Raw genomic sequence first — 55,506 nt, forward strand, 5'->3', positions numbered from 1 at the left:
TAGCGCTCCATGAGACTGCGCAGGTGCGCCATGGGATCATCCCCGGGCGGGGGTGGAGCAGGCCGCCCAGTCCGCCGGCTACTCCGCCCAGTCGGGTCCATCCACGCGCGAACGGGGAGCAGTCGGAGCCGTACCCGCTGGCCGACGAGGTCGATGGCCGCGGCGACAGGCATGTCTCAGTCGACCATCTCGCGGATCTGGCGGGCATTTGCGCTGATGCCGCACCGGTCACAGACGTTCAAGCTGTCGACGGATCCGCTGTTCATCGACAAGGGCCGCGATGTCGTCGGCCTCTATCTCGACCCGCCGGAGAAGGCGCTTGTTCTCTGCGTGGACGAGAAGTCGCAGATCCAGGCCCTGGACCGGTCCCCGCCGGTGCTGCCGATGGTGCCCGGTGTTCCCGAACGCCGCAGCCACGACTACGTCCGGGCCGGCACCACGACCCTGTTCGCCGCCCTCGAAGTCGCCATGGCAAGGTCATCGGCTCCCTCCACCGCCGTCACCGGGCGACGGAGTTCAAGAAGTTCCTCGCGAAGCTGGACAAGGAAGTCCCGGCCGACCTGCAGGTTCACCTGATCCTGGACAACTACGCGACCCACAAGACGCCCGACATCAAGAAGTGGCTGCCGGGCCACCCGCGGTTCCACCTGCACTTCACACCGACCAGCGTGTCCTGGCTGAACCTGGTCGAGCGGTGGTTCGCCGAGCTGACCCAGAAGGGGCTCAAGCGCGGCGTCCACCGCTCGGTTCAGGCCCTCGAACGCGACATCCAGGCCTGGCTCGCCGACTGGAACGAGCACTCCAGACCATTCGTCTGGACGAAGACAGCCGACGGGACCCTCGACAAAGTCGCCGCCTACTGCCGACGAATCTCTGACTCAGATCACTAGCCGTAACGTCCCTGATCGATTCGGTTCGCCTACGGATCCGGCGAATCGAATCGGGTGGGGGAGGCAGCGCGCCGTCCCCGCAGCTCGGTCAGCCGCTGGTCGGCCCGCGATCTGACGCGTCACGGCTGTCGAACGGCTTCGGAGGGATTGGAGACGTCACCCAGCGGATCGCTGCCGTGACCGCCCGGCCGCCAGGTCTCGCGAAAGGGAGGAGAAGCCTGATACGCCGGGGCACGGGCAGAACGGCCTGAGCCCACGGCGGCAGGAGATCCACAGCCGCTGTCGCCAGCAGAAGGTAGGGAAGCCGTGCCGGCCACGGCAGCGGCGGTGTCACCAGCAGGTACCGGGCCGTGGCCGACGACTCGTCCGTCGCCCGCAGCTCAGGGCGCCGGCCGCCGAGCTCCGTGACCAGGGCGGCTAGGGTCTCGGGTGGGTCGGGTATGCCCAGTCGAACGGCGACCGATGCCATGTCCTCGACGTACGCGTCCTGTTGCCCGGCGGTCAGGGCCTGCAGCCCGTAGCGCTGATGTGCCTCCAGGAAGCAGTAGGCCTCGGCCATGTGGACCCACGACAACAGCGAGGGATCAGAGGCGCGGTAGGCCACTCCGTCGGGCGTGCGCCCGGCCACCCGCGCATGCACCCCTCGTACCCGCTCCACTGCCCGCTCGGCATCCCGCGCCGTACCGAATGTCGTCTCCGCCAGGAAGGTACTGGTCCGCTGCAGGCGGCCCCAGGGATCGCCGCGGAAGCCCGAGTGCGCCCAGACAGCTGCCATGGCGATCGGATGCAGTGACTGCAGCAGAAGTGCGGCGAGCCCTCCGATGTACATCGAGGCATCGGAGTGCACGGTTCGCACCGGCCTGTCCGGCGCGAACCAGCGAGGCCCAGGTGTGTGATGGATCCTGTCGCGCTTTTGTTCCGCTTCCGGACCGGCCACGCGCCGCATGAGCGCATCGCCTGCCTTCGCTCGCAGCCTTCCGACCAGGGGCACCGCGATCGCACTCCTCTCCGTGGGCTTCTCGGACACTGCACCGTAAGGCTGCCTACCCCGAGAACCAGTCCGTACTGCGCAGCCGCTGTCGGCGCCGATCCGAGCGACCACATGCGGGCGACGCGAACCCGGCCGGTCGGGGCCGGGCGGAGTCGTGTCGTATGCGCGTACAGGCATCGAGCCACGAAAGACAGCGCCTACGCCGAGTTTCCGTCGATCCACTGTGCGTCACCGGTCACGCGCACCCTGCCATGACGCCGCATCCCTGCAGAATGCCGTCTGCGGGACCTCCGCGCCGACAGCGGATGGCGACCGTGTCAAACCGGGACAAAGCCGTCGCGTGCGGCCTTCATTCCAAGGATCTGGGAACCGTTCAACCTCTGCAGCGCGGCGAGCGCATCTCACGGTTTCCCACGATCACCTCGCGAGTCGGACTGTCTCCTCATACGTCGGCTGTCGCCGCGCACTCCCCCGTCGGCTCGCTCGAAGGAGGTGTGTTCCATGACCAGGACCATGCGAGTCCGACGGTTGGTGGCGGGTGGCGCCGCGTCCGGCCTGCTGGGAAGTGGCGCCGCGCTCGGGATGGCCGGCTCGGCGACCGCTGCTCCGGCCCCGACGTCCGTCGCCACGACTGTCGTGCACCATGACGACGGCGACCGGCACGGCCATCACGACCGGTGCGAGTGGAAGAAGGGGCACTGGGAGAAGAAGCGTGTCAAGCACGACACCTGGCACGCGGACCGGCACGACCACCACGGGAAGTGGCTCCCCGGCTACGGGGAGCACCACCACTCCTACAAGTGGGTCTACGTTTCCGGGCACTGGGACCACGTCTGGGTGAAGGGCCACTGGGACTGCCACCACTCGTGAAACACCTGCCGGGCGCTGCAGACCGGCTTGGGCAGCCGGCTGGGCTGGAGACCGGCTCGGCCGGAGGCGCGCTCGATGGTCGGGTCGTCTGTGAAGTGAGACGCTGAAGAGCAGGGTCCGTGCCGACGAGTCTCGGGAGGACCGATGGGACGTGACGTCCCGGCGCTGGAGTTCACCCGTGACGACCGTCGCCGGTTCCGGAACAAGATGCACACGTGCCTCGATGTGTTCGCCCAGATGCTGAGGGAGTCACGGTTCGACTTCGAACGGCCGCAGGTCGGGTTGGAGATCGAACTGAACCTCGTGGACGAAACCGCGGAACCCGCCATGCGCGGCTCGGACGTCCTGGAAGCGCTGGCCGACCCGTCCTGGTCGACCGAGCTGGGACGGTTCAATCTGGAGATCAACATCGATCCGCGGCAGCTCACCGCGGGCGGCCCCGGGGCCTGGGAACAGGAGATACGGGACGCGCTCAACCACGCCGAGGAAAAGGCCGCGGCGATCGGGGCGCACCTGGTCATGATCGGAATCCTGCCGACGCTGGAACTGAAGGACGTGGGTCCGGCGTCGCTTTCCGAGAATCCGCGGTACCACCTGCTGAACGAGCAAATCTTCGCCGCACGCGGTGAGGACCTGTTGATCGCGGTGGACGGGGTGGAGCGGCTGCGCACCTACGCGGACACGATCACGCCGGAGGCGGCGTGTACCAGCACTCAGTTCCACCTGCAGGTGTCGCCGGACGAGTTCGCGGACTACTGGAACGCCGCGCAGGCCGTCGCCGGGGTGCAGGTGGCACTGGCGGCGAACTCTCCGTTCCTCTTCTCCAAGGAGCTGTGGCACGAGACGCGTATTCCGCTGTTCGAGCAGGCCACCGACACCCGGCCCGCGGAGATCAAGGTGCAGGGGGTCCGGCCCCGGGTGTGGTTCGGCGAGAGGTGGATCACCAGCGTCTTCGATCTCTTCGAAGAGAATGCGCGGTACTTCCCGGCGCTGCTGCCGCTCTGCGACGACGAGGACCCGCAGAAGACGCTCGATGACGGAGGGATCCCCGAGCTTGCCGAGCTGACGCTGCACAACGGGACGGTCTACCGGTGGAACCGTCCCGTCTATGCCGTCGTCGACGGCGTGCCGCACCTGCGGGTGGAGAACCGTGTGCTGCCCGCGGGACCCACGGTGGCCGACGTGCTGTCGAACGGCGCCTTCTACTACGGGCTGGTGCGCGCCCTGGTCGACGAGGACCGACCGGTCTGGTCGCGGATGTCGTTCTCGGCGGCCGAGGACAATCTGGAGGCCGCAGCCCGGCATGGAATCGATGCGCAGCTGTACTGGCCCGGTATGGGTGAGGTCCCCGTGACCGAACTGGTACTGCGCCGCCTGCTGCCGCTCGCGGACCGCGGGCTGGAGCGGTGGGCCATGGACAGCGCCTGGCGGGAGCCGCTGCTGGGGATCATCGAGCAGCGGTGCGTCAGCGGCCGGAACGGCGCGGTGTGGCAGTCGGAGATGTTCCACCATATCCAGGACATCGACCACGTGGACCGGCATCAGGCGCTGCGGCGGATGACGCAGCAGTATCTCGACTACATGCACATGAATGTTCCGGCGCACACCTGGCCGGTCGAATGAGTCAGGGGCCCGGCCGGCCGCTGACCGGATACGGGCCCCTACCCGACGACGGCGCCGCCTACGCGCAGACGTGCTTGAAGGCACTCGCGCCCGGCCGGGGGCATGGAACTTCACCATGTGGCCGGCGTCGTGGGTGAAGACGGCCCCCGTGTCCGACTTCAAGGTCATCGTGCCGTGCTGGATCGGGTTGGACATGATGTGCCCCCACTCTCCCAGCCATGGCCTTTCGACGTACCGGCCGGCTCGCCGGTTCCGCTCCCCACGGCAGTGAGCCGGACGAGGGACCGCCCTCATGCGGTCCCGCGTACTCACGGAAGGAACGTCACTGCCGGGAAGGCCGGGGACGGCACGCCGAGCAGGTGGCCCCGACGGTGGCGCAGGTGCTCGTCGAAGAACGCGAGCGGGTACGCCTGCTGGATCTTCACCGCCTGCTCGGGGTCGAGAGTGCCGATCACGGCCTGGAGCTGCTGCGCGCCCCAGCCGAGAAGCATCGCCACCTGCGGGAACAGCGCCTCATCGTCGCCGTACGAGACATGGGAGGCGCCCTGAGCCTCGATGCTCAGCCGCCCGGCCCCACAGGTGCGACCAGAATGCGGCAGCCTCGGGGGCCTTGGCTCGGATGAACTCGGCGGACATCATCATGAACGGCCGGACCTGGTCGCCAGCCAGTGCCGGCCTCATCTACATCGGGCCGTCGAGGACGAAGCGGAGGTCGAAGGGCATCCCCAGGAGCGCGGGGAGCAGCTGTAGCCGCTGCGCGCGGCCAGGTCGTCGCGGGGACCATCCCTACAGGCGCGGGAGCAGACTCTGTGACCTGCAGTTCTATCCTGCGAACAAACCATCTGAGCCACTTTCACCGGAACCGGCACACCAGACACCCCTCCCCCACAGCGAACCAACCCCACCGACGCAGGGAGCAGTGGCGCACCATGCCCATAGAGGTCTTATGGCCGGGACCATCCCCCCTGTTGCGGGGAGCAGCGGATGCCACCGTTCTCGCAGGAGAAGCCCTTGGGGCCATCCCCGAGCAGGCAGGGAGCAGTCGAGCGGCGTCTGGTCGGCCTCGTAGACGTAGGGACCATCCGCGCGCGCGGGACGCAGTTCGTCAGCTCGTTCGGGGAGCCGTCGAGGGACGGGACGCAGCCTAGGCGAGGGGCAGCGGGTCGAGGGTGAGTTCCCAGTGGTGGCGGCTCTTGTCGATGGCGAGCAGGAGGGGGCCGTCGGGGATGCGGACCTTCTCCTTGACGCGGCGGCCGTTCCAGGCGTGGACGAGCTGTTCGGCGGGGCGGCGTAGGTCGTCGGGGGTGTCGCCCTGGTATTGGTTCAGTTGGAACCAGCCGCTGTGGGGGTCTTTGGCACGGACTTTCAGGTCGGCGGCGGTGCCTGTGTGGACCAAGATCTCGCGGCCGCTGCCCTGGATGGTTCCGGGTCCGATGGGGAGCGCGGCGGTCAGAGGGAGGAGGGTGAGCTCCCAGGTCCCGGACTGGCGCACCACCAGCTTGATCGGACCGCCCTTGCGCGGGGGATTGAGCAGGGCGCGCCCGTAGTGACCGGGCAGGTCGTTGCAGAAGACGTCCGTGGAGCGGCCGGCGATCTGGACGCTGAGGAAGTGGTACTGCGGCCCGACCCGGGCTTCGAGGATCACCGGTGCCGAGTCCTGGGGGAACGGCAGGTCCACCGTGACGGTCTTCGCGCCCTTGCCGCTGAAGACGAGCGGTTCGAAGTGGAACAGGCCGGCGCCCCAGGAGGGCATGGCGGCCGGGGTGGCCAGGGTGGCGGCCGGGGTGGCGATGGACGAGGTCTGCTGTACGGGCACACCTACGGGCACAGCTACGGGCACCGGCTTCGCCATCGGGGGCACGGCCACCCCTCCCGGCGCCGAGTCCGACTTGCCTACCCCCTGCAGCGCCACAGGTCCCGACGGCGGCGGTGTGACCGCGGCGGTGGGCAGGAGCGGCGGTGTGACCGCGGCGGTGGGCAGGAGCGGTGGTGCCGCCAGTGCCGGGGCCTGCGCCACCTCGACTCCGAAGTCCGTCGCCAGCCCCGCCAGGCCGGAGTCGTAGCCCTGGCCGACCGCGCGGAACTTCCAGGCGCCGTCGCGGCGGTAGAACTCCCCGAGGACGAAGGCGGTCTCGCTGGAGGCGTCCGTGACGTCATAGTGGGTCAGGATGGTGCCGTCGGCGTAGGTGACCTGGGCGTACAGGCCGGGGACCTGTCCGAAGGTGCCGTCGTCGCAGGAGCCGGCGACGACGACGCGCTGAACGGCCGGCTCGATGCGGGGGAGGTCCAGTTCCAGCCACTCGGCGAACTGGCCGGCGCCTTCGCCCGTGCCGACGTGGCGCACGGCGCCGGACGGGTGGACGGGCTGGCCGTGGAAGACGATGTCAGCGTCGCCGCGCACCGTGCCGGCCGCGTCGAGCAGTACGGCGGAGGCTTCGACGGCCGGCACGCCGGGCGCTTGATGCCGGCCCACGGCGATCCGGAGCGGTGCCGTCGGGACGGGAACGTTGGCGCCTTTGGCGAGGTGCGTCATAGGGCCATGGTGACAGCGGGCAGGGTGTGAAGAAAAGATCTTCTCGACCAAGGCGAGCGTTGCGGCGGGGAACGCGCCCCAGGACCACACCTCACCCCCTCCAGGAGCGCCAGGCACCGCGGAGCCGTGACCAAGTGCCGCCCTGCCGGGCTTCGTCGCCGGATCGTCCCGGCAGCCATGCTCTCGCGGATGCCGCGGGCGGTCCGGCGCAGAAGGATGCGGCCGACGACATCGACTGGCCGGGTGTCGGCCGACTGGCCATCGTGCGAGCCCACCAGCACGTCCTGGAGGGCTTCCGAGCGCACCTCGGATCGGTCACCATGGAGGTCCGTCCGAGATTCGGGGGTGGGGATGAGCAAGGGTGGGAACGTTCCGGACGGGCAATGGAGCAGGCAGGAGCAGGTCGGAGCCGCCCCGTGGCTGGCACTGGCCTGTCTGGTCGGGCTGTTTCTGGCCTACGTCGTACTGACGAACTTCACCGCAGAGCTGCGGACGGCGCTGTGGGGCGAGCCCGGCACCGTGACCGAAGCCGACTGCCGGACGTACGACAACACCGTGGCCAATGCGGGAACGTCGACGTCCTGCTCGGGCACCTTCACCCCGGACGACGGCGGCTCGTCGTTCGACGTCCCCGTCGAGGGCAACAGCGATTCGCTACCGGTCCGCGCGTGGCTGGTGGACGGTACATCCGGCACCGCGTACGTCTCACCAACGGTGTGGGCGGGGGTGCTCCCGGTGGGGCTGTCCCTCCTCCTGGCCGGTGTCCCCGCGGCGGTGACGGTCAAGCGCGTGCGCCGCGTCCACGCACAACGCCCTGGACGCACTACGCCCACTGTGTGGTGAACCGCGGAGAACCGCACGCCGCAGGCGTGAAAGACGGGCATGGCTTGTTGTACTGGCGCAATGGACACAGCCCTAGCCACTCTGCTAGTCGGCGTCGCTGGCGTGGGCGGAACCGTGACGTCGGGCTATCTGGCTCAACGTGCCGCCCACCGGTCGCTGCGCTGGGAGCACGAGCGGCAGCAGCATCGAAACCTTCGTGACTGCTACATCGCTATCAATAGCCGGGCACGCAGCTGCCGCTATGCGCTGGCCGACTACGTCCAGGCGATGGCGACCAATACCTTGACAGACGAGATTCGCGAGAGGGCCAACAGCGCGGTGAATGTTCATCGAGCGCAGTACGACGAAGCTCAGATGGTGGTCTCGGACAGCGTCCTCGCCCATGCCCGTAGAGTGAGCGACAAGATCAGTGTCCTGTATGCGGTGCTGCGACGCATTGATTGCGGTGACCTTCGGGAAGGCGACACCATCGAGGAAGCCAAGCGTCTGTCGAAAGACCTGTGGACCCCCCTGCAAGCGATGCGGGAAGCCATGCGCCTAGACCTCGGGGTGAGCAGGGGCTAATCGACCGCTCACATACCTCGTGGAGCCGTGGGACCGGTCCGTATTCGGGACCTTCGTGCCCCGCCTTCACCACTAACCTCACTCACCACTCACCTCAGCTCCCATCCCGTCCGCCGTCGACCCACACACCGTGGAGCGGACGTGGTTCCTGGCGTCCAGGTGGAGCGCGCCACTGTACGAACGAGTTTGGACGCCATGGGCCGCGTCTGCTCGGCTCTGCCTGGGTCGATGGTGGACGGGATGGGAGCACCCGGCGCACGCCACTACGGGCCCGCAGGCGGAAACGGCGCCCCCTCCATCCCGATACCGGCGCGGGTGCCAGCCGGTCGAGACGCTCGTAGAGGGCGCGAACCTGGCCGGCGCGGTTCTGGACACAGGTCGTGCCGTCGACGACGGTGGTGGCGGGGCAGTCCTCAGCGAGCCCGAGGAGGGCCTGGCGCTCGTTCTCGTCGACGGCCAGGTCCCAGCCGAGCTCGGTGCCGACCCAGATCGCGGCGTAGGTGCAGTGGGCCTTGCACCTGTTGGCGGCCGCGGTGACTGCGATCAGAGTATCGGGGCTGTCCTGGTCGTTCGCGTACGCTACCGGCCACGCCGGGCCCCACCACGTCTGCTCCGAGTCGTGCACCTCCGCGAAAGGCCGAAGTGGTCCACAGGGCAGCGACATCTGGTGCGGTGTATCGCAAGGCGGCGGAGCGTCCTCATAGCGACACTTTGGGAACGGTTCGGCTCAGGGTCACCCCAGACCCTCTGGGCCTGGGACCGACTGCTGGACTGCGGCGGGCCGCATCCCGGGACATCCCGGGGACCTTCAGGTCCTCGCCGGGACGGCGGGGCGTGCAAGGCTTCTCTCGGCCGGGGACGCAATCCCGCCACCACAAGAGCCAGGGGGAAACATGTCCATCAGCATGCGCCGCGCCACGGCGAAAGCACTGGTCGCCGCGGCCATGGCCGCCGTCGCCGTGACCGGAACAGCAGGCAGTGCCTCGGCCGCGCACACGTACCCGGACAAGCTCGTGAAGGGCGAGTACCTCGGATTCGGCGAGTTCATCCAGCGCCCGACGTACTCGGGGGACGGCTACTTCCGGCTGATCATGCAGTCCGACGGCAACCTGGTGCTCTACTACCTCAAGAACTCGGGGGCCGTGAAGGTCTGCTGGGCGTCGAACACACAGAACGCCGGGGGCAGTTACGTCACCTACCAGCAGGACGGCAACTTCGTCATGTACCCCCAGTGGAGCACCCGCGCCGTGTGGCACAGCAACACGTACCTCGGCGCGGGCACTACGGTCGACATCAACAAGTTCGGCGTCCTGTACGTCGGCACGACGCAGATCAGCTCCCAAGCCGCCTGCACGTCAAACTTCTAGTCCGTTGGGATCACGGCGAGGGCGAGTGATGCCGGCGACTCTCTGATGGCACCCTGATGCGATGCGAGGGGCGGGTTCCCCGAGGGGCGGGCGTCTGATCGGTGTGGTCACCCGGGGGCCGGCGCCGATGTAGGCGCGGTCGGCGAGGATCGGAACACCCTGGCGTTCGCAGATCCGGATGATGCGGTGGGTGCGGGCCGCGGTCAGGTCGTGGGTGCGGCCGGGTAGCGCGGGCGAGATCCACAGCAGCTTTCCCGCGGGATCGGTCACGACCTGCACGTTCACTCCGTGCCGACGGTGCTTCTGGGAGAAGTCGGCCCGGCTGTCACCGACGCGGTCACACTCGGCGAGGGTCCCGTCGAGCAGGACGTGATCGGGATCGGTCTCGCGCAGGACACGCAGGAGGCCGGGCGCCCTTCGGGACAGGTGCTCGACGACGGCCGTGACGTAGGCGTGGGCGATGCCGACGGATATGCCGAAGCCGGCAGCGATCTGTGCGAGCGTGTCGTGCCGGCGGAGGTACACCAGGCCGACGAGGGCACGCTGGTGGGGCGGGAGTTTGCAGCGGCGGTCACCCTCACGGGTGACGATGAGCATCGATACCCACTCGACCAGGGTGTGCGGCAGGTCGAGTGGGGCAGGATAGGGGACCAACGAGGCCTTCGGTCGTAGCGGTTGAGACGTCAGACATCTCGAACCACTGCCCGAAGCCCTCGCCTGCTATCCGCAGTTGGCCGCCACCCGATCGGTGACCACTCTGAAAATCCTTATTGAGGCAGTCCTCACCTTCGACCCGTACGGAGCCTGGCAAGCAAGGTTTCCAGGGCTCAGGTTCCCGTGGAGACCGGAGGATGCCTTGCTTCGCCACGTCGACGACGAGTAAGGCCCGCGTCTCGGCACACCCAGCTCAACCCGAACGAGCAGATAACGGGATTGACGGCAGAGATGGGTGTCAGCGTGCCTTGAGTGCGATGAGTGTGCTCTTGCCTGACTTCTCGCCGGCGCAGACGAAGGCAACCTCTTCGGATACGACTGGTGCCGAGTGCCAGAAGCCACCGTCGAGCGTCGCCGTCCATAGTTGTCGGCCGGAGGAGGGGTCTACCGCGTGCAGGACACTGGGACCTCCGTTCCCGCTGCTGAAGTAGACGGCCTTGTCGGAGGGGACCATCGTGGAGCGTACGGCGCGGTCGGTGCGGAGCTTCCACCGCTGCTGACCGGACCTGGCGTCGACCGCGTAGAGCGTGCTGCCGTAACTGCTTCCGTCGGATACGGCGGTGTAGATGGTTCCGGCATGCTCGGACAGCGACTTGCTCAGCCCGTCGCTGCCCACGGGGAACTTCGTCTGCGGTGTGCCGGTGGCCGCGTCCAAGAAGTGCAGCCCGTCCGTGGCATGGGCGTACACCAACCCGCCTGCGACAACTAGGGCCTGTGTGACGTTGTGATCAGTTGCTGGGTTCTGTCCTCTCCGTGGGGTGGAACCCGGTAGGACATTGGTCGTGACGCGCAGGCAACTCACCGATGCCCAGTGGAAGTTCATCGAGCCCTACCTGCCGATCGGCAGGTTCGGCCCGTACCCGGAACGACTGCGGGAACAGTTGGAAGGGGTGATCTGGCGGTTCCGGTCCAGCGCACAGTGGCGCGAGATGCCCTCCGAGTTCGGCCCGTGGGCCACCGTCTACGGGCGCTTCAGGGTCTGGCGGGACGCCGGCGTCTTCTCCACTCTGCTCGAAGGCCTGATCGCCGAGGCGGCCCGCGCGGGAAGAACGGACTTGTCGCTGGTCAGCGTGGACTCCACCACGACGCCGCCGGGATGCGTATCGGCAAGGACCTCATGGAGGCCCTGGAAGAGGCTGCACGCGAGCAGGAGGAGGCCCGGCAAAAGGGGGCGGTCCGGAGGAACAGAACGGACACGCCGAGCGTCGACGCGTCCGACGCCGACGCAAGCTTCGCCTCAAGGAAGCCCTGCTCGGCAGATCCCGGGGCGGGTTGACCAGCAAGGTCCATCTCGCCGCGGACCGCAAATGCCGTCCGCTCGCGTTCGTCCTGACCGCCGGGCAGGCCGCTGACAGCCCGCAGTTCATCCCCGTGCTGGGCAGGGTGCGGGTCCGTCTGCCCGTCGGCCGCCCCCGCACCAGGCCCGGCGCGGTCGCCGCGGACAAGGCCTACTCATCCCGCGGCAACCGCGCCTACCTGCGCAAACGCAACATCAAGGCGGTCATCCCGGAGAAGAAGGACCAGGCCGCCAACCGGAAGAAGAAGGGCGCGAGGGGTGGCCGACCCGTCGGCCACGATGCCGATCTCTACAAGGAGCGGAACACCGTCGAGCGGCTGATCAACAAGCTGAAGGCCTGGCGCGGGATCGCCACCCGCTACGACAAATCACCCGAGAGCTACCTCGCAGGCCTCCACCTCCGCGCCGCGATGATCTGGATCGACGACCTCCTGAAGACCGCCAACTGATCACAACGTCACACAGGCCCTAGCGGCGGGACGGGTGAGTCGGTGGACGTCTGGAATACCCATCGTTGTTGGCGTGTCGCAATGTCGACCGCATAGACGGATCCGCTGACGACTCGGAAGTACACGGTGCCCTCGGAGACCACAGGTGCCTGGACCGACTCGTCGACGGGGAACCTCCACCGTACCTGCCCTGTCGCGGCATCGAACGCAAACAAGAAGTCCTCGCGCAGACCGTCGCGCATAGTGAAGCTGCCCGCATACGCGGTTCCGCTGCCGACCGTGAGCCCGGTGAAGGAGAAGCCCGGGGCGGGCACGTTCCAGAGGGTCCGGCCTGATCCGGCATCGAGCGCGTACAAACGACCGTCGAGGCCAAGCTGGGAGTCGCTCGACCGTACGTACACGGCGCCGTCCGAAACCACTGGAGTGGAAAGACTGATTCCATCGAGGCCGGTGCTCCAGACCATCTGCCCAGTTGTGGCATTCACCGCGCGCAGATGCGAGCGGTCCACATACTGAACGCTGTCGCTGGCGATGTACACGACCCCGTCGGCGAAGGCCAGCTGCGCATCCCCTGCTTCGAAGGGGAACGCCCAGAGCCGCTGGCCCACAGTAGTCCCGGAACCTCCAGCGCTGCCGACTGTGGCTGATGGAGCCCCCGTCCCACCCGGGACGGTACCGCCGAGTGCGCCCCCGGACGAGAGAACGCGCACCCCGCCGTACGCCAGCAGCGCCAGGAGCGAGAGGACCAGGGCTCCGGCCAAGACCAGGACCAGTCGACCGGAGCGGGTGTTGTTCACCGTGATAGGACCGAGCGAGATCTGACTGCGGGAAATCGTGCTCCCTGCGATCAAAACACTGCCAGTATTCTGCGACCGGGAGTTACTGAGATGAATCTGCAGCTGCTGACGCAAGTCGGGATCAGCATCGATCTCCGCCTGCAGAGCTTCCACTGCGGCCTGTCGCGCACCAGGATCCTCAGGCGCTGCGACCAGACCGGCTAACGCCCCCCGGCCGCGCTCCGTGGAGGACAAACGGCTGCGCACCAGATCGGCCACCAGTCCCGCGACCCCAGCACCCACAGCTCCCGCCGCACTGCTCACGGCCGTGCCGACCATTCCGACCGCCAAGCGTGCAAGATCCGCTGATTCCATCGCTCCCCCATCCCGGTGCGGCCATGTGCACGCCATGCTGGCATGTTGCATCAACCCATGCAGGACAGACGAGCGCGCCATCCGTGGCCTGTGCCGGATTAAGGACCACCAGGCCTTGAACTCACCCTCACCCAGCGCACCGTCAACCGGGCCCTGGCCGCCGCGAGGGCACCGGTCGAACGCGGCATGGCACGGCTGCAGTCCTGGCAGATCTGCCGCAGATCCCGCATCAGCCCCAACCGCATGACCGTCATCACCAAAGCTGTACTCACCCTGGAGAGACAACGCTGAACACGCTCACTCACCCCAAGGCCTGGTGGCTCAGCCATCCTCGAATGGTTCGTCACTCCACCTGAACCAAGCACGATCGTCACTGATGTGCAGAAGAAACTCCGCGACCGGACTTGACGGGGCCACGAGCGACAAGGTGTCCGCGATCCGGTCGTAGGCGTCGTCGAACTGCTCGTACTCCTCCGCCTCCAGACGACCCAGCGATTCGTCGAACCACGGCTTCATCTCTATGAACGTCGGCGTCGGAACGAAGCGACCGTTCAGCCAGGGAAAGTCGGCCTCGTCGATGACGATCTCGCCGAACAGTTGCTCCTGCCGCATCAGTCGCCAGACTTCGCCCTCGAAACCCATCCCGCCAGCTCTCCATCCGTGTCCGGGTGTCGCCGGGCAGCGTCTCCCGCGGCAAGGACGACGAGGCAGGAGCGCCGTCGTTGAATGGACTCCGCCGAAAAGGCCTGCCGCGACCCGCGGACGGGCGCACCTGGGCAGGGGCCGCTCTACAACGGATCGATCTTCCATCGCGTGATCGACGGCTTCATGATCCAGGGTGGCGACCCTCAGGGAGACGGGCATGGCGGCCCGGGCTACGAGTTCAAGGACGAATTCCACCCCGCGCTGAAGCTCGACCGGCCCTATCTGGCTCGCCATGGCCAATGCCGGCCCGGGCACCAACGGCTCGCAGTTCTTCTTCACAGTCGGGCCGACGCCGCACCTCGACAACCGGCACACGATCTTCGGCGAGGTGGTGCAGGGCCAAGACGTCGTCGACGCCATCGCCAAGAGCCCTACCGGCAGGGGCGACCGCCCCCTCACGGACGTCACCGTCCAGTCCGTCACCATCGACCGACGACAGTCCTGAGTCCATCTCCCTGAGCGCAGTGGCTTTCCACATGGCCAACGAATGCGCTCAGCCGAGAGTGGAAAGCCACCACCTGCTCGCAAACTGCGACGGCCGGGAAGAACCGCTGCAGCCGTGGGCCGAGTGCTGCTCGGCAGGACCATCCCCGCGAGAGCAGGGAACAGAACCCCTTCTCCTCGCGCGTCGCCTCGGTCTTGCGAACATCCCCCGCGCGAGAAGCGGACGCCGGTCGAGCCGCTGAGCTCGCCGGCCTTGGGACCATCCCCACGCAAGCAGGGAACACAGACCTGGCACGCGGTGGCGGCGGGGGCGGTGGGACCATCCCCGCGCAAGCAGCGAGCAGGGCCGACCACCGACCCAGCAAGGTGTTCGGCGGGGGAGCACAACGCCGGCCTTCGTCTCCATGGACACGGCGGCCTACAGGGCCCGGAGGGCGGACGGCTAGCTGCTGGGGACGGACTTCCTTACGACGGTGTCGACGACAAGCTCAACCCCCAGGCCGTCCAGGCCCCGCGCTCTACAAGGTCCAGGACGAGGGCGGCGATGTTCCACGCGTCGTCCTCGCCCCGGTGGTGGCGGCCCTCCAGCGGCAGCCCCGCGAGCTGCAGGGCACGTGCCATGCCGGGCCGCTTACGCAGGCCGTACGCCTCGGTGAACACGGCCTTGGCGTTGGTGTGCCCCTGCTCGGCCGGCCGCCCGAACGGATAGGGCGCGCGGGCCGCCCGGCACTGCCTTTCGAACTGTTTGCGGTCGTAGTCTCCCCAGCTCGCCCAGGGGCGGCTGCGCGCGTCATGGACGTCGGCAAGTATGCGGCACGCCTCGACGAAGCCAACGCCGCCGACGACCTCGGCCGGGGTGAGCCCGGTCAGCTCGGTGCAAAAACCGCTCACCTCCGAGCGCTCGGGCCGCACGAGGATCCGGTGCCGTCCCTCGCGCCGTCGGGCCGTCAGATCCACGACGGTGAGCCCGATCTCGATAATCTCGCTCACCGCGCCGGGTGGCGGCTGCCCCTCCCAGCAGGTGGCCTCGACGTCAATGACGTTCAAAAGGGCGGATCCGTGTTCCATGGCGGCACAGTAGGGATGAGCAGCGGAGCGGGTCACCCGGTTTTCCGCCCGCCGGGCGGCCTCGGGCACGGCGAACGCCCGGACGCAGGACGCAATGCGGCGTCCGCGCCGAGCAGCTGGGCAGCTGGGCAGCTGGGCAGCGCACGGTCACAGCACGGGACCATCCCCGCGCATGCGGGGAGCAGACTCAGTGACCTGCAGTTCTATCCCATGAGCAACACCATCTGAGCCACTCTCACCGAAACCGACAAACCACCCATGGCAAGGCTCGGCACGCGGGCCGACAGCGGCAGCGCCGGAGCAGCAGGCCCTGCCAGACGGCAGCAGACAGGCCGGCGCACGGGCAGCGGCAAGCAGTGGGCCCTTCGCCGGGGCGGACCGACCGGCACGCAGCCCGGGTGCTGGCTTTGTTCGCGGGAAGTGGTTCTGGCGCAACTTCTGTGATGCCGGGCCGAGCCTTTCCCGAGGCCGGAGCACGCCGGGAACCTATCGGTCAGCGGTAGGCCCTGAGAAAGAAACAAGCCCGGTCCGCGCAGCTCCACAGAAGTTGTGCCAGAACCCGTTCTCGTGGACAAAGCCACCCCGGGATCTCCGCCGCGCTGTGGCTGTGCCATCGCGGTCTCGGTTTGGGGCAGTGCGGGGTGTGCGGCCGGGCCCCAACCGACCAGGCACTTAGCGCAGTTGGCTTCTTCACCGTAGGGTCTGCCCCCGAGGGGGAACCCCTCGCTCGGCAGGGGAAGGGGGAACCATGGAGATCTATGCCCACTGGCTTGATGGTGAGCACCTGCGCGTGTCCGGGTGGGGTCCGCAGGACACGTCATTGGCCGTCATGCTGAAGATCCAAGCCCTGTTGGGGCACACGGTGGTGCTGAGCGACGTGCAGCTCATCGACAGCCATGCGGTACAGGCGCTGTTCGAGACGGAGGACTTCCGGTCCTTCGTGCGCGGCTGCCCGTCGTTCCTGCGCTGTACCACCGCCGCTCCGGCCGGCAGCGACCCCTTCGCCCTGGTCACCACCGGCCTGCACCGCGCCCTGGAGCCCGGCTGGCTCTCGTCTTCGTTCGACACGGCGGAGCCGCTGGTCAGACTGTCCGAAGCCGTTCTGGAGCGTGGGGAGGCGAATCCCGGGCCGTTGTTCGCGCGGGGTACCGCGCTGGGCGCACGGTACGAGGAGGGCGGGGTGATCCGGCGCAGGCTGGAGGCCGTGGCCTGGACCCTGCATCACTTCTCCCGCGAGGCGGGAGTGCCGCTGGGCACGAGCGCCGTGACGCGCCCCTGCTCGTACCGCGATGTGTTGGAGGAGGTGGCGGAGCTGCCGGGGCTCCCCGGCCACGACTACGCCCCGGTGGAACGCACCCTTGCCTATCTCGACGAGCACGTGGAGCCGTCGAACGGGCACCGCAGGGCCGTGCTCTTCGCCCAGCTCGACGCGACGGACCCGCCACACAGGACGGCGATGTGGAACACCGCGACGCAGGCCTGGAACGCAGCGGTACAGCGGACGCTGGGCACCGACGGGGCGTCCCCGCGGTCGCTCCCGAAAGCGGCCGACATCGGGCTCTACCTCGGGCGTCCGACGGACGCGCTCTTCGAGCCCGCCGGCCCCGGGGCCACAGCCCCTGCGGAACACGGGATGGCCCCGGGCAACCTGGCGGCGGTCGCCGAACTGGGCTGGCAGGACATCGCGAAGATCCATCAGGACGAGGTCGTGACCCGTCGGCGCGACGCCTTCCAGGCGGCGCTGCGCGCCGGGGACGCGGCCGCGGCCGACGACGCCCTGCCCGCACTGCTGCGGGCGGTCCGGCGAAAGCTGCCGGCCTCCGCAGAACGGCCCGGGCGGATCGCCTGGGCCGCGGCCGAGACCGGCCTCGGGCTCGCCGGCGCGGGGCTGGCGCTCGGCACCGGCGAGACCCTCGGTCTCGTGGGCCCTGCGCTGGCGTTCGGCCTGGCCGCCGAGCGGCTGCTCCGGGGCGGCCGCAACCGGTCGCACATCGTCAACACGCTGATGACGGCGGGTGGAAGAGGGACCTGGGCCCGGCGCGGCGAAGCCTGACAGAGCACTGGGTGCCGGGCGATCGAGCGGTCGGCGCCTCTGCCCTGATACACGCCTCAGGCGGCGCTGAACCGGTGGGCACGGCCGCCGCGCCCCCTACGAGAGGCAGGGGACGTTGTCGGTGGCGGCCGGTACGTTGCCGATCACGGGTGTCCATCTGGTGAGCGTCACCGCGCAGGACTGGTCACACCTCGGGGAGGACGGGAACGGGGACGTCGCCGCCGCGCCGAACACCGAGCTGGAGCGGCGCGGGCTGCCCCCCCCGTTACCTTTTCACGGCTCCGCAATGGAGCCTCCGACCTCGGGTCCGGCATGACTTCCCCCTCCTGTTGTTGATGATCCGGGGGGTGGTGTCACCGGGTCCGGAGGCATCGACGGACCGCTATCGAGGGGCTTGAGCACCGGCTTCACCCGAGCCGGAAGAGCTCTCCGTAACGTGGATGTGGCAGCTCGGTGCCGAGGCAAGGCCGGACGAAAGCGTGATGGAGGGGCCTGCACGTGATCGACATCGGCGACATCGACGTATTCCTCGGCCTGGACGTCGGCAAGGGCGAACACCACGCCACCGCCGTCACCCCGGCCGGGAAGAAGGCGTTCGACAAGCGGCTGCCCAACACCGAACCCAGGCTCCGCGAGCTGTTCGCGAAACTCCAGGCCAAGCACGGAACGGGGCTGGTCGTGGTCGACCAGCCGGCCTCGATCGGGGCCCTGCCGCTGGCGGTCGCGAGGGACATGGGCTGCCCTGTCGCCTACTTGCCCGGCCTGACGATGCGGCGAATCGCCGACCTCTACGCAGGCGAGGCCAAGACCGACGCGAAGGACGCGTTCATCATCACCGACGCCGCCCGAGCGATGCCCCACACCCTGCGGGCCATCGACGGCGAGGACGAGACAGTCGCCGAGCTGGAGATGATCGTCGGCTTCGACGACGACCTGGCCGGCGAGGCAACCCGGGTCGCCAACCGGCTGCACGGCCTGCTCACCCAGATCCATCCGTCGCTGGAACGGGTCCTGGGGCCGCGGTTGCAGCACCCAGCCGTCCTCGCCCTGCTGGAGCGGTTCGGCTCACCCGCCCAGATCCGCAAGGCGGGCAGGCGCCGACTGGTCACGTTGTTACGGCCGAAGGCGCCGCGGATGGCCGAGCGGCTGGTTGAAGAGATCTTCGCGGCCCTGGACGAGCAGACCGTCACCGTTCCCGGCACGGACGCGGCCTCACTGATCGTCCCGAGCCTGGCCAGCTCACTGACGGCCGTCCTGGACCAGCGCAAACTACTGGCCGGGCGAATCGAGGAACTGCTGGAGGCACACCCTCTTTCGAAGGTCCTGATCTCGATGCCGGGAGTCGGCGTCAGGACCGGAGCCAGGATCCTGATCGAGGTCGGCGACGGCAGCACCTTCCCGACCGCCGGCCACCTCGCCGCCTACGCCGGTCTTGCCCCGGCAACCCGCAGTTCGGGGTCGTCGATCCGCGGCGAACAGCCGTCCCGAAGGGGAAACAAGCAGCTCAAACGGGCCTTCTTCCTCTCCGCGTTCGCTGCCTTGGGCGACCCGGCGTCGCGGGCCTACTACGACAAGAAGATCGCCCAGGGAAAGCACCACACCCAGGCCCTGCTCTGCCTCGCCCGACGCCGGGCCGACGTCCTCTTCGCAATGCTCCGCGACGGAACCTTCTACGAGTCCCGGCCTACCGCAGTGGCATGAGATCGCTCACGAGTCGCGCTGCATGGACGTCGAGAGGGGCGACTCGCAGTCGAAATCGAAAGTCTCTACGGCGGCGTCAGCGGGAAAGTCTGGGTGGTCGTGCCAGATTCCAGCCAAGGCGACCAGCAGGTTCCACGAGGCGGTTGCATGCAGCTCCGTCTCCCCTGAGTGCTCAGCCGGTGAGTTTCGGTGGAAGATCACCGCCGCGATCTGTTTGTTCGCGGCCAGGCGCAGGGCTGCGGCCGTGCGGCGGGCTTCGCCTTGAAGCGGAGCGGTTTCGGGGATGCGTGCCGACACGAAGCCAGCCAGCCGTGCGACCTGGTCCTCAGTGATCCGTTCCACTCATACCCCTGCGGCTAGCAACCCTATTCACCTGCGACGGCGCCAACTATCGCACCGGGCTGACACCGCCATGGGCGATGGAAGGCCTAGACAGCTTGACCAAAGACATAGGGGCACACCCCCTTTACGAGCTGCGGCAGGTCGCAGGGGAGGCGCCGGGCTGGTTCGAGGAGAAGGCCAGCCCGTCCATGGACGGCTTCGTGGCGCTGTGCAGGACACGGCTGACCAACGCGGAGCTGTCGGCCGTGATCGGACACGGCTCCCTGCGCTGGACGCCCGTCCTGGTCCTGCCCGCGCTCGCCGACGCCGCTCTGTGTGTGCCCGTGCTCCGGATGCTCGCCCGGCCCGAGGCCGGCGCGTCCAAGACGGAGGCACCGCGGGGCGCCGCTGATGTGGCCTCGTTCGTGAAGCTGTCCCTGGCGGTCGTCTTCCGCTCCATCGTCTTCACCGGCGTATGCACCTTCATCTCCCTCTACGCCCAGCAGCGCATGCAGGGCAGCACCACCGCGGGCACCATCGCCTGGTCCTGCTGTTCCTGGGCGGCGCAGGCGGCTCGGTCCTGGGAGGGTCCCTGGTCAACCGCTACGACCGCGTCCATGTCTCCCGCTGGTCCTACCTGCTCTCCATCGCCGCCGTGACCGGAATGATCTACGCACCCGGCCCGGCCATGTTCCTCCTCGTGGCCCTCACCTCCGTCGGCCTGTACGTCCCCTTCTCCCTCCAGGTCACCCTGGGCCAGGATTACCTGACCTCCCGTATCGCTACTGCCAGCGGCGTCACCCTCGGCCTCACCGTCAGCATCGGCGGCCTCATCAGCCCCCTGCTGGGACACCTGGCCGACTCCACCTCCCTGAAGACAGCCCACACCCCCCTGATCGCCATGCCTGCCCTGAGCTGGCTCCTCGGCCGACGGTCGACCGCGTTTCGTCACCTGGGCAAGCCCATTCCGTCGGTGGCACCCTTCTCCCACGTGGGCACGAGACGGCTACGACACCTCACCGCGAGCGGGAATCGGATCGCCACGACCGGAGTTGGTGAGGGAAGTTAGCCGTTTCAGGAGGGGTCATGCGAGCGATACAGGTTTCCGAAGTGGGCGGTCCCGAGGTGCTGCGACTGGTCGACATTGATCAACCGATGCCGGGCCCGGGCCAGGCGGTCGTGGAGGTCGCCGCGTCCGGCGTCAACTTCCTCGACGTATACCACCGCCAGGGCCGGTACACCCTCCCGCTGCCCTTCACCCCGGGCACTGAGGGCGCGGGCACGGTCCTCGAGGTTGGACCCGGCGTCACCCACGTCGCTGTGGGAGACCGGGTCGGCTGGGTGGAGATTCCCGGCACCTATGCCGAGCAGGCAGTCGTGGACTCCTCCCGGCTCGTGCCCCTGCCCGACGGCGTCGACTTCGAGGCCGCCGCCGCCGTGCTGCTGCAGGGCATGACGGCGCACTACCTCGTCAAGGACGCCTACCCGGTCCAGCCAGGCGACACGGTGCTCGTGCACGCTGCTGCCGGCGGCATGGGGCTTGTGCTGACCCAGCTCATCACCCACCTCGGCGGCAGAGTGATCGGCACAACCTCGACACCGGAGAAAGCCCAGCTGGCGCGGCGCGCCGGGGCCGCCGAGGTGATCCTCTACTCCGCAGTGGACGATCTCGCCGCCGAGGTGAAGCGGCTCCATGGCGGCCAGGGCCTGCCTGTCGTCTTCGACGGCGTCGGCAGGGACACCTTCGATGCGAGCCTCGCCAGCCTGCGAACCCGCGGCCACCTGGTGCTCTTCGGCGCCGCGAGTGGTGCAGTGCCGCCCTTCGACCCCATCCGGCTCGCCCACGGCGGTTCGCTGACCCTGATCCGGCCAAGCCTCGGGGACTTCATCGCCGATCGGTCCGAGCTGCTCCGGCGCGCCGCCGACGTGCTCGAATTGGTGCGCACCAAGGTCCTTGAGACCAGCGTGACGGCCCGCTACCCGCTCGCCGAGGTCGCCCAAGCTCACCGCGATCTGGAGGCCCGGCGTACCACCGGCAAGCTACTCGTCATCCCCTAGGGCAACCGACGGAATTGACTGACCTGCAGGAATGTGGCTTCCGCCGGGCGTCGATCCCGCGCAGGTGTGTCCGCGATCCCGGGTGATGACCGCTAACGGGAGCCAGCTGCGGTGCGAGCGCAGGCAGAGCCGAGATGCCCGGCCGACCGTCGACCGCGTTTCGTCACCTGGGCAAGCCCATTCCGTCGGTGGCACAACAAGGCCCGCACAGCGAACGAGGGCGTGCCCGCACTCCAGATCGCTTCCCTCATCGGCTGGTTCGGTGAGCTTGTCCAAGATCAACCCAGACACGACCCGCAGCCTCCCACCGCCCGACCCGCCCGGACAGTCCGCTGTCAAGCACAGTGGACCCGGGCGACCGGATGAAGCCGGCCCGGCCTGTCGGCAAACGATCGCCTGACAGGGACCATCCCCGCGCAGGCTGGGAGCAGGAGCTCGACCCCGAGTCGGGGCTCTACGAGTGGCGACCAACCCCCCAGGCGCGGGGAACAGGTTGTGTCAGGTGCGGGCCTGATCAGGCTTCCGTCCCGTGAATCCCTGGGTCGCTTTCGCCAAAAGACCGGTTGACCACGAGGCCAGAGTCTTGATCAGTGACAGAGTGTTCTTCTGCTTGTGATCGGCCATCCATGGCCACGCCATCCAGGCGGGCAGCAGGCCCACGGTCACGATCAGTAGAGGCACCATGCCCACAAGGGCGCACAGCACCAGACACAGGGGGATGATCGTGCGGGAAGAGATCCACGAGAACACGTCTTGAAGCATCGTGAAGGCACCATCCGTCGCCCCCAAGGGGGCTTACCCTCGCAGCGGCTCTCGCCGCGAGACGGAGTTGGCACCATCACCGGACGGGCAGGGCCGTCCTTTCCATGGGCATCAAATGGCCATGGCAGAGGGTTGCCGGAGCTTCAACGGGCCGTATCCCTCAGCTCCTCTTCAAGGTGCGCGAGCATCCGACTCGCGCACCGACAGATTACCCATCAGCGAGGGTCTAAACCACTCTCGATGGACACCTGGTGAAGCGTGGTCACCTTGTCCGCCCGGGGCGCCCACGCCAGGACGAGGGCCTGCCGGGGGTCACACACCACGGCAAGGCCGCGGGCCAGCACGACGCCCTGGCCGGCCACTGGACGCGTCCGACGAGCAGCTGAAGGACGAGCGGGGCGCCAGGGCCCAGGACGTGGACGCCGTCGGCCTCAGTCGGGCCCTGGTCAGATCGTGACCGGGCCGTGGGCGGTGGCGAACTCAACCGAGACCAGGCCCGGTTCCTCATCCTCGACCCAGGTGACGTCAATCTGGTCAAGGGGGTGGTCGGCCGGTTCGCCAAGGAATTCGGCGATGGAGGCGGCGTCGCCGGCGATGGAGACCCCGTGGATGGTGGTGGAGGTGCGCGGGTCGGCGCTCGGGCGCTCCTCGATGGGGACCAGCCATTCGAGGAAGTACGGCAGTTGCGGGTCCTCCATCAGTTCCAGCAGGCCGATCTGCTTCCACCTCAGGTCGAACCCGTCGGGGCGGACGCGATGACCCTCGGCCGACGTGCGGCCGAGGCGGGTCTCGACCGGGGCCATGTCGTCGACGGAGACCACCCAACCGAGCCAACCGCCGCCCTCGGCGGCACGGTGCGCGACCGCCCGGCCGAAGGGTGCACGGTCGGCGGCGGGGTGGTCGAGTGTGGTGACGACCTCGACGTAGGTACCGCCGCTCAGCGGGAGAACGAAATTACGGGTGCCGAATCGCGGATGCACACCCCCGTCGACGAACCCGGCGCCGAGGGCCGATCCGATCCACTGCACGGTCGAGACGAAACTGTCGCGGGCCACCGCATAGGACACATGATCAAGTCGCACCGCCCCATCATCACCCGACAACCCGCACAAAACCCCGACGCCACGCCCGCCACCCCGGCCGCGTCCGCTGTTGCTTCAGCCGTGGAGCGGACCGATCATCTTTATCCCGGCGGGGGACGCCCACCGCCCCCATTCAGACGGTGGGACCATCCCCACACAGGCGGGGAGCAGTCGAACCCCATACGAACCCGCAGGTCAGAGGCTCGCGCCGGAGCTCCCCTGGAACGCCTCCTCTGGATTCTGGGAACGCGTAGGGGATCTTCGCAGGTCACCGTGGGTACGTCCGGTGACTGACGACTGAGGTCTCTCCTCCCTCAATGCATGTCTCCGCGTCGGCTGCGGTCGGGGCGTCTCGTCCTGCTGCCAGCTGCTCTCGTCTCGTCTCGTCGATGGAGGCTGTCGGCTGGCCGTGCGCGCAGTTGCCTCGACCTGCTCAGGTGTGGGGGCGGACGGTGGTGCCGAGGGCGATGAGTGCGGCTGCGGCTCCGAGCCCGGCGAGCAGGCCGAAGAGCTGGGGTGTGCCGCCGAGTGGCGGGGCGAGGACGGCGCTGGTGAAGGGGGCGAGGGCGGACGCTGTCATGGCAGGGGCGCTGAGGATGCCGGAGAGGCGTCCGTAGTGGGTGGCGCCCCAGCGGTCGGTGATGGCGGTGGCCTGGAGGAGGGTGAGGTTGCCGCGGACCATGCCCGCGACGACCGACACCACGATCAGCAGGCCGTACGGCCCGGGGACGACAGCGAACGCGGCGGTGGTCAGGGCGCCGAGGGCGACGAGGGCGGCGGTGCGGGTGATGGTGCCGGTGTTCCGGGCGAGGCCGGCGTAGAGGGTGCGGCCGAGGGTCTGGCCGGCGCCGCCGAGTCCGAGGGCCCAGGCGGCCTGGCTGGTGGTGTAGCCGCGTTCGAGCAGGAGGGGGACGAGGGTGACGACGACGGCGTACATCGCGAACGCCGAGAGCGTGAAAGCCAGTCCGAGCAGCAGGAACGGGCTGCTGCGCACGACCTCTTGCGGCGTTGAGGTCACGCCGGTGGGCGTGGGTGGGGCTGGTGGCCAGGGGGCGCGCAGGGCGAGAGCATGGGCCGGGATCGTGATCGCGGCGAGGATGCCCGCGAGGACGAGGTAGGTGGTGCGCCAGGTGAGGTGGTCGGCGAGGGTGGCGGTGAGGGGTGCGAAGGCGGTGGAGGCGAGGCCGCCGGCGAGGGTGACGATGGTCAGGGCGCGGACGTGATCAGGCGCGAAGTAGCGGGTGAGCGTGGCGAAGGCGGGCTGGTAGAACGTCGCGGCCATGGCGAACCCCGCCAGCATCCAACCCGCGAAGAACACCGGCAGGTTCGGTGCCAGGGCCACGACCACCAGACTCGCGGCGCCCGCGGCAGAGCCGGCGGTCATCACAGTGCGGGGACCGTGGTGGTCGATGATCCGACCGACCCGGATCCCGGCGATGCCGGAGACGACGAGGGCGAGGGAGAACGCGGCCATCGTGGCGGTGGTCGGCCAGCCGGTCGCGGCGGTGATCTGGGGGTTGAGGACGGGGAAGGCGTAGTAGACGATCCCCCAGCTGGTGATCTGCGTCGCGCACAGGGCGGGCAGTACGGCGCGGGGCCGCGACTGGACCCCCGTCCCGGTCGCGGCCCCGTCGTTGTGGGTGTTGAGGTCGGTCACGAGCCGCAGGACGGTGCCGGGGCTGCAGTGCCGAGCTGGATCAGGGCCGGGTTCGGCGCGCAGCAGCCGCCGCCGTCGGCCGCCTGCTCGGTGGCGGGCTGGTCGAAGAGGCCCGCGCCGCCGCAGACGCCGGTCTCCGGCAGGACGAGTTCGACGCGCTCGGCGGACTCACGGTCGCCGGCGATGGCGGCGACGACGGAGCGGACCTGCTCGTAGCCGGTGAGGACGAGGAACGTCGGCGCGCGGCCGTAGGACTTCATCCCGACGAGGTAGACGCCCTCTTCCGGGTGGGAGAGTTCGTTGACGCCGTGGGGGTAGACGGTGCCGCAGGAGTGCTGGTTGGGGTCGATGAGCGGGGCGAGTTCGACGGGGGCCTGGAGGCGCTCGTCGAGGCCGAGGCGGAGCTCGTCGAGGAAGGTGAGGTCGGGGCGGAAGCCGGTGAGGACGATGACCTCGTCGACCGGGTCGAGGCGCCGTCCGTCCTCCGCCACCAGGATCAGGCGGCCGTCTTCGCCGCGCTCGATCGCCTCGGTGCGGAAGCCGGTGACCGCGTCGGCGTGGCCTTCGTCGACGGCGGCCTTGGCCGCGAGGCCGAGGGCGCCGCGGGCGGGCAGCTGGTCGGCGGTGCCGCCGCCGAAGGTGGAGCCGGAGATGCCGCGGCGCAGGATCCAGGTGGTGTGCGTGCCGGTGCCGTCCTCGGACTTCGCGAGGTCGGCGAGAGTGGCCAGGGCGGTGAACGCGGAGGCGCCGGAGCCGATCACGGCGGTGCGCTTGCCCGCGTACCGGGCGCGGGTGGCGGGGTCGTTCAGGTCGGGGACGCGGTAGGAGATCCGGTCGGCCGCGGCGCGCTCGCCGAGGGCGGCCAGGCCGTCGCCGCCGGCGGGGCTAGGGAGGGCCCAGGTGCCGGAGGCGTCGATGACCGCTGCCGCGAGGATCTTCTCCTCACGGCCGTCGGTGTAGGTGACGTGGACGGTGAAGGGCTGCTTCTCGCGGTCGGCGTCGACGATCCGGTCACGGCCACTGCGGGAGACGCCGGTGACCGTGGCGCCGGTGCGGACGCGGTGGCCGAGGACGTCGGCGAGCGGCTGGAGGTACTGCTCGGCCCAGTCCCCGCCGGTCGGGTAGGTCTTCGCGTCGGGCTTCACCCAGCCGGTGGGGGCCAGGAGCTTCTCGGCCGTGGGGTCGGTGACCTCGCCCCAGGTGGAGAAGAGCCGCACGTGCGCCCACTCGCGCACCGCCGCACCCGCCCGTGCGCCGGCCTCCAGCACCAGCGGCTCAAGGCCCCGGTCGGTGAGGTGGGCGGCCGCGGCCAGGCCGGCGGGGCCGGCCCCGATGACCACGACGGGCAGCTGCTCGGTGGCGGTGGCGTTCATGACGAGTCCCCTTGCTTCGACACTTGTCGATCTCTTGTGCCCTCAGCATGGCACGCGATATCGATAAGCGTCAACATAGACATTCATCGAATCTGCATGGTGAGGGACACCCGCGCACACCTCCCCATCTTGGTTCGACGTGTGTCAACATAGATGCATGTCGAATGCCACCGTGCTGCCGCTCCTTGAGCCCGCCGAGGTCGCCCCCTGCTGCCCGCCGCTCACCGAGCGCCCGCTGAACGCCGAGGAGGCCGAGCGGACCGCGAAGATGTTCAAGGCCCTCGGCGATCCGGTCCGGCTGCGCCTGTTCTCCGCGGTCGCCTCGCACGAGGGCGGCGAGGCATGCGTCTGCGACATCTCCGACGTCGGCGTCTCCCAGCCGACCGTCTCCCACCACCTGAAGAAGCTGAAGGAGGCGGGTCTGCTCTCCTCCGAGCGGCGCGGCACCTGGGTCTACTACCGGGTCGAGCCGGCCGTCCTCGCCGCCATGGGCGCGCTCCTCACCAAGGCTGCCGCCGCGTGACCGCCTCCACCATCGTGGTCCCGCTCGCCGCGGAGCATGCCGACGAGGTCGTCGCGATCTACCAGGCCGGAATCGACGAGGGCAACGCCACCTTCGAGACCACTGCCCCCACCTGGGCCGAGTTCGACGCGGCCAAGCTGCCCGAGCACCGCTTCGCCGCGCTCGACGAGACCGGGCGCGTGCTCGGCTGGGTCGCCGCTACCAAGGTCTCCGACCGGTGCGCGTACGCCGGCGTCGTCGAGCACTCCGTCTACGTTCACCCCGACGCCCGCGGCCGAGGCGTCGCCTCCATACTGCTCAAGGCACTGGTCGACTCGACCGAGGCGGCCGGCATCTGGACCATCCAGTCCGGGATCTTCCCCGAGAACACCGCGAGCCTGGCCGTCCACGAGCGGGCCGGCTTCCGGATCATCGGCACCCGCGAGCGCATCGGTCGCCACCACGGCGTCTGGCGCGACACCGTCCTCGTCGAACGCCGCAGCCCTCACATCGACTGACGGGCGTCAGCCGCCCTCGCCGAGGGTGAGCTGGCGCTGATGGAAGTCGAAGTGCCGGGTGGGATACCGGTAGAGGTCCGCGACGGTCATGAAGTCCTTGAAGAACGGGTCCCATCGGACCGGATAGTGCATCCCCCGCGCCAGATCGCGTTCGGACTCCTTCGCGAGCCGCCGCGCCAGCGAACCGGTGATCCAGTCGAACGCCGTGCCCATCCTGCGGGGCCCGAACACCTTCACGGCCCCGCACGGCCCGAGGTAGTTGATCACGTCGAAGGGCCGCGTTCCTGCATCGAGTACCCGGGCGAATGACTTGCTCGCGCCCCGGGGCAGGCGTCCGAAGCCCCGTACGAGGACCAGCAGGACGCGGGTGACGAGGTAGCCGAAGAGCATGTGCCACAGCAGCTGCTGATTGGTCCAGCGAGTACCGCTGGTCGGGCGTGCGAGGTCGGACGGCGTGGCGCCGCCCAGGAGCGCGTGGAAGGTCCGGCGGGCCGTGGCGTAGCCGGCGAGGACGGCCTGCCTGTCCGGCGCGGAACGACCGTCTGGCATCACACCGCTCCCTTCGGAGGGTGAGTCCCCCGGGGTCTGGATGATTCCCGCCGGGATCGGCCCCAGAACCCAGGTCTCCCTCACACGCTCCGCGGGCTCACACCGCCCCGAGCAGTGCGGCGATCCCGCGAGCCGCTTCGCGGGCAGGGCGGCCGACGCCGATGAGAGTGGCGGAGGCGGGGCCGGTCCAGTCGCCGTAGCCGAGCAGATGGAGGCGGGGCTCGCCGATCGCCTGGGTGCCGGACGTGGGGATGTGGCCACGGGGGCCGCGCAGGCCCAGTGGGGCGAGGTGGGAGAGGGCGGGGCGGAAGCCGGTGCACCAGATGATCACGTCCGCCTCCGCAGTCGCCCCATCGGCCCAGGCGACCCCACTGGGAGTGACCTGGTCGAACATCGGCTGGGCCTTGAGCCGGCCAGCGTCACGGGCGGCGCGGACGGGCGGAACGGCGACGATGTCGCCGAGCGAGGCGACGCCGCCGGTGTCGCTGCGGCCTTCGTCGAGGGCGCGGCGGCGGGCGGTGGCGTGGTCGAAGAGGGCGCGGCCGTCGATGTCGTCGGCGAGGTAGCGGGGCTCGCGCAGGGTGACCCAGGTCAGGTCGGTGTCGTACGCGAGGTCGGAGGCGATCTGTGCGCCCGAGTTGCCGCCGCCGACCACGATCACCTTCTGTCCGGCGAAGTCGCGCGGGCCGCGGTACTCCACGGTGTGGAGCTGGGTGCCCTGGAAGTCCGTACGGCCGGGGACGGCGGGGACGAAGGGCCGTGACCAGGTGCCGGTGGCGCTGATGACCGCACGGGCGAGCCAGGTGGCGGAGTCGGTCTCGACGCGCAGGAGTTCGCCGTCGCGGTGCACGCCGGCCACGCGTACGCGGCGGTGGACGGGGAGTTCGTACCGCTGCTCGTAGTCGGTGAGATACGAGACCACGTGGGCGGCGTCCGGGTACGTCTCACCCGGCTGCGGCGGCATCAGCCTTCCCGGCAGTGAGGAGAAGGCGGCCGGGGAGAACAGGTGCAGGGAGTCCCAGGTGTGCTGCCAGGCACCGCCCGGGGCGCGCTCGGCGTCCAGGATGACGAAGTCCAGGCCGAGGCGGCGCAGGTGGTAGCCGGCGGCGAGCCCGGCCTGGCCGCCGCCGATCACCACCACATCCGTACGGCTCATCCCTTGGTGGTCTCGCTGTCCGTCTTGCCACGCATGAAGATCACGGCGAGGAGGGCCAGGCCCACGACGACGCCGATCAGCTGCATGCCGATGAACGCGGGCACCGAGGCGGGGGCGATGCCGGCGAAGGTGTCGGTGAACGCGCGGCCGATCGTCACGGCCGGGTTCGCGAAGGAGGTGGAGGAGGTGAACCAGTAGGCCGCGCCAATGTACGAGGCGATCGCGACGGGCGCGAAGCGGAGCCGGTCCGTGCGGGCCAGGCCGAAGATCAGCAGGATCAGGCCGGCTGTCGCGACGACCTCGCCGAGCAGGAGGTTCCCGGCGGATCGGTCGTGGGTGGACCACTTCACCAGCGGCTCGCCGAACATCGCGTCCGCCAGGATCGCGCCGAGGATCCCGCCGACGATCTGCGACGGGACGTAGACGGCGAGCTCGCGCCCCGTCACACCCGCGCCGCCGCGCCGGGCGGTCCACCACTCGGCCAGGCTGACCGCCGGATTGAAGTGGGCGCCGGAGACCGGCCCGAGCAGGGCGATCAGGACGCCGAGGCCGAAGACCGTGGCCGTGGAGTTGGCGAGCAGCTGCAGCGCCACGTCGTCGGTCAGCTCGGTGGCCTGGATCCCGGAGCCGACGACGATCGCCACGAGCGCGGCGGTGCCGACGAGCTCGGCTGCGGCCCGGGCGACGAGCGGGGTACGGGGCGGGGTGGCGCCGGGCGCGGGCTGCGGCGACGTGTCGGCGGCTATGGCATCCCTCGCGGCGGACTCGGTGGCGGTCACGGACAAAAGCTCCTCGGCAGGTGAGGCACAGGGGAAAGGGAGGGTCAGGGGCAGGAACGCTTGAAGTTCGCCTCGGCGGTCAGGCGCGCGCTCTGCGCGAGTGCGGTGAACTGGTCGGCGATCTGCTCGATGACGTCCGGGCGCAGACGGTAGTAGGTGAACCGGCCGCAGGGCTCGGTCTCCACAAGCCCGGCCTCGCGCAGCACTCTCAGATGGTTGGAGAGGTTGGTCTGCTTGGCTCCGGTCTCCTCCACGAGGTGTGTGGTGCACAGCGTCTCGCGGGCGAGGAGGGTGACGATCTGGAGCCGTAGGGGGTCGGCCAGCACCCGCATCAGATCAGTGTCGGCTGACGTCATCATGAACTGATAATCTCACATCACCCTGCGCTGATATCAGTCTAGACTGATACATCTGGAGGGAGTCGAAACCTGACACCGGGCCCGCCGCCCTGCGACACCCGGCCCCTGCGGCCTTTCCCCCTGCACCACTCCCGCCCCGAGGATGAACCGATGTCCGAGACCCCGCTCGCGTCCGTGCTGTTCGTCTGCATCCACAACGCCGGCCGCTCCCAGATGGCCGCCGGGTTTCTGCGCCACCTCGCGGGCGACCGGGTCGAGGTCCGCTCCGCGGGCTCACTCCCGGGCGACCAGATCAACCCCTCCGCCGTGGCCGCCATGGCCGAGCTGGGCATCGACATCTCCGACCAGAAGCCCAAGGTCCTCACCACCGAGGCCGCCCAGGCGTCCGACTACATCATCACCATGGGCTGCGGCGACGCCTGCCCGTACTTCCCCGGCAAGACCTACCTCGACTGGACCCTGGAGGACCCGGCCGGCCAGGGAGTCGAGGCCGTCCGCCCCATCCGCGACAAGATCAAGAGCCTCATCGAGGGCCTGATCGCCGACATCGACGCCAAGAAGGCATAGGCGCCCCGCCGCAGGGCATCCGGTACAGGTCGCGCTGAGCAACATAAAGCTCCACCCAAGCGTGCGCTCCACCATCCAGCGCCTCGGCAGCACCACCAACCCCGTGACGTCGTCTGAGCGTTTGACGATCTGAATGGTGAGGTGCAGCTTCTCGGCCGCCCATGCGACCAGGCGGCCCGCGTAGCCGCCGTCCGCCCACACCAGGGCGATGCGAGGGAAACGGGCCCGCAGCTGTTCCAGCAGCGGCATGGCCGCTTGCCGATCCGTAGTGTTGGCGGCGGTGACCGTCACGGCCAGCAGCAGGCCGAGGCAGTCGATCACGACGTGCCGCTTGCGCCCGTTGATCTCCTTGCCCGCGTCGTAGCCGCGGCTCGAGGAGGACACCGTCGCATCCGCCTTGACGGACCGGGAGTCGACGAGGGCGGCGGTCGGCTCCGGGTCCCGGCCGGCGTCCTCGCGGACCAGACCGCACAGCCGGTCGTGCAGCTCGGCGAGCAAGCCCTTCACACGCCGGCGCTTCGCGAAGGCGTAGACGCGGTCCCAGGCGGGGTAGTCCGCCGGCATCGCCCGCCAAGTGCTTCCACCCGTAAGCAGGTAGCGCACGGCGTCAAGCATCTGCCGGTGGCAGTGGCCCTCCAGCTGCCCGTCACGGCCCTCCAGCCCCGACGGCACTGGCATCGCGTCCCGCACGACCGCCCACTCCGCGTCCGTCATGTCGGAGGGGTGGAAGGGCTCGCGATCCGGACGGTCGCCGGCATTCCCGAGCCGGTGAGCGAGGCAATCACACGACCGGCCAGCCGAGCTGGACTCCACCGGCAACACAGCGCGCTGATCCCGGTCCGTGACCGGAAGACCGACGCGTCCTCGCGTAACTACAGGTTCTCGGCGAACGTGCAGGTCATCATCGATGCCGACACCAAGCTGGCGGTCGCCGCGGCCCGCCCGGTGCCGGGCAACACCGCTGACGCGAGGGCATGGCGGGACTCCGGCCTGGCCCAGAGCCGCGAAAGCGTCACCGTGCTTGCCGACGGCGCCTACATCAACACCGGGCTCGTCGTCCCGCACCGCAGACGCCCCGGACGAGCCCTCCTTCCCCGTGAGGAAGAGGACAACGCCGAACACCGCCGAGTCCCGGCCCGCGTCGAGCACGCCTTCGCCCGGATGAAGCACTTCAAGATCCTCCGCGACTGCCGGCAGCGCGGCAACGGCCTCCACCACGCTGTCCAAGCGGTCGCCCACATGCACCACCTCGCCATGGCCGCGTGAGCAGGCCAGCCCCGAAACCCCCCCTGACCTGCCCGGACACAACCTTCTGCAACACCCTTTAGGCCGAGGAGCGGTTCCCGTCGCCCCAGTGCAGATCGGCCGGAAGCAGGGCGTCGCCGAGGGGTGGAGCAGCCCGGGGCGCTCGCGGGCGCGAAGCCCGAGCTTCCCGACGGCTGCCTCCCCCGTGCGGTCGAGCGCTTTTGCGGAGCGGGACGTAAAGGAGCGAGCGCAAGGTCGCCGTCGGCCCGGGGGGCGGGCGTGCCCCCGCCCTGACAGAGCGCGCGGGGAGGGCGGCCCCAGCTCTGCGGCCCCCTCCCCCGTTTCGGATGCCTATGACGGCTTGCGTCCGCACCACGCCACGAGGCGGTCGATGGCCGGCGCGTCCGCATCGACGTCCACGGCGGCCCCGAACGGCGCACCGTCACGCGGCCCGGCGGGCAGTCCCCGCCTCATCGCAGCGTATGAAATCGCCACGAGCTCGGGATCCCACTCCGGGAGCTGGCCAGTCGCAGTGGCCACGTCCCAGGTGTGCACCGTGAATTCCGACGTCCACACGGCTGCGGCGACAGCGCCCGGAACACTGCCGAACGGCAGGGCCAGCGTCCGGTGCAGGACCGCGGGATCCGCCCACGCCGCCTCAACCTCTCGCACGGCAGCGTCCCACGCCTCCTGCCATTCGGTGCCTGCGAGGTCGTCGGCGAGCGTGGGCAGACTCATCACATCGCCGCCGCGCCCGGCGACGGCGATCCGGCGCAGGACGGCGACGAGGTGCCCGGCCAGCCGCCGGACGGTGAATTCGGTGCAGGGCGTGGGCCCGTCGAACTGCTCGGGCCGGACTGCGGCCACGGTACGCCCGGCCAGTGCGATTGCCTTCAGCAGGCCCTGGCGGGGGTCGTCGGTGGCGTCAGGGGTGGCAGCGGACCGTGGGGTGTTCTGGGTGTGTGTCATGGCCTCATCCTGTAAGCCGAATAGGTCATCCTCTGGCCTATTTCCTGAAGAAGATGACCGGCATGAGAGCCGATCGACTGGTGGCGACCCTGCTGTTCCTCCAAACGCGCACCCGTGTGACCGTGGCCGAGGTCGCCGCCGAACTCGAAGTGTCGCCGCGCACCGCCCGCCGTGACCTGGAAGCCCTGTCCACAGCGGGAATCCCCGTCTACTCCCAGCGCGGCCGCGGCGGCGGCTGGTCCCTGGTCGGCGGCGCCCGCACCGAGCTCACCGGGCTGACCGCCCAGGAGATCCGGGCACTGTTCCTGCTCGCGGGCCCTTCGTCCACCACACCCGAACTCCGCACCGCACTACGCAAGCTGGTACGCGCGCTGCCCGCACCCCTGCGTCCCGGCGCCGAGGCGGCATCGCGAGCCGGTCTCGTCGACGGCACCCACTGGACTCGAGTCGACGCCACGGCCACCGCGCCACACCTCGACGCACTCAGGCGAGCCGTGGTCGACGGAATCCAGGTGCGGCTCGGATACGCCGGGCCCGGCAAACCCGCCGGCATACGCACCGTCCATCCCCTCGGGCTCGTGGCCAAAGCGGGCCACGACTACCTCGTCGCCGAGACGGAACAGGGCCTGCGGACCTTCCGCCTCAGCCGCGTCATCTCCGTCGAGCCGACCGGCGAACCCGTTGCCCGGCCCGACGGCTTCGACCTCGCCACCGTCTGGCGCTCGTTCGCCGCACGCCTGGAAGAACGGCTGCACGCCGTGACGGTTCGGGCCCGGGCCGAGCCCGGTGCCCTGCCCATCCTGGAGCGACTGTTCGACGGACGCCTGCACATCGGCCTGTCACTCCCCGACGACGGGTGGACGGAGATACGGGTCGACGGGCCGACGCCGGAAGTCGTCGCGACACAACTGGCCGGGCTAGGGGCACGCATCGAAGTGCTGGACCCGCCGGAAGCAAGGCAGCGGCTGGCATGCCTGGCAGTTGAGCTGGCCAGAGTGTACGGACCACCGAGATCCCGCTGAGCAAGGGCCGGCGGGCCGACCCACGGGTAAATCTCCAGCGCGATCGGGGTGATCGCCGCGCGCTCGTGCCGGGTACCGCCGCTGATCGCCTGCGCCCGCCCGACGAGACCGGCGCCGGTGACGCCGAACAGCGCGGGACGGCGCCACGATCCCGTCGACCGGCCTGCAAGGAACCCCACGGCAGGGGCAAGCACCGGCATCCGCAGGCACGCAATCACCCGCCGGGCCCGCTGCGCGGCGACCCCGCGTTCGCCGCCCTGCGGGCGGAGCTGGCGGCGGCGACGTGTCGCGCAGACGTCGGTGACAGTGGGCGCCGGAGTGCCGTGTGTCGACGAACAGGCGGGCGGTCGCTCCGGGGCCCCCGGGAGTACGCCGGACCTCCGGGACCTCCGCGGTCGCCCACCGGGCCGCATCCACGGCCGTGGCCGCCCGCACGATCGACTCGTCCAGGACGGTGGTGTCCACGACGGCCCGGTCACGGCCGGTGAATCGGGATCGTCCCCGGTACGTGGGGGGCAGCGGCGGGCAGCAGGTGACCGCCCGCATACCGCCCGTCACGTGTGGCTGGGCGGGGACGGGTGGCGGCTGCCCTGGCCGATGGCGGCGATGACGGCGCGCGCCCATACGCCGGGCGTCGGCGCGGCCAACAGACCGGCAAGACGGGCGGTGTGGGCCCGTCGTTGTGCGGGAGTCATCGCAAGGGCGGCGTGTAGCTTGTCGACCAGGTCGTGCGGGGAGTGTGGGTCGGTGAGGAGGGCGTGGCCCTTGACGTAGTCCGCGACACCGGCATAGCGCGAGAGGACCAGTACACCTGACCTGCCGGTGGCCGTGTGCGCAGTGATGTATTCCTGGGCGGTGAGATTCATTCCGTCGGCCAGGGATGTCACCCAGAAGACGTCGGCCGCCAGGTAGTGGTCGACGACTTCCTCGAACGGCAGGGGGCTGGTGATGTATTCGACCGGCATCCAGCCGTGCCTGCGCCAGTACCCGTTGAGTTCGGCGATGGCCTCTTCGAGTTCGGCGCGGGTGGTGTCGTAGGCGTGTATCCCCTTCTCCGGCGGCGGGCATACGAGGCGGTAGTGCACTCTTCCGCGCAGCGCGGGATACAGGTTCAGGAGCTGTCCCAGGGCGTTGATCTTGTGCACGGGAGCCTTGGCGTAGTCGAGCCGTTCTACGGAGAGGATCGTCCTCTCCTCTCTGTCCTCCCCTGCGTCCGTCCCGGTCGCGGCATCGGCGCGGGCCCGGGCGAGGAGCGTGACGGCCTTGCGGTCGATGCCCAGTGGGTGCACGCCGATGCGGGGTATCCGGGCGGCGGTGCCGGCCAGGAGACTGCGGAAGTTCTGGGCGAACCCAGCGGTGTGGAAACCGGCCCAGTCCAGCTGTTCGAGGGAGGCGCGCAGCTGGTCGGCCATCGGAAGCCGTTGGAATGTCCACGGGTCGGGGAAGGGGGTGTGGTGGAACAGGCCGATCGTCAGATCGGGCCGGTGCTGTCTGAGCAGAGCGGGGACCAGCCACAGGTTGTAGTCATGCAGCCACACTGTCCCTCCGTATTCGGCCTGGCTGCTGACATGCTGGGCGAAGGCGGCGTTGACGGCCTCGTAGTCCGCCCAAGCGGCCGGGTCGTGGCGGATGAGGTGCGCTTGGGAGGTCAGGGCCGGCCACAGCGTCTCCTTGCAGGCGCGGTGGAAGTACCCGGCCCACTGGTCGGGCGGCAACGGAAGCAGCGCCAGGGGCAGTCCCGGCGGGACTGTGGCTGCCGTGGAAGCGTCCTCGGTCGTGGCGGCCGCCCATACGGCATCCAGTTCGCCCGCGTCGGTCCCGAGGGCGGACACCAGGGTCGGCAGGATCCCATTGGGGCTCGCCGGCGGCCGCCAGCGGCCTTCGCGCCGCTGCCACGGCGGACGGTGGTACCCGATCACCACGCGCCGGGGTGACCGCACCCAGCTGAGCCGCTCCAGGGCGTCCAACACGGCCGCGGCGCCGTCCAGTGCTGGGTGGTGGACCAGCGGGTCGCCGGCTACCTGCACGACGAGTGCCGGTTCGGCGTTGCCGACGACAACTCCGTGCGCGCCGAGATGAAAGAGCGACAGGTCGTTGAGGGAGTCTCCTGCTACGAGGAGGTCTGCCCGCGGCCAGTGGAGACGGCGCATGAGTTCCCTCAGGGCGGGGCCCTTGCCCGCGTGCGGCGGGAGCACGTCGAAGTAGCGTTCCGCGGAGTGTGTCCAGGAGCATCCCAACGCCGCGACGGCGGCGGTGATCTCGTCCGACGGCCGGCCCGCGGCCAGGTAGTAGGAGCACCGGCCTTCCTGCGCAACGGTGTCCTGGTAGACGAGTTCCGTGAAGCGGTGCAATGCCTGGCGGACTCGGTGCTCTCCCGGCCATCCGGTGCGCAGCGCCGTTTCGAGCGGCTCGGCATGGGACATGTCCGTGGTGTCGATGACACTCGCCCCGACGTCCGCGATGATCCATTGCGGCCAGGGGACGTAGAGATCCGCGTTCAGCAGGGTTCGGACCGAGGCGAGGTTGCGGCCCGTCGCGTAAACCACGGTGATGTCGCGGTGCCGGTCCAGTGCGCGGCGCAGTCGGTGGCGGCTGTCCTCGTCGCCTCCCAAGAGCGTGCCGTCAAGGTCGGTGACCAGGACTTTCTCCACCGGAGCTGCCTCGGTGCCGGACATGGCGGATCCTTCCTAGGCCCCCTTGGCTGGGAGTTGCTTGGGAGTTCACCAGCCAGGGTCGTGGGTCACTGGGTCGAGCGCGGTGAAGTCGGAACGGGAGGAGCCGGCGTCGTGGGGGCCGTCGGTGTTCCGCTCGGTCCGCAGCAGCTCTTCTTGGATGGCGTGTATCGCCCTGCCCAGTCTGGCCAGGTGAAAGTCGGGGCTTGCCAGAAGGCGGGCGACCGTCCCGTGCGGCGCGTCGACCGCAGAGCCGAGCAGGTCGTCCACCAGGCGGGCGTGCCCGAGCACCAGGTCCGCGTCTCGTGTGTCCGGTGGCACTACGCCGGCGGCCTTTGAGCCGTGCGGAAGACTGAACGCGAACGAGACGTCCCGCGTCTCACCGGCGACGGCGTCCTGGCCCGGGCACCCGTCTGTAGTCCGATCGGCCGACGGGTGCTGCGTCACGGTGACCTGCACGTGCGTGTACCCGTGGCGGGGCCTGGGCTTGGACCTGATGCGCTCGATCCTCGGTGACACGGAAGTGCTCCTTCCTGCGGGCAGGCGGCGTCCCCAGCATTGCCTCCGGGCCGGGACCCGGGCACTCGGGGCTCTGCCATTGGAGTGACGCTCCTGCTGGGGGTATTCAGGCGAATCGGGATGTCCGCATCAGGCCTGACCAGGCGAAACCCGCCCGCCGCGTGATCACTGTCCAGCCACGTGCCCGCAGAGTTGGCGAGCCGAGGCAGCGCTGATCGTCCCGAGCCTCATCCCTGTTGTTCATGATCCGGGGGGGGCACCGGGCCCGGCGGCATCGACGGACCGCAGATGAGGAGCTTGAGCACCGGCTTCACCCGAGCCGGAAGAGCTCTCCGAAACGTGGATGTGGCAGCTCGGTGCCCAGGCAAGGCCGGACGAAAGCGTGATGGAGGGGCCTGCATGTGATCGACACCGGCGACATCTGCGTCTTCCTCGGCCTGGACGTCGGCAAAGGCGAACACCACGCCACCGGCGTCGCCCAAGCCGGGAAGAAGGCCTTCGACAGGTGCCTGCCCAACACCGAACCCAAACTCCGCGAGCTGTTCGCCAAGTTGCAGGCCATGCACGGAACCGTGCTGGTCGTGGTCGGCCAGCCGGCGTCGATCGGCGCCCTGCCGCCGGCGGTCGGCAGGGACATGGGCTGCCCGGTCGCCTATCTGCCGGGGCTGACGGTGCGGCGGATCGCCGACCTCTATCCAGGGGAGGCGAAGACGCACACGAAGGACGCGTTCGTCATTGCGGACGCGGCCCGTGCGATGCCGCACACCCTGCGGGCTATCGACGGCGAGGACGAGACGATCGCCGAGCTGGAGATGATCGTCGGGGTTCGACGACGACCTCGCAGGGGAGGCCACCCGCGTCGCCAACCGGATGCACGGCCTGCTGATCCAGATCCATCCCTCGCTGGAACGGGTGCTGCGGCCGCGGCTGCAGCACCCGGCCGTCCTGACCTTGCTGGAACGGTTCGGGTCACCGGCACAGATACACAAGGCGGGCCGTCGGCGGCTGGTCACGCTGCTGCGGCCGAAGGAGCCGAGGATGGCCGAGCGGCCTGGTCGGTGAGATCTTCGCCAGGCTGGACGAGCAGACCGTGACGGTCCCGGGGACCGAGGCGGCCGCGCTGATCGTCCCGAGCCTGGCCGCATCACTGACCCGCAGTTCCGGGTCATCGATCCGCGGCGAGCAGCCCTCCAGAAGGGAGACAAGCAGCTCAAACGAGCCTTCTTCCTCTCCGTGTTCGCCGCCCTGGCCGACCCGGCATCCCGTACCTACTACGACAAGAAGATCCCCCGGGGCAAGCACCACACCCAGGTCGACCGGCAGATCGGGTAACGCCCGGGAAACGTCTTGTCGGTTCGAATGGCCGCGGCGGGTCACGGTGGCCCGCCGCGGCCATCGGGTCCGCGTCGTGATCGCGAGGTTTCGCCATGAGTTCAGCCAGTCGCCCACGAGTGTCGCGAAGGACCCTGCTCGCTGCCGGTACCGCCCTCGGGCTTTCCGGTCCGGTGTCGGGGTCGGCGGCTGCCGTGCCGAAGCTCGGGGACCCGGCCGGCGGGCACCTTGTGCTTGATTACGGACCGAGTCAGCCCACCGGCTGGCCGGAGATGCCGGGCAAACCGATCGGGACTCTGGGCGGGCACACCGCCTCCAAGGACTTCACCTTCAACGGCGTCCCGCACCGCATCACCCTCCTCCCCTCCGGGCAGCACGGAGCCTCCACCGAACCCGTCTACCAGGCCCTTCCCACGGACCTGACCGTCGGCTTCGAGCAGACCCTCGCCGCCGCGTTCGGCGCGCACTACGCGTTCCGCTACGTCGGCGGCTTTCGGGGAAAGGGAGAGTTCCGCGTCCAGTCGTACAGCGTCTTCGCCACCGAGGCGACGGAGGAGCGGTCGGCAACGACCTTCGGAGGCGGGCTCTACGTCGTGTACGAGCCCGACCTGCGCGCAGGCGATCCGGGCATCCACGAGACCCTGCGCTGGATCCAGGTGGTCCGTCAGTCCGGGACCGTCGAGAACAGGCACGAGGTCGACAACATCGGCAGGGCGAACCCCTTCTACATGGACGGCGGGCTGACCTCGATCCATGGCATCGAGGTCAGCAACTTCCACGACACCTCTCAGATCTCGTTCGATGGCAGGGCCGACCTCGACGAGGAGTTCGCGGCCGAGACCTTCCTGACGCATGACACCGGGACCAGAGACCGGTCGGGTCGGGCCGTCGTGCGCGTTCTCGGCGGGATCAGGTGGGGATGGCGGGTGCGTCCGGTGGGGTGACCGTCCCTCGCACCGCCTTCGGCCTGCCGCTTCGCTCCACGCGAGGCGGCAGGCCGCTTTGGTCGGTCCGTGGCCGGTCAGGGGGTGGCCAGGGCCTCTGTGGGCGAGAGGCGGGAGGCGCGGACGGCCGGATAGAGGCCGGCCAGGGTGCCGATGGCCAGGGTGGCGGCGATGCCGCCGAGGATCGCCCAGGCGGGTATCACCGCGGGCCAGCCCTGGGAGACGGCGTACCCGGTGGTCACAGCCGCCCCGAGCAACGCGCCGCCCGCCCCGCCCAGGGCGGACAGCAGCAGGGATTCCGCCAGGAACTGGGTGCGGATGTGTCCGCGGGTGGCGCCCAGGGAGCGGCGCAGGCCGATCTCGGCGCGGCGTTCCAGAACGGAGATGACCATCGTGTTGGCCACGCCGACGCCGCCGACGAGCAGGGCCACCGCGCCGAGGCCGAGGAGAAGGCCGGTGAAGGCTTTGCTCGCGGCCTGTTTGGCGACCAGGGCGTCGGAGGGCCGGGAGACCTTGACCTCGTTCGGCGCCGCGGGATTCGCGGTGGTGCCGAGGACGGACCTGACCGCTTCCACGTCGGCGTCCGCGCTGCGGACGTACACACGGGTGGGCCGGCCGTCGAAGCCCAGGGCAGTCTCGGCGGCCGGCCAGCCGACGAGGGCCGCGGAGTCCAGCTCCGGGGCGAGGGCGACCGGTTCGAGGATTCCGATGACGGTGACCCATCGTCCGCCGATCAGTACGCGGGTGTCCGGGCGGGCTTCGCCGATGCCCAGTCGCTGGGCGGCCTCGGCGCCGAGCACGGTCGCCGGGTATCTGCCGGTCGCCGCGTTGAGCCATGTGCCGTTGCGCAGCCTGGCCCCGGTGGCGGCGGGGAGGCTCGTCCGTACCGCGTACGTGGTGATGCCGCCGTTCTCCGCTTCGGGGATCTTCCCGGTGCGGAAGACGTCGGTGTCGGGGAGCTTGCCGATGGCCGATGTGGAGGTCACCGGCCGGATTCGCGAGATCATCCTTTCGGCGGTGGCCGGGAGTCGGGCCGTTCCTCCGGTCAGGGTGTCGCCCGGGGCCACGGTGAGCAGGTTGGTTCCGAGGGTGTCGAGGGTGCGGTCGAGCTCTGCGCGGGAGGACGAGGAGACCCCGACCACGGAGACCATCGCGGCGATGCCGATGGCGATGCCCAGCGCGGAGAGCACAGCGCGTGTCGGGCGGGTTCGCAGGCCCACGGCGCCGACCGTGACCAGGTCGCCGGGTCTGATCCGGGCCGGCCGCAGGGTGTCGGTGGTCATCGGCTCACCTCCCCTGCCGGTACCTGTGCCGACTTCTGTTGGCGTACGTCGTCGGTGACCCGGCCGTCGCGCATGCGTACCTGCCGGGGCAGGGACGCGGCGAGCTCCCGGTCGTGGGTGATGATCACGACCGTGGTGCCAGTGGCATGCAGCTCGTGAAGCAGCTGCATCACCTCCTGCCCGGACACCGAGTCCAGTGCCCCGGTCGGCTCGTCGGCGAGCAGTAGCGCCGGGTCGCCGGCCACCGCACGGGCGATGGCCACGCGCTGGCGCTCGCCGCCCGACAGCTCGTGCGGGTGGTGGTCCGTGCGGTGGCCGAGCCCGACGCGTTCGAGGACCGCAGTCGCGCGGCGCCTGCGCTCGGCGGGCCGCAGCCCGCTGTAGAGGAGACCGTCGGCGACGTTGTCCAGCGCGGAGGTGCCGGCGGCGAGGTGGAACTGCTGAAAGACGAACCCGATCCGGGAGGCGCGCAGGGCGGACAGCTCGCTGTCGGACAGAGCGCCGACGTCGTGGCCTGCTACGTGTACGCGACCGGTGGTGGGCCGGTCCAGGGTGCCGAGCAGATTCAGCATGGTGGACTTGCCGGAGCCCGAGGGGCCGACGATGGCGGCGAGTTCGCCGGGGCCGATGGTCAGGGACACCCCGTCGAGGGCGGTCACCCCACCGGGGTAGGTCTTGGTCACATTCGTGAGGGTGATCACTTGGGTATCCCCACCTTGACACCCTGGGAGATGCCGCTGCCGGAGATCTCCACCCGGCCTTCGGCGAACAGCCCCGTGGTGACGGGGACGTACGTCGAGGTCGAGCCCTTGACCACCTCCACCCCGAAGCCGCCCTCGGCGAGGGCGAGCAGCGCGGAGACCGGCACGGTGAGGACGTTCTCGCGGGTGTCCGCGGTGAAGGTCACGTGGGCACCGGCCTCGTCGTACCCTCGGACGGCCGCGCGGGCCTTGGCGTCCGTGAGCCCGACGACCACCTTGATCTTCGTCTCGGCCTTCTTCTGTCCCTCGGCGGGCTTGGAGACGCTGGAGACCTCGGTGATCGTGCCCCGGACCACGGCTCCGTCCGGGAGTGTGACCTCGACGGGCCCGCCCTGCTTGGCGAGCCGCCGGTCGGCGGTGTCCAGCTCCGCAGTGACGGCCTTGGCGGTGCCGGTGTACGACAGCACGTTCTGGCCTGGTCCTGTCTGGTCTCCCGGCTCGGTCTTCAGGCCGGCGACGCGGATCGCGCCGGTGGTGAAGACGACCCGGCCGGGCTCCACGGTCCCGGTCTTCTTCAGGCCGAGGTCGTCCTGCCACCGCCGTACGGCTCTGACCGTGGCGTCGGTGTACTCCTCGTCGGGCGTGAACCCTGTGTAGCCGAGCGCGGCGAGGTTCTCCTCCAGTTGCCTGACGTCGGTTCCCTCGGAGCCCTTCGCCAGGGCGCGATAGGCCGGGAGCGATCCGTACAGCACTACGACGGGCTGGTTGTCCACTGCGTAAAGGGCCTTGCCACGGGTGATTTCCGCGCCCGGCGCAGGGAGTCGGGTGAGCGTGCCCGGAAGTCGGCCGACCGCGGTGCGCTCCGTACCGAAACCGAGCCGGGCGTCGGCGCTCCTGGTGTCCTTGAGCGTCTGTCGGAGCACTTCGGCCGTTGCCGGGGGTAGCCCGTTCGCCGCCTTGCTCGCGTCCTTGCTGTTGCTGTCCGGGGCGAGGACGACCGCCGTGCCCGCGCCGGCCGCGGCCAGGACGAGGACGGCGGCCGTCATCTTCGTGACGCGTCGCGTACGGTGTCGCCGACGGCCGCGCTGGGGCGATGGATCCGCCTGCTGCTCGTCGAAGGGCTCATCGGGGTCCGTGACCGTCACTGGGCGCTCCCCGCCTGCTCGCGCTCGCCCTGGGCGCCGCCGCACTTCTTCCACGCCTTCTCGAAGTCCGGGTCCTCGGCCTGCGCGGGGCCGATGTCGATGCCCTGGCCCTCCTTGGGGTCGGCGAAGTCCGCCACGTCGTTCTCGCGCATGCACCGCGCGAGGTCGAGCATGGCCTTGCGGTCCTTGGAGTCGTCCTGGTCGGCAGGCGCCGGCGGTGCGACCGAGCGGCACGCCTCGATGGCCTTGTCGGCCTTCTCCTTGTTCGCGCCGTCGACGGAGAGCCCGATGCCCTGCCCAGGCTTGGGGTCCGCCACGTCCAGGCCCTGCTGGCGCAGGCACCGCGCGTACCTCACGTTCATTTCGTCCCGGCTCAGGCCGGGAGCGGCGCTGGTGGTCGCGCTCCTGGTGCCGCCGTTGGCGGAGGCCACCCCGGTGCCGTCGGCCCCGGACCCACATCCGGTGAGTGTCAGGGTCAGGGCGGCCAGGGGCAGCGCAGCAAACCAGGCGGGGGTGCGTGTACGAGGCATGTGGGGCGTCTCCTTGCCGAAGGGCCGGCGGGGTGCCGACCGACGGAAGGGATGCAACTCCCGGTGCCGTTACCTCGCTGTTTCCCCGTCGGGCGCCGGCCTCGAACGAACCCGGTGGGCGATCGCTTACGGGAAGGAAACGGCCCCCTGTACGACCATGGACCCGAGAAATTCACCGCCCGCCGGACGGGCGGCGGCCCCGAGGAAAGGACGGCAACGGATGCGGCTCCTGGTGGCGGAGGACGAGCGGCTGCTCGCCGACGCGATCGCGGAATGGCTCCGGCAGGAGACCCACGCGGTCGACGTCGCATACGACGGCGCCGCCGCGCTGGAGCGAGCGGGTGTCAACGACTACGACGTCATCATCCTCGACCGGGACCTTCCTCTGGTGCACGGCGACGACGTCTGTGCCCGCCTCGTCGCGACCGGCAGCCAGGCACGGCTGCTGATGCTGACCGCGGCCGGCGAAGTCACCGACCGCGTCGACGGGCTCTCCCTCGGCGCCGACGACTACCTCACCAAGCCCTTCGCCTTCCCCGAACTCGCCGCCCGGGTCCTCGCGCTGGGCCGGCGCTCCCGGCCGGCCGTGCCACCGGTGCTCCGCCGCCGCGGCATCACGCTGGACCCAGCGCGGCGCGAGGTGTTCCGGGAGCACCGATACGTACCGCTGGCGAAGAAGGAGTTCGCCGTCCTGACCGAGCTGCTGCGTGCCGACGGTGCGGCGGTCTCCACCGAGCACCTGCTGGAGAAGGCGTGGGACGAGCACACCGACCCCTTCACCGGAGCTGTCCGCCTCACCGTACTCAAGCTCCGCCGTAAGCTCGGAGACCCGCCGGTCATCGAGACCGTCACGGGCGTGGGGTACCAAATCCCATGAAGAAGCACCCCGTGAAGAAGAAGCGCCGCATCACCCTGCGCGCCCGGCTCACCCTCGTCTACGGCGGCCTGTTCTTCGCCGCCGGCATCGTCCTGCTCGGCGTCACCTACGTCCTGTTCGCCCAGCAGCTCGACCGGGGCGGGGACCTCAGCGTCCATTCCGACTCCAGCGGCAACACCTCCTCGCGGCAGGACACCCCGTCCGACAGCCTCAACTGGGTCGCCGACGAGCAGAAAAGACTGCACGACGCCGCCACGGCCTCGCTCATCACCCAGGGCGGCGTCGCGCTGACCCTCGTCGGCGGCGTCGCTGCGGGCCTCGGCTGGCTCATCGCCGGCCGGGTTCTGGCTCCCCTGCACCGGGTCACCGACACCGCCCGCCGCATCGCCTCCGCGCCCGCCGCCGACCGCGGCCTGCACGAGCGCATCGCGCTCGACGGCTGCGACGACGAGGTGAAGGACCTCGCCGACAGCTTCGACCTCATGGTCGAACAGCTCGACCGCTCCTTCGACAGCCAGCGCCGCTTCGTCGCCAACGCCTCCCACGAACTGCGCACCCCGCTGACCGTGGGCCGTGCCCTCGTCGAACTGGCCATGCACCGCACGACCGCCTCCGCCGACGTGAAGCGGCTCGGCGCGGACCTCCTGGACATCAACGACCGGCACGAGCGGCTCATCAGCGGACTCCTGCTGTTGGCCGGCGCGGAGAACCACATCCCCGAACGGCAGAGCGTCGACCTCGCGGACGTGGTCACGCATGTGACCGCCCAGAGAGCTCCAGAGGCCGAGAAGGCCGGGATCAGCCTGCATGAGGAAGCCGGCCCGGCACTCACCACCGGAGACGCTCTGCTGCTCGAACGGATCGTCCAGAACCTCGTGGAAAACGGCATCCGACACAACACCGGCGAAGGCGGATGGGTGCGAGTCACGAGCCGCACCCTTGAGGACGGCCGGGCCGCGATCGAAGTAAGCAACACCGGCCCCGACGTGCCGCCCTACGAGGTCCCCACCCTGTTCGAACCGTTCCGCCGCCTCGGCACCGAGCGCCTCGTCACCGCCAAGGGCGCCGGCCTCGGCCTGTCCATCGTCCGCTCGGTTGCCCGCGCCCACGGCGGCAATGTGACCGCGCGCCCCCGGCCCGACGGAGGCCTGACGGTCACCGTGACCGTGCCCCACGAGAGTCGGCATCCTCCGCAGCGGTGACCAAGCGCACGTGTGCTCCCGGCAGCCGACGCCGAGGCCCACGCCTCCGCAGGCACGGCCCCGAACACAGCGGCCGGAACAACAACTGCGGCCCGTCAGATCCCAGCACCGCTGACACGCCCGTCGGTGAGCACCGGGCCGCCTTGCTTTGACGGCAGTCAGGGCTGTGCAGTGGGAGCCTGGGGGTGCTCCTCCCACGGGAGGCCGTCCAGGCAGGTCGCAGAGAATGGGTGCCGTGTGGTGAGTACGTTCGTGTTGATCCACGGTGCCGGGGATGTCGGGTCGTACTGGCACCTGGTCGAGAATGAGCTTCGGGCGCGCGGGCACGGTGTGGTGGCTCCGGACCTGCCCGGCGACGATGACTCGCTGACGCTCGACGACTACGCCGACGCCGTGGTCGAGGCGGTCGGTGACCGCCACGGCCTCGTGGTCGTGGGGCAGTCATTCGGCGCATTCACCGCGCCCTTGGTCTGCGTGCGCCGCCCGGTCGAAGCGCTGGTGCTGGTTGCCGGGATGGTCCCCAGGCCCGGCGAATCACCCGACCAGTGGTGGAGCAACACCGGCCACACCGAGGCCGTAAGGCGCCAGGCCGCCCGGGACGGCGTCACCGGCAGCGACGACCCCTACATCGCGTTTTACCACGATGTACCACGAGATCTCGCCCAGGAAGCGATGAGCAAGGAACGGGCGCACCCGTCGTCGGCTGCGTCAGCCCAGCCATGGCCGCTCAACGCCTGGCCGGCCGTGCCGACCAGATTCGTGCTGTGTACCGAGGACCGCTTGTTTCCTCCCGACTTCCTGCGTCGGCTCGTGCTGGAACGGCTCGGTGTGGTCCCCCACGAAATCGCCGCAAGTCACTGCGTCGCGCTCAGCCGACCCGTCGAGCTGGCCGACATCCTGGTGGATGCGGCCAAGAGCTGACGCCATTCAGCGGACGCTGCAGGCGCTGGTCCTGACCGAGGCTCTCCCCACCCAGGACCTCGCCCCCATGGTGAGTACCCGCCTCTCACCTTCCAGCCCACCCTCCACCAGGACGAACAGCCCGAGAGCCTCACAGAACAGGCCTGACCACAGAACCCTGGTGAGGCCAACGCACCACAGCGAAAGGACCAGCCCGAACAGCCAGATGGGCGCACTACGGGCGGGGCATGGCCGAGGCCCCTGCCCAAGGATCCCCGACGCCTTCCCCCAGCATCGGCAGAGGCCCACGCTGCCGCCCGAAATCCCATGGCAGAACCCCCTGCCTTCCCTTCGTTCGCAAGACGTCGGGGCGCGGTGCTGCCTTCGATTGGGCAAGGTGTTGCCCTGCAGGCTCACTCAGAGTCTTGAGGTCTCCTGTCCGTCCACCGCCAGGGCAGGAGTCCGGGCACCGGCTCGGCTGGTGGTAGGACTGCCGTGCGAGTCGGCATCGACGCTGCCGGCTCCGTCGGGTCCGCCTCGGTCGGCGCGGGCGGGAAGTCGGGTAGTGCCGCCGCGAGAGCACCGTCGCCCTGGTCAGCGTGGTGGTCGTCGGTGCCGGCTGCAGCGGTAGGCGGCACCGCGGTGTTCCCGGGGCGGGGACACCGCGGGTTTCAGGGGGTGCCGGAGCGCCGGCAGTCGGCGAGCAGGCGTGCGGTCTCACCCCAGGTTCCCCGGGGATACGCCGGATCTGCGGTGCACCCCCGGGGTCGCCCGCCGAGAGGCGGCCTCGGCCGCGACGGCCCGCACGGACTCTTCGTCCTTGCCGGTGATGTCCAGAACGACGAGGCCGGGCTCGTCGCGGGCGGGCCGGGCCGATCGGGTTGCCGCGCAGTTCGCGGCGCTCGCTGGACAGTGCGTAGCGGCCGGGCGGCGAGGGCCTGTTTGAAGGGCTCGCCGATCTGGTCGCACAGCAGCGTGAGAATGTCGGCGGTTTCAGAGGTCGAGGTACTCCTCCGCGGGCCAGTCGGCGAGGACGCCCGCCATGCGTGGTGACGTACGGCGCGGGCCCGGTGCGCAGCACGCAGGGGGTATCCCGTGCGGAAGGGGGACCTGGCGGGGCGCACACGGCGCGAACCAGGGGCGTGCAGATCGAATACTCGCTCCTGTTCCCCGGCGTCTGGGCCGTGTCCCCTGGGTTTGTCCACCCCTGTCCGGAACGGTGACGTCCATGACCACCACACGCCTGACCTCGGCGCGCGTCGGCCGCGCGACCCTGGCCGCCGCGGCCGCCCTCGCCGTCTTCACCGCCCTGCCCGCCAGCACCGCTCACGCCGCCACCGGCACCTTCTTCTACCACTCCTCACAGTCCGGCGACCTGGAGATCGAAGACCCGGACAACGGCGAGTGCTACCTCCTGCTCCAAGGCGCGACCAGCGTGCACAACCGCACGGACGCCGTCGCCCGGGTGTACTACGACCAGGGCTGCGAGAAACTCGCGGACACCCTGGTTCCTGGGGACGGCCGCACGTTCACCGACCCCCTGGCGCGCAGCGTGACGTTCGGCTGACCCCCTCCCCGGGGACGGCGGGGCCACCCTCTCCTTGGCCCTGCCGTCCCCCGGCGCGCGACGGCGACTTCCCTGGGCGGCTGCGTTTGGATCACGGCGGGGGCGAGTGATGACAGCGGTTTTGGGGTGGCACCCTGGTGCGATGCGACCTGGAACCGCCGCCACCGAGAACGGCCTGCGGCATCTGCTCAATGAGTGGGATCCGGTCGGCGTCGCCGACGAAGTGCAGAACGAGTACGACTGCATGCTCGCCGCTGTGCTCCAGCGCCTTCGTGGCGGCGCGGACCAGGCGGAGCTTGGTGCGCTTCTGCGGCAAGAGCTTGCGGATCACGTCGGTCTCGACCCGCTGGGCCTGCGACCGGACGCGATGGCAGCCCGGGTGATCGACTGGTGGACAACTGTCGGCAGGGCTGACGGCACCAGCTGCGTGTAGCCGCTCCTTCGGCATCGCCTGATCGTTTTTCCTGGTGTGCCGTTTGACCGACGCGCGGTGGGCGCGGATCGAGCCATTCCTTGCGGACCGGAAGCCGAAGCGGAGGCCGGCTCCTGCCGGCTCACCTCCGCCCGGGTCCGGGCCGAGGAACCCGCCGGGACCGGCTGACTTACGCCCGTCCCCCCAGCCGGGGGCCGGCCATACCTGCGGACCCCGGCCCTCTCAAGATCCGTTCCACATTCCCAGACGCTTGAGCCGGCGCTGCCTAAGACGCTCCGAGATGGCCGTGAGACCGAAGATGAGCCCCATGAGCAGCCCGGACATCACAGCGAACAGGGGATCATCCGGCTCCTCCTCACGCGACAGCAGCAAGAGGAAGAGGGTCGAGGGAACAGCGGCACACAGGCCGGTGCCGACCGGGTGTCGGGCCGCCCATTTCTGGATCCGCGTCGGAGGCCGCTGCCCGCCCAGGGCCCGGTCCCAAGCCCAGAACCCATCCGTCAGAGATCGCCGCCAGTTCGCCACGGCAGAAGGGTATGTCACCCGATCGGCCGCCCCGGCCGAGAGCTCACCTCCGGGCAACGGCCTGCTGACCACCCCGCCCCGGCAGCGACGTCATTTCCCGTGGACATCGATGATCCTCAAGATCATCACCTGCTGCCCAAACAACCTGGCACACGAACGCTGCTGCTTGAAGTGAACGAAGCCGAGATGCGTGACATCGGCCGCGGGTCAGCGCACCGGCCGGGCGGGGTTCCCGGCCGGTCTCCGGCCGAAGGCTCACCAGTAGGCGTGGGTGTTCCAGGGCCGGAAGTCCGCGAGCTCGACAGGGTCGTCCTCCTCGTCCAGGACGGCGAACCCATTCGTGACCAGTGTGCCGCGCTGCCAGTCGAGGAGGGTGTCGATCAGGCCGCCCTCGAGCGGCGGTCCCTGGTCCGCGTGGCGGGGCCAGACGATCAGCGGCCATGCGTCGGGATCCTCGCCCTCGGTGAGCCAGCCGAGGTAGTCGCCGTCGATGGAGTTGGCAAAGGGAAGGAAGCCGCCGGGCTCGGGCCAGATGGCCAGCGGGTACCAGCTCGGCCGGCCTTCCTTGAGCTGCCGGTAGGCGTCCGCTGTCTCCTCGACGTGCGTCAGGAAACGCCGCTCGCCGGTCCGCAGCGGAGTGTGGAAACGCAGCCACCCGCTCCAGATGCCGGCACCGTACTCGTCCATCAGCCGCACGTACTGACCGGGCAGCGATGTGCCCAGCTCGGCGAACAGCCCCTCCCAGGAGCCGTCACCGAGGTAAGGCCGCTCAGGGGGCGGCGCCAGCAGCCGCAGACCGTCCAGCCCTGTGCCGCTCTCCAGCGCGATGCAGCGCTCGGCCCCGGTGAGCCGAGGCGGGACCGGTGCCGGCGGCGTCCACACCTCAGCCTCGGAAAGGAACGCGGTACGCGCCACGGTGCCCGGCAGCGGGCCAAGCAGCGGGCCCGGAGGAGAAGGGAGCTCCCAGGTGTCCCGGACGGTGTGCCGCAGATAGTCGGTGAGTGTCAGGTCGTATTGGTGCCACCGGAGCAGGCCACTGCCCGGCACCGCCCCTGAGTGCTGCACCACCACGGTCCACTTGTCGGGGTCGACGCATGCCGACGTGTCCCAGAACAGTACGTCGCCGCCCCGCGTGCGCCCCCAGGCCAACAGGCCGCCGGGCTCGGGGTGGAACACGGGCCGCTCGGCCTCGGGCAGCCCCCGTGCTCCGATCCGCGCCTGCCGGTGCGTCGCTCGCAGCCACTCGCCGTAGTCGAAGCGGTCCCGCTGGACGCACGGCACGTGAATCCACACGTACTCACCGAAATCCAGCGGCCCGTACCCGTCGGCAAGCCGCTTGTAGTCAGCCGGCAGCCGCAGTCCGAGCCAGTCCTCCACAGCCGCCCAGTCGATGGGTACGCAGGAAGGCGGGCGCCCGGTGGAAGGGGTGACGAATGTGCTGATGTCCGATGTCAATTGTCGCCCTTCCAGCGTGCGCCATGTGCTCGGCAGATTCTTGCGTCTGTGCGGGCCAAGGCGGAAATCGGGGCGGCTGGTGTGCCGGGAGGGGCGGACCGGCGCGCTTGGAGGACGCGACTGCCCGCAGGATGGCGGACTGGACGCGGAGTGGGTCGACCGAGGTAGTCGAGGAGGCGCGACATGCGCTGGTTGACCTGGCCTTGGTGACAACAAGCTCGCCTGCACGGCAACTGCCCTGCTTCGGCTCAACACACTGCGCCGAAGCGCGATGGGTGTCACCACCGGCGTCCACTGACGTGGCAGGTTCGGCCGCACAAGCACGACAGTCGCCACCGGATTGGCGCGCTGCCTACCTGGCGTCAAGCACACGCGAAGCAGGGTAGGTGTCACCGGCCCGGTGCCGCATCGGCACCCCTGGGCGGTGCAGTTGTCTCGCCCCGTTCCAAAACGGGCAGGGAGCGCGGGCCGCGCGTCGCGCTGCCCCGGCGAGCAGGTCCGAGGCTAACGTCAAACGCCATGACGGAGCCCATCTTCTACATCGACCGCTCGGACATTCTCGACGGCAGCATCGAGGAGGTCAGGGTCAGGATGCGCGATCTGGCCGCGTTCGCCAGGGAGCGTGAGCCGCAGCTGATCGCCTACCACTTCTACATCGACGAGTCCGAGTCGACGATGAGCGTCATCGCCGTCCATCCCGACACGGCGTCAATAGAGCTCCACCTGGAGATCGGCGGGCCGAAGTTCCGCGGCTTCGGTCCGTTCATCCGGATGAGGTCCATCGACCTGTACGGCAGACCGAGCCCGGCAGTCGTGAACCAGCTCCGTCACAAGGCCCAGATGCTCGGCGGTGCTACCGTCACGGTCCACACCATCCAGGCCGGCTTCAGCCACCTGAACGGCTGAAGACCCAGAGCGATGTTTCCCCCACAGTCTGGCTGGACCAAAGCAATCTCACAGCACTACACGTCTGCTCGCCGTGCGGTACGAGCACAGTGCGGTCCCGACAGCCCGCCCTGCGCGCTCCGCTCGAGGATCCGGCGACAACACACCTGCCTTGGTGACAACAAGCTCGCCCGCGTGCCAGCCACCCTGCTTCGGCTCAATGGGCGGTGTGCTTGAGCGCCTCAGTTGACGGGGCTCGCCTGGTGTGGCGCTCGGGAGGCCGGGGAGCAGGTGCGGTCGCCGGCGTCGCCGAGCGCGAGGGGGGCCTTGGACGTCGTGCCGCCGTGGCTCAGTGACAGTTCGATGCTGCCCTTCGTGTAGTCGGGGAACCATGCCGCATAGAGCGTCCGAGCCCCGCCCGCCACGGTTCCGACCCTGCGCACTTCCAGGGGTGCGCCACCGCAGGTCGCGGAGGTCACCTGCTGGTGGTCGGCGCCGAAGAGACGAACCCAGCCGTCGGTGAAGAGGGTGAAGATCGGTTGAAGGCCTCTGGGGGAGGTGACGGGTGGGTCCAGGGGATTGGTGGCGCAGGACTTCTCCCGGACCATGGTCGCGGTGACTGTGGCCGAGCAAAGCCGTTGGTCGCGGGTCTCCCAGGCGTAGGCGGCGCCGGCCGGCCACACCTCAACCAGCATCAGCCCTTGCGGGCCTGGGGCGTCGGGGCTCCGTGCCACCGACTTCGTGAGGGTGCCGTGGGTCTTGCCGGCCACTTCGTTCAAGGCTGGAGGCGAGGAAGACGGCGCAGCGGTCGAGGCGGAGGCACGGGAGACGGACGGCACCGCAGGACTCCCGTCTCCGCCCGAGCAGCCCGTTGAGGTCGTGACCAGCAGTACCGCCCCGAAGGCAGTACGAAGTCCGTAGCGCATAGTGTTCCTCCCCCGTGCGCGCCCTGAGACCGGGGCGCACGCAGAGGATTGCAGAAGCCTGACCGGACGGCCACTCTGCCTGCCGACTCAAGCACACAGCCCAGCCGAGTCAACGGCACAGTCGCCAGGTGAAGTGCTCAGTCACAGGCGGGGATCCGCAAAGACGCTAGTCCTCTTCAGTAGTCGAGATCCAGGTAATCGATGTCGTTGATTTCTACGTCCGACAGCCCCATAGCGCGGGCGCCGCCGTCCTGGAAATACACTTCCTTGAATCCTTCGGCGATGATTCTGCGCATGTCCTGGTCGCCGGCTCCCGCGTCGCGGGCGTCGAACAGGCGCTGCGCGTACGTCGGGGGGAGGTGCACGGTGAGCCGGCGGAACCTTCCGTCATCGGTCGTGCCGACCGGGGCCGTGTATCCGAAACGGGCGCGGGTCTCCACAGTGATCCCGCCCGTGGCGGCGGCGTGCTTGCGCCGGCGTCCACGGACACGGGGCTGCCAGCGGGCCCGTACCGCCGCGTCGATCCGCGCGGCGATGTCCCCGGGCGGGTGCTTGCGGGCACCGCGGCGGTACCTGTTCACGGAATCGGCGGTGACGCCGATCTCCTGGCCGATCTCCTTCGTGCTCAGGTGTTTGAGCAGGAAGTTGATACGGCCCTGGAGCGTCCTGGGAGGCTCCTTGGTGACGTGCTCTTGGTCGGCCCGCTCCAGGGCATCGTCGATCTGTCCCACGGGGCGTCAGTTCCCTTCCACAGGTGAGGTCTGGACCGTCACGGTCGACGAAGCGGAGTCCGCCTCGCGCAGATCATGCCGGAGCAGCGGCTGGGGGCATGATGCTGAGCTGTGGCTGTGCACGGAGCAGTGTCTCGGTTCCATGCGTGCTTGCCGGGGGTGGCGCGTGTGTTCCCGTTCGGCGGCGCCCGGGGTGCTGGGAGGCATGGCTACTCGCCCTCGTCGAAGACGGCGTCGCCGCCCTTGATGTGGCGGGCGGGGTTGTAGCCCTGTTCCATCAGGTCGACCGCCCATGTCATGGGCTGCGCGCCTTCCAGCTTCGCCCGGCCCGGTGTGGAGCCGAGGCGGAAGGCACCAGGGATCGGCTTGCCCGACTCGGCGTAGGGGAGGAAGTCCAGCGGGCTGGCGCTCACGGCGGGGTAGACGACGCAGTCGGAGAGGACCGCGAGCGGGTACATGCCGGTGAACTTGGCCATGTTGGCAAGCTTGCGGTGCATGTTGACCCTGGTCTTGGAGATGATCGCGTTGCGGATCCAGGGGGCCCAAGTGGGGCGCTGCATGGCCGGCCACTCCTCGCCGTCCTTGTAGCCCGCGCCCTGGGGTCCCTCGAAGAGCTTGCCGATGCCGCCCTTCACCGTTGCCTTGATCGCCGAAAGTACGGCGGCCATCGCCGGGTCGACCTGTTTGTGTACCTCCATCGCCGCGAGAAACTCCGCGTCGGTGAGGTCGGGGGTGACGCCGAGATCGGCCAGGGTCTGGGCGTAGGCGGTCTTGAGCCGGTCGTGCCACGGGTCGAGGTAGGCACCGGTCTCGCGGCGCAGGTAGGCCTCCAGGATCTCGACGTCACAGCCGAGTTCCTGGGCGTAGGCGACGGTGTGTGTCTGGTACCAGGCAGGTCCTGTGGGGCGCTGGCCGGTCGGCGTGAACGGCGACGGCAGACGGGGGTCCAGGTCGATGTGGGAGAGGTCGACGAGCCAGGATCCGGGGACCTTGGGGTAGAACTTCGGGCGCACGAAATGGTCGGGTTCGGACAGGCCGACCATCAGGCGGGCGGTGGAGGCGAGGAAGGCGGTGTTGAGGTCGAGGCCGACCGCGTACGGCAGCGCTGCCTCTTCACCGGTGAGCAGATCGATGTCGCGGACCCACTGGTACGCCTCTTCGTTGACGAAGCCGCCCGTCCAGCCGGACGAGACGACGACCGGGTGTTCGGGGCGGGCCTCTGGAGGCGCCGGCGGCAGCGGCTCGGTTCCGAGGCTTCCGGCGTGGTGGCCACGGGTCCAGTTGCCGGTCTCTTCCTCGCGCACCGGGCGGGTCGGCGGGCGCAGCGCGGTCATCAGCTCCAGGCCGGAGACGGCCGTGGATCCGCGGGGGGTGATGACGCGCTGCGCGTAGATACCGAGGACGCGGGCGATGTCGGCCGGGTGCATCTCCGCCTCGGTGACGCCCGGCCAGGAGCGGGAGTCGAGGGCGTCCCAGGGCAGGATCGCGAGCTGGACACACTGGCGGTCGCGTCCCTTGGCCTTGCGGTAGATGCGCGGCCAGGGGCCGAAGCCGCGCTGCGTGAGCTGCCACTTGGCCTTCAACACCTGTCCGACGACCGGGTGATCGGGGGGCAGGCGCAGGCCGCGACGGTCTTCCAGGCGTTCAGGCAGAGCGAACTTCGCGGCCGCGGCCGCGGTCAGGACGATAAGGGGGTCGGAGTCCGTCCCGTAACGGTGGAGCTTCGGTGCCCCGAGACCGGACTCCCCCAGGGTCCACTCGACCAGGTCCACGATGGTGGTCGCCGGACAGTCCAGCACGACCCCGCCGATGCCGTACGCGACCCCGTCACCGTCCAGGACGGCAAGCGGCCCATTCGGGAAACGGGGATCGAACCCAGCCGCCGCCATCTCCTTCACAGCGAGGCGGGGAGGCTGGGGAGCTGGAGCGGAGACTGGTACGGGGGTAGGGGTGTGGGTGGGCACCGCTGGGGGGTGAGCGGTGCCGGCCGGAGGTGCGGAGTGCGGCCTGTGCGGGGTGGGGGGAACGGGGTGGCGTTGGGCCAGGCCCTCGAGGAGGCGGCGGTAGGCCGGGAGGCGTTCGGGTTTCGGCTCGGCGCGGCCCTCCTCCCACGCTTGAACGCTGGCGATGCGTACGCCGAGGGCCTGGGCCACCGCGGCCTGGGTGAGGCCGGCCGCTTCACGCAGGCGGATTCGTTCCGCTGGGGCCGGCAGGACCTGGCCGGCTTCGACGGCGGCGAGGAGGGCGTCGACGGCGGCAAGGGGGTCGGACGGCTGGTTGCTCATGGGAAAGGGGTGTCTCCTGCCTCGTCTTACCGGATGCCCTGGCGGATCTCTTCGAGGCGGGTCATCAGTCGCTGGTAGCGCTGGGATGCGGCCTGGGACGATTTCATCCCCTGATGGCGGGCGATCTCCCGCCATTCCATCCCGCGGCGGCGGGCTTCGATGACGACCTGCGTCTCCAACCGGTCGAGAGCGGTGCGCATGTTCTCGAACAGTCCCAGGGCCGCGGCGACATCCTCGTCGTCGGGGACTGTGTGCTGCCCTGCCGTGCCGGTGGGGGCCACGTGCGCCAGCAGCCCTTCCAGAAGGGCGACGTCACGCCGCAGGCTCTTGCCGAGAGCGCCTTCGGCCGACGGAGAAGACGCGGCGGTGTCATCAGCAGGAGTGCGGTGCGTGGAAGCGGTTTTCCTGCGGG

The 55,506-nt window shown here is 69.7% G+C and carries 50 protein-coding genes, 9 pseudogenes and 1 riboswitch (1 of these 60 only partly in view); of the genes and pseudogenes, 26 read left to right on the forward strand and 33 right to left on the reverse strand.

Going from position 1 to position 55,506, the window contains the following annotated elements:
- Positions 1–147: 147 nt before the first annotated feature.
- Positions 148–890 (forward strand): annotated as a pseudogene (locus tag AB5J54_RS00005) (IS630 family transposase); the annotation flags it as partial.
- Between the two features lie 88 nt (positions 891–978).
- Here the strand turns inward: AB5J54_RS00005 and AB5J54_RS00010 are convergent.
- Positions 979–1,836, reverse strand: coding sequence for an oxygenase MpaB family protein (locus AB5J54_RS00010; RefSeq protein ID WP_369149169.1), 858 nt, complete (start codon positions 1,834–1,836; stop codon positions 979–981).
- Positions 1,837–2,382: 546 nt separating this feature from the next.
- On the opposite strand from AB5J54_RS00010, the gene AB5J54_RS00015 reads away from it, so the two are divergent.
- Positions 2,383–2,751 (forward strand): hypothetical protein, encoded by a 369-nt coding sequence (locus tag AB5J54_RS00015; RefSeq protein ID WP_369141775.1) that lies wholly within the window; start codon positions 2,383–2,385, stop codon positions 2,749–2,751.
- A 144-nt stretch (positions 2,752–2,895) separates the two neighbouring features.
- The gene (locus AB5J54_RS00020; protein WP_369141776.1) at positions 2,896–4,374 is read left to right on the forward strand and encodes a glutamate--cysteine ligase; all 1,479 of its coding nucleotides are present in this window, start codon (positions 2,896–2,898) and stop codon (positions 4,372–4,374) included.
- 308 nt (positions 4,375–4,682) lie between these two features.
- Here AB5J54_RS00020 and AB5J54_RS00025 read toward each other — a convergent pair whose 3' ends face one another.
- Positions 4,683–4,871 (reverse strand): hypothetical protein, encoded by a 189-nt coding sequence (locus tag AB5J54_RS00025; RefSeq protein WP_369141777.1) that lies wholly within the window; start codon positions 4,869–4,871, stop codon positions 4,683–4,685.
- A gap of 647 nt (positions 4,872–5,518) precedes the next feature.
- Positions 5,519–6,907 carry a TerD family protein gene (locus AB5J54_RS00030; RefSeq protein WP_369141778.1) on the reverse strand — a complete coding sequence of 463 codons (1,389 nt, stop codon included), beginning with the start codon at positions 6,905–6,907 and terminating at the stop codon, positions 5,519–5,521.
- A 351-nt stretch (positions 6,908–7,258) separates the two neighbouring features.
- On the opposite strand from AB5J54_RS00030, the gene AB5J54_RS00035 reads away from it, so the two are divergent.
- From AB5J54_RS00035 to AB5J54_RS00045, 3 genes are all read left to right on the forward strand, one after another.
- Positions 7,259–7,750, forward strand: coding sequence for a hypothetical protein (locus AB5J54_RS00035; protein WP_369141779.1), 492 nt, complete (start codon positions 7,259–7,261; stop codon positions 7,748–7,750).
- A gap of 102 nt (positions 7,751–7,852) precedes the next feature.
- Positions 7,853–8,314 (forward strand): hypothetical protein, encoded by a 462-nt coding sequence (locus AB5J54_RS00040; protein ID WP_369141780.1) that lies wholly within the window; start codon positions 7,853–7,855, stop codon positions 8,312–8,314.
- A gap of 893 nt (positions 8,315–9,207) precedes the next feature.
- Positions 9,208–9,681: a hypothetical protein gene (locus AB5J54_RS00045; protein ID WP_369141781.1), complete on the forward strand. Its 474-nt coding sequence runs from the start codon at positions 9,208–9,210 to the stop codon at positions 9,679–9,681.
- Positions 9,682–9,756: 75 nt separating this feature from the next.
- Here AB5J54_RS00045 and AB5J54_RS00050 read toward each other — a convergent pair.
- Positions 9,757–10,335, reverse strand: a pseudogene (locus tag AB5J54_RS00050) (transposase family protein); the annotation flags it as partial.
- A gap of 298 nt (positions 10,336–10,633) precedes the next feature.
- Positions 10,634–11,218 (reverse strand): PQQ-binding-like beta-propeller repeat protein, encoded by a 585-nt coding sequence (locus AB5J54_RS00055; protein ID WP_369141782.1) that lies wholly within the window; start codon positions 11,216–11,218, stop codon positions 10,634–10,636.
- Between AB5J54_RS00055 and AB5J54_RS00060 the strand changes: the two are divergent.
- Positions 11,178–12,141, forward strand: a pseudogene (locus AB5J54_RS00060) (IS5 family transposase). The gene AB5J54_RS00055 and the pseudogene AB5J54_RS00060 sit on opposite strands and share 41 nt — an antisense overlap.
- An 8-nt stretch (positions 12,142–12,149) precedes the next feature.
- Here the strand turns inward: AB5J54_RS00060 and AB5J54_RS00065 are convergent.
- Positions 12,150–13,196: a PQQ-binding-like beta-propeller repeat protein gene (locus tag AB5J54_RS00065; RefSeq protein ID WP_369141783.1), complete on the reverse strand. Its 1,047-nt coding sequence runs from the start codon at positions 13,194–13,196 to the stop codon at positions 12,150–12,152.
- A gap of 201 nt (positions 13,197–13,397) precedes the next feature.
- Between AB5J54_RS00065 and AB5J54_RS00070 the strand changes: the two are divergent.
- Positions 13,398–13,583, forward strand: a pseudogene (locus tag AB5J54_RS00070) (transposase family protein); the annotation flags it as partial.
- A gap of 30 nt (positions 13,584–13,613) precedes the next feature.
- On the opposite strand, the gene AB5J54_RS00075 reads toward AB5J54_RS00070, so the two are convergent.
- Positions 13,614–13,934 carry a hypothetical protein gene (locus AB5J54_RS00075; RefSeq protein ID WP_369141784.1) on the reverse strand — a complete coding sequence of 107 codons (321 nt, stop codon included), beginning with the start codon at positions 13,932–13,934 and terminating at the stop codon, positions 13,614–13,616.
- A 144-nt stretch (positions 13,935–14,078) separates the two neighbouring features.
- Here AB5J54_RS00075 and AB5J54_RS00080 point away from each other — a divergent pair.
- Positions 14,079–14,442: pseudogene (locus tag AB5J54_RS00080) on the forward strand (peptidylprolyl isomerase); the annotation flags it as partial.
- 464 nt (positions 14,443–14,906) lie between these two features.
- Here AB5J54_RS00080 and AB5J54_RS00085 read toward each other — a convergent pair.
- Positions 14,907–15,509 (reverse strand): exonuclease domain-containing protein, encoded by a 603-nt coding sequence (locus tag AB5J54_RS00085; RefSeq protein WP_369141785.1) that lies wholly within the window; start codon positions 15,507–15,509, stop codon positions 14,907–14,909.
- Positions 15,510–16,338: 829 nt separating this feature from the next.
- Between AB5J54_RS00085 and AB5J54_RS00090 the strand changes: the two genes are divergently transcribed.
- Together AB5J54_RS00090 and AB5J54_RS00095 are read left to right on the forward strand one after the other, a co-directional pair.
- Positions 16,339–17,562: a hypothetical protein gene (locus AB5J54_RS00090; RefSeq protein ID WP_369141786.1), complete on the forward strand. Its 1,224-nt coding sequence runs from the start codon at positions 16,339–16,341 to the stop codon at positions 17,560–17,562.
- Between the two features lie 498 nt (positions 17,563–18,060).
- Positions 18,061–19,263, forward strand: a complete 1,203-nt coding sequence (locus AB5J54_RS00095) for an IS110 family transposase (protein ID WP_369141787.1) — start codon at positions 18,061–18,063, stop codon at positions 19,261–19,263.
- A gap of 6 nt (positions 19,264–19,269) precedes the next feature.
- On the opposite strand, the gene AB5J54_RS00100 is transcribed toward AB5J54_RS00095, so the two are convergent.
- Entirely contained in the window at positions 19,270–19,605 is a 336-nt protein-coding gene (locus tag AB5J54_RS00100) for a hypothetical protein (protein WP_369141788.1), read from the reverse strand.
- Between the two features lie 236 nt (positions 19,606–19,841).
- Here AB5J54_RS00100 and AB5J54_RS00105 point away from each other — a divergent pair.
- Positions 19,842–20,509, forward strand: a pseudogene (locus AB5J54_RS00105) (MFS transporter); the annotation flags it as partial.
- A gap of 161 nt (positions 20,510–20,670) precedes the next feature.
- Entirely contained in the window at positions 20,671–21,642 is a 972-nt protein-coding gene (locus AB5J54_RS00110; protein ID WP_369141789.1) for a quinone oxidoreductase, read from the forward strand.
- Positions 21,643–22,140: 498 nt separating this feature from the next.
- On the opposite strand, the gene AB5J54_RS00115 is transcribed toward AB5J54_RS00110, so the two are convergent.
- The 4 genes from AB5J54_RS00115 to AB5J54_RS00130 form a co-directional block, all read right to left on the reverse strand.
- Positions 22,141–22,404, reverse strand: a complete 264-nt coding sequence (locus AB5J54_RS00115; RefSeq protein ID WP_369141790.1) for a hypothetical protein — start codon at positions 22,402–22,404, stop codon at positions 22,141–22,143.
- Positions 22,405–22,440: 36 nt separating this feature from the next.
- Positions 22,441–22,582: riboswitch (SAM riboswitch) on the reverse strand.
- Positions 22,583–22,850: 268 nt separating this feature from the next.
- Positions 22,851–23,516, reverse strand: a complete 666-nt coding sequence (locus tag AB5J54_RS00120; RefSeq protein ID WP_369141791.1) for a VOC family protein — start codon at positions 23,514–23,516, stop codon at positions 22,851–22,853.
- Between the two features lie 403 nt (positions 23,517–23,919).
- Complete coding sequence (locus AB5J54_RS00125) at positions 23,920–25,143, reverse strand: MFS transporter (protein WP_369141792.1); 1,224 nt, start codon at positions 25,141–25,143, stop codon at positions 23,920–23,922.
- On the reverse strand, positions 25,140–26,516 hold the full coding sequence (locus AB5J54_RS00130) for an NAD(P)-binding domain-containing protein (protein ID WP_369141793.1): 1,377 nt from the start codon (positions 26,514–26,516) through the stop codon (positions 25,140–25,142). Before AB5J54_RS00130 ends, AB5J54_RS00125 begins: the two co-directional genes overlap by 4 nt.
- A gap of 157 nt (positions 26,517–26,673) precedes the next feature.
- On the opposite strand from AB5J54_RS00130, the gene AB5J54_RS00135 reads away from it, so the two are divergent.
- Both AB5J54_RS00135 and AB5J54_RS00140 read left to right on the forward strand, forming a co-directional pair.
- The gene (locus tag AB5J54_RS00135) at positions 26,674–27,039 is read left to right on the forward strand and encodes an ArsR/SmtB family transcription factor (protein WP_369141794.1); all 366 of its coding nucleotides are present in this window, start codon (positions 26,674–26,676) and stop codon (positions 27,037–27,039) included.
- The gene (locus AB5J54_RS00140; RefSeq protein WP_369141795.1) at positions 27,036–27,536 is read left to right on the forward strand and encodes an N-acetyltransferase family protein; all 501 of its coding nucleotides are present in this window, start codon (positions 27,036–27,038) and stop codon (positions 27,534–27,536) included. Before AB5J54_RS00135 ends, AB5J54_RS00140 begins: the two co-directional genes overlap by 4 nt.
- A gap of 6 nt (positions 27,537–27,542) precedes the next feature.
- Here AB5J54_RS00140 and AB5J54_RS00145 read toward each other — a convergent pair whose 3' ends face one another.
- From AB5J54_RS00145 to AB5J54_RS00160, 4 genes are all read right to left on the reverse strand, one after another.
- A complete protein-coding gene (locus tag AB5J54_RS00145; RefSeq protein WP_369141796.1) occupies positions 27,543–28,085 on the reverse strand; it encodes a DinB family protein in 543 nt (180 codons plus the stop codon).
- A 97-nt stretch (positions 28,086–28,182) separates the two neighbouring features.
- A complete protein-coding gene (locus AB5J54_RS00150; RefSeq protein ID WP_369141797.1) occupies positions 28,183–29,241 on the reverse strand; it encodes an ArsO family NAD(P)H-dependent flavin-containing monooxygenase in 1,059 nt (352 codons plus the stop codon).
- Positions 29,238–30,020, reverse strand: a complete 783-nt coding sequence (locus AB5J54_RS00155; RefSeq protein WP_369141798.1) for an aquaporin — start codon at positions 30,018–30,020, stop codon at positions 29,238–29,240. Before AB5J54_RS00155 ends, AB5J54_RS00150 begins: the two co-directional genes overlap by 4 nt.
- A gap of 44 nt (positions 30,021–30,064) precedes the next feature.
- Positions 30,065–30,379: an ArsR/SmtB family transcription factor gene (locus AB5J54_RS00160; RefSeq protein WP_369141799.1), complete on the reverse strand. Its 315-nt coding sequence runs from the start codon at positions 30,377–30,379 to the stop codon at positions 30,065–30,067.
- A 150-nt stretch (positions 30,380–30,529) separates the two neighbouring features.
- Here AB5J54_RS00160 and AB5J54_RS00165 point away from each other — a divergent pair, with 150 nt between their 5' ends.
- Positions 30,530–30,946 carry an arsenate reductase ArsC gene (locus AB5J54_RS00165; RefSeq protein ID WP_369141800.1) on the forward strand — a complete coding sequence of 139 codons (417 nt, stop codon included), beginning with the start codon at positions 30,530–30,532 and terminating at the stop codon, positions 30,944–30,946.
- Between the two features lie 111 nt (positions 30,947–31,057).
- On the opposite strand, the pseudogene AB5J54_RS00170 reads toward AB5J54_RS00165, so the two are convergent.
- A pseudogene (locus AB5J54_RS00170) lies at positions 31,058–31,660 on the reverse strand (IS5 family transposase); the annotation flags it as partial.
- Here AB5J54_RS00170 and AB5J54_RS00175 point away from each other — a divergent pair.
- Positions 31,646–32,212, forward strand: a pseudogene (locus AB5J54_RS00175) (transposase family protein); the annotation flags it as partial. The pseudogenes AB5J54_RS00170 and AB5J54_RS00175 overlap by 15 nt on opposite strands.
- A gap of 330 nt (positions 32,213–32,542) precedes the next feature.
- Here AB5J54_RS00175 and AB5J54_RS00180 read toward each other — a convergent pair.
- On the reverse strand, positions 32,543–33,160 hold the full coding sequence (locus AB5J54_RS00180; protein ID WP_369141801.1) for a TIGR03086 family metal-binding protein: 618 nt from the start codon (positions 33,158–33,160) through the stop codon (positions 32,543–32,545).
- Between the two features lie 62 nt (positions 33,161–33,222).
- Between AB5J54_RS00180 and AB5J54_RS00185 the strand changes: the two genes are divergently transcribed.
- Positions 33,223–34,182: a helix-turn-helix transcriptional regulator gene (locus tag AB5J54_RS00185; protein ID WP_369141802.1), complete on the forward strand. Its 960-nt coding sequence runs from the start codon at positions 33,223–33,225 to the stop codon at positions 34,180–34,182.
- Here the strand turns inward: AB5J54_RS00185 and AB5J54_RS00190 are convergent.
- Genes AB5J54_RS00190 through AB5J54_RS00200 form a run of 3 tightly spaced genes read right to left on the reverse strand, consistent with a single transcriptional unit; the run spans position 34,078 to position 37,373 of the window.
- Complete coding sequence (locus AB5J54_RS00190; RefSeq protein ID WP_369141803.1) at positions 34,078–34,806, reverse strand: DUF6207 family protein; 729 nt, start codon at positions 34,804–34,806, stop codon at positions 34,078–34,080. The two genes, AB5J54_RS00185 and AB5J54_RS00190, sit on opposite strands and share 105 nt — an antisense overlap.
- Positions 34,737–36,857 carry a trehalose-6-phosphate synthase gene (locus AB5J54_RS00195; RefSeq protein WP_369141804.1) on the reverse strand — a complete coding sequence of 707 codons (2,121 nt, stop codon included), beginning with the start codon at positions 36,855–36,857 and terminating at the stop codon, positions 34,737–34,739. The genes AB5J54_RS00190 and AB5J54_RS00195 overlap by 70 nt, the downstream gene beginning before the upstream one ends.
- A gap of 45 nt (positions 36,858–36,902) precedes the next feature.
- Positions 36,903–37,373 (reverse strand): hypothetical protein, encoded by a 471-nt coding sequence (locus AB5J54_RS00200; RefSeq protein ID WP_369141805.1) that lies wholly within the window; start codon positions 37,371–37,373, stop codon positions 36,903–36,905.
- A gap of 404 nt (positions 37,374–37,777) precedes the next feature.
- Between AB5J54_RS00200 and AB5J54_RS00205 the strand changes: the two are divergent.
- A pseudogene (locus AB5J54_RS00205) lies at positions 37,778–38,657 on the forward strand (transposase); the annotation flags it as partial.
- A gap of 320 nt (positions 38,658–38,977) precedes the next feature.
- Entirely contained in the window at positions 38,978–39,649 is a 672-nt protein-coding gene (locus tag AB5J54_RS00210; RefSeq protein WP_369141806.1) for a hypothetical protein, read from the forward strand.
- A gap of 77 nt (positions 39,650–39,726) precedes the next feature.
- Here the strand turns inward: AB5J54_RS00210 and AB5J54_RS00215 are convergent, their stop codons facing one another.
- The 4 genes from AB5J54_RS00215 to AB5J54_RS00230 are packed head-to-tail and all read right to left on the reverse strand — an operon-like array spanning position 39,727 to position 43,308.
- The gene (locus AB5J54_RS00215) at positions 39,727–40,932 is read right to left on the reverse strand and encodes an ABC transporter permease (RefSeq protein WP_369141807.1); all 1,206 of its coding nucleotides are present in this window, start codon (positions 40,930–40,932) and stop codon (positions 39,727–39,729) included.
- Positions 40,929–41,633: an ABC transporter ATP-binding protein gene (locus tag AB5J54_RS00220; RefSeq protein WP_369141808.1), complete on the reverse strand. Its 705-nt coding sequence runs from the start codon at positions 41,631–41,633 to the stop codon at positions 40,929–40,931. Before AB5J54_RS00220 ends, AB5J54_RS00215 begins: the two co-directional genes overlap by 4 nt.
- Positions 41,630–42,778, reverse strand: coding sequence for a peptidoglycan-binding protein (locus AB5J54_RS00225; protein WP_369141809.1), 1,149 nt, complete (start codon positions 42,776–42,778; stop codon positions 41,630–41,632). Before AB5J54_RS00225 ends, AB5J54_RS00220 begins: the two co-directional genes overlap by 4 nt.
- Complete coding sequence (locus AB5J54_RS00230) at positions 42,775–43,308, reverse strand: hypothetical protein (RefSeq protein WP_369141810.1); 534 nt, start codon at positions 43,306–43,308, stop codon at positions 42,775–42,777. Before AB5J54_RS00230 ends, AB5J54_RS00225 begins: the two co-directional genes overlap by 4 nt.
- Positions 43,309–43,528: 220 nt before the next feature.
- On the opposite strand from AB5J54_RS00230, the gene AB5J54_RS00235 reads away from it, so the two are divergent.
- The 3 genes from AB5J54_RS00235 to AB5J54_RS00245 all read left to right on the forward strand — a co-directional run bounded on the left by AB5J54_RS00235 (position 43,529) and on the right by AB5J54_RS00245 (position 46,308).
- Positions 43,529–44,185 (forward strand): response regulator transcription factor, encoded by a 657-nt coding sequence (locus tag AB5J54_RS00235; protein ID WP_369141811.1) that lies wholly within the window; start codon positions 43,529–43,531, stop codon positions 44,183–44,185.
- The gene (locus AB5J54_RS00240; protein ID WP_369141812.1) at positions 44,182–45,387 is read left to right on the forward strand and encodes an ATP-binding protein; all 1,206 of its coding nucleotides are present in this window, start codon (positions 44,182–44,184) and stop codon (positions 45,385–45,387) included. The genes AB5J54_RS00235 and AB5J54_RS00240 overlap by 4 nt, the downstream gene beginning before the upstream one ends.
- Before the next feature lie 240 nt (positions 45,388–45,627).
- Positions 45,628–46,308: an alpha/beta fold hydrolase gene (locus AB5J54_RS00245; RefSeq protein ID WP_369141813.1), complete on the forward strand. Its 681-nt coding sequence runs from the start codon at positions 45,628–45,630 to the stop codon at positions 46,306–46,308.
- A gap of 696 nt (positions 46,309–47,004) precedes the next feature.
- On the opposite strand, the gene AB5J54_RS00250 is transcribed toward AB5J54_RS00245, so the two are convergent.
- Positions 47,005–47,256 (reverse strand): DUF6207 family protein, encoded by a 252-nt coding sequence (locus AB5J54_RS00250; protein ID WP_369141814.1) that lies wholly within the window; start codon positions 47,254–47,256, stop codon positions 47,005–47,007.
- Between the two features lie 259 nt (positions 47,257–47,515).
- On the opposite strand from AB5J54_RS00250, the gene AB5J54_RS00255 reads away from it, so the two are divergent.
- Together AB5J54_RS00255 and AB5J54_RS00260 are read left to right on the forward strand one after the other, a co-directional pair.
- On the forward strand, positions 47,516–47,854 hold the full coding sequence (locus AB5J54_RS00255) for a hypothetical protein (protein ID WP_369141815.1): 339 nt from the start codon (positions 47,516–47,518) through the stop codon (positions 47,852–47,854).
- A 142-nt stretch (positions 47,855–47,996) separates the two neighbouring features.
- Complete coding sequence (locus AB5J54_RS00260; protein WP_369141816.1) at positions 47,997–48,287, forward strand: hypothetical protein; 291 nt, start codon at positions 47,997–47,999, stop codon at positions 48,285–48,287.
- Positions 48,288–48,509: 222 nt separating this feature from the next.
- Here the strand turns inward: AB5J54_RS00260 and AB5J54_RS00265 are convergent, their stop codons facing one another.
- Both AB5J54_RS00265 and AB5J54_RS00270 read right to left on the reverse strand, forming a co-directional pair.
- On the reverse strand, positions 48,510–48,812 hold the full coding sequence (locus AB5J54_RS00265; protein WP_369141817.1) for a hypothetical protein: 303 nt from the start codon (positions 48,810–48,812) through the stop codon (positions 48,510–48,512).
- Between the two features lie 255 nt (positions 48,813–49,067).
- Positions 49,068–50,189, reverse strand: a complete 1,122-nt coding sequence (locus AB5J54_RS00270) for an SMI1/KNR4 family protein (protein WP_369141818.1) — start codon at positions 50,187–50,189, stop codon at positions 49,068–49,070.
- A gap of 597 nt (positions 50,190–50,786) precedes the next feature.
- Here AB5J54_RS00270 and AB5J54_RS00275 point away from each other — a divergent pair.
- Positions 50,787–51,173, forward strand: a complete 387-nt coding sequence (locus AB5J54_RS00275) for a hypothetical protein (protein ID WP_369141819.1) — start codon at positions 50,787–50,789, stop codon at positions 51,171–51,173.
- A gap of 221 nt (positions 51,174–51,394) precedes the next feature.
- Here AB5J54_RS00275 and AB5J54_RS00280 read toward each other — a convergent pair whose 3' ends face one another.
- The 4 genes from AB5J54_RS00280 to AB5J54_RS00295 all read right to left on the reverse strand — a co-directional run.
- The gene (locus AB5J54_RS00280; protein ID WP_369141820.1) at positions 51,395–51,931 is read right to left on the reverse strand and encodes a hypothetical protein; all 537 of its coding nucleotides are present in this window, start codon (positions 51,929–51,931) and stop codon (positions 51,395–51,397) included.
- Between the two features lie 323 nt (positions 51,932–52,254).
- Entirely contained in the window at positions 52,255–52,809 is a 555-nt protein-coding gene (locus AB5J54_RS00285; RefSeq protein WP_369141821.1) for an XRE family transcriptional regulator, read from the reverse strand.
- Positions 52,810–53,018: 209 nt separating this feature from the next.
- Entirely contained in the window at positions 53,019–55,094 is a 2,076-nt protein-coding gene (locus AB5J54_RS00290; RefSeq protein WP_369141822.1) for a helix-turn-helix domain-containing protein, read from the reverse strand.
- A gap of 26 nt (positions 55,095–55,120) precedes the next feature.
- Positions 55,121–55,506, reverse strand: partial view of a hypothetical protein gene (locus tag AB5J54_RS00295; RefSeq protein ID WP_369141823.1) — the 3' portion only. It continues 28 nt past the right edge of the window; the window shows 386 of its 414 coding nt (coding positions 29–414); its start codon lies beyond the right edge, outside the window — the gene reads right to left on this strand; it ends in the stop codon at positions 55,121–55,123.

The sequence above is a fragment of the Streptomyces sp. R44 genome (assembly GCF_041053105.1).
Lineage (GTDB): Bacteria > Actinomycetota > Actinomycetes > Streptomycetales > Streptomycetaceae > Streptomyces.

Bases quoted from the DNA above. Each gene is read 5' to 3' on its own strand.
- AB5J54_RS00010 (WP_369149169.1), bottom strand. From the start codon at position 1,836: ATGCGGCGCGTGGCCGGTCCGGAAGCGGAACAAAAGCGCGACAGGATC.
- AB5J54_RS00015 (WP_369141775.1), top strand. From the start codon at position 2,383: ATGACCAGGACCATGCGAGTCCGACGGTTGGTGGCGGGTGGCGCCGCG.
- AB5J54_RS00020 (WP_369141776.1), top strand. From the start codon at position 2,896: ATGGGACGTGACGTCCCGGCGCTGGAGTTCACCCGTGACGACCGTCGC.
- AB5J54_RS00030 (WP_369141778.1), bottom strand. From the start codon at position 6,907: ATGACGCACCTCGCCAAAGGCGCCAACGTTCCCGTCCCGACGGCACCG.
- AB5J54_RS00035 (WP_369141779.1), top strand. From the start codon at position 7,259: ATGAGCAAGGGTGGGAACGTTCCGGACGGGCAATGGAGCAGGCAGGAG.
- AB5J54_RS00045 (WP_369141781.1), top strand. From the start codon at position 9,208: ATGTCCATCAGCATGCGCCGCGCCACGGCGAAAGCACTGGTCGCCGCG.
- AB5J54_RS00055 (WP_369141782.1), bottom strand. From the start codon at position 11,218: ATGAACTTCCACTGGGCATCGGTGAGTTGCCTGCGCGTCACGACCAAT.
- AB5J54_RS00075 (WP_369141784.1), bottom strand. From the start codon at position 13,934: ATGGGTTTCGAGGGCGAAGTCTGGCGACTGATGCGGCAGGAGCAACTG.
- AB5J54_RS00085 (WP_369141785.1), bottom strand. From the start codon at position 15,509: ATGGAACACGGATCCGCCCTTTTGAACGTCATTGACGTCGAGGCCACC.
- AB5J54_RS00090 (WP_369141786.1), top strand. From the start codon at position 16,339: ATGCTGAAGATCCAAGCCCTGTTGGGGCACACGGTGGTGCTGAGCGAC.
- AB5J54_RS00110 (WP_369141789.1), top strand. From the start codon at position 20,671: ATGCGAGCGATACAGGTTTCCGAAGTGGGCGGTCCCGAGGTGCTGCGA.
- AB5J54_RS00115 (WP_369141790.1), bottom strand. From the start codon at position 22,404: ATGCTTCAAGACGTGTTCTCGTGGATCTCTTCCCGCACGATCATCCCC.
- AB5J54_RS00130 (WP_369141793.1), bottom strand. From the start codon at position 26,516: ATGAACGCCACCGCCACCGAGCAGCTGCCCGTCGTGGTCATCGGGGCC.
- AB5J54_RS00135 (WP_369141794.1), top strand. From the start codon at position 26,674: ATGTCGAATGCCACCGTGCTGCCGCTCCTTGAGCCCGCCGAGGTCGCC.
- AB5J54_RS00145 (WP_369141796.1), bottom strand. From the start codon at position 28,085: ATGCCAGACGGTCGTTCCGCGCCGGACAGGCAGGCCGTCCTCGCCGGC.
- AB5J54_RS00150 (WP_369141797.1), bottom strand. From the start codon at position 29,241: ATGAGCCGTACGGATGTGGTGGTGATCGGCGGCGGCCAGGCCGGGCTC.
- AB5J54_RS00160 (WP_369141799.1), bottom strand. From the start codon at position 30,379: ATGATGACGTCAGCCGACACTGATCTGATGCGGGTGCTGGCCGACCCC.
- AB5J54_RS00165 (WP_369141800.1), top strand. From the start codon at position 30,530: ATGTCCGAGACCCCGCTCGCGTCCGTGCTGTTCGTCTGCATCCACAAC.
- AB5J54_RS00180 (WP_369141801.1), bottom strand. From the start codon at position 33,160: ATGACACACACCCAGAACACCCCACGGTCCGCTGCCACCCCTGACGCC.
- AB5J54_RS00185 (WP_369141802.1), top strand. From the start codon at position 33,223: ATGAGAGCCGATCGACTGGTGGCGACCCTGCTGTTCCTCCAAACGCGC.
- AB5J54_RS00190 (WP_369141803.1), bottom strand. From the start codon at position 34,806: ATGGGCGCGCGCCGTCATCGCCGCCATCGGCCAGGGCAGCCGCCACCC.
- AB5J54_RS00195 (WP_369141804.1), bottom strand. From the start codon at position 36,857: ATGTCCGGCACCGAGGCAGCTCCGGTGGAGAAAGTCCTGGTCACCGAC.
- AB5J54_RS00210 (WP_369141806.1), top strand. From the start codon at position 38,978: ATGCCGGGCAAACCGATCGGGACTCTGGGCGGGCACACCGCCTCCAAG.
- AB5J54_RS00215 (WP_369141807.1), bottom strand. From the start codon at position 40,932: ATGACCACCGACACCCTGCGGCCGGCCCGGATCAGACCCGGCGACCTG.
- AB5J54_RS00230 (WP_369141810.1), bottom strand. From the start codon at position 43,308: ATGCCTCGTACACGCACCCCCGCCTGGTTTGCTGCGCTGCCCCTGGCC.
- AB5J54_RS00235 (WP_369141811.1), top strand. From the start codon at position 43,529: ATGCGGCTCCTGGTGGCGGAGGACGAGCGGCTGCTCGCCGACGCGATC.
- AB5J54_RS00240 (WP_369141812.1), top strand. From the start codon at position 44,182: ATGAAGAAGCACCCCGTGAAGAAGAAGCGCCGCATCACCCTGCGCGCC.
- AB5J54_RS00255 (WP_369141815.1), top strand. From the start codon at position 47,516: ATGACCACCACACGCCTGACCTCGGCGCGCGTCGGCCGCGCGACCCTG.
- AB5J54_RS00260 (WP_369141816.1), top strand. From the start codon at position 47,997: ATGCGACCTGGAACCGCCGCCACCGAGAACGGCCTGCGGCATCTGCTC.
- AB5J54_RS00275 (WP_369141819.1), top strand. From the start codon at position 50,787: ATGACGGAGCCCATCTTCTACATCGACCGCTCGGACATTCTCGACGGC.
- AB5J54_RS00290 (WP_369141822.1), bottom strand. From the start codon at position 55,094: ATGAGCAACCAGCCGTCCGACCCCCTTGCCGCCGTCGACGCCCTCCTC.